The 57671-nt window shown below is 51.6% G+C and carries 48 protein-coding genes and 1 pseudogene (1 of these 49 only partly in view); 18 read left to right on the forward strand and 31 right to left on the reverse strand.

Annotation, left to right across the window (positions count from 1 at the left end):
• Together OGY71_RS08510 and OGY71_RS08515 are read right to left on the reverse strand one after the other, a co-directional pair.
• On the reverse strand, positions 1-314 hold the beginning of the coding sequence (locus OGY71_RS08510) for a LacI family DNA-binding transcriptional regulator (protein ID WP_286613118.1). 703 nt of this gene lie to the left of the window's left edge; 314 of the gene's 1017 nt are visible here — the first part of the coding sequence; it begins with the start codon at positions 312-314; the stop codon falls past the left edge of the window.
• 168 nt (positions 315-482) lie between these two features.
• Positions 483-932, reverse strand: coding sequence for a GNAT family N-acetyltransferase (locus OGY71_RS08515; protein ID WP_149334948.1), 450 nt, complete (start codon positions 930-932; stop codon positions 483-485).
• Between the two features lie 124 nt (positions 933-1056).
• Between OGY71_RS08515 and pdxR the strand changes: the two genes are divergently transcribed.
• Positions 1057-2526 (forward strand): MocR-like pyridoxine biosynthesis transcription factor PdxR, encoded by a 1470-nt coding sequence (pdxR, locus tag OGY71_RS08520; RefSeq protein ID WP_286613120.1) that lies wholly within the window; start codon positions 1057-1059, stop codon positions 2524-2526.
• Between the two features lie 192 nt (positions 2527-2718).
• Positions 2719-3432 (forward strand): annotated as a pseudogene (locus OGY71_RS08525) (GNAT family N-acetyltransferase).
• Positions 3433-3482: 50 nt separating this feature from the next.
• Here OGY71_RS08525 and cbdX read toward each other — a convergent pair.
• The 13 genes from cbdX to puuD form a co-directional block, all read right to left on the reverse strand.
• On the reverse strand, positions 3483-3572 hold the full coding sequence (cbdX, locus tag OGY71_RS08530; RefSeq protein ID WP_003830863.1) for a cytochrome bd-II oxidase subunit CbdX: 90 nt from the start codon (positions 3570-3572) through the stop codon (positions 3483-3485).
• 13 nt (positions 3573-3585) lie between these two features.
• Entirely contained in the window at positions 3586-4722 is a 1137-nt protein-coding gene (gene appB / locus OGY71_RS08535; RefSeq protein WP_149334950.1) for a cytochrome d ubiquinol oxidase subunit II, read from the reverse strand.
• 11 nt (positions 4723-4733) lie between these two features.
• The gene (gene appC, locus OGY71_RS08540; protein ID WP_286613122.1) at positions 4734-6278 is read right to left on the reverse strand and encodes a cytochrome bd-II oxidase subunit 1; all 1545 of its coding nucleotides are present in this window, start codon (positions 6276-6278) and stop codon (positions 4734-4736) included.
• An 89-nt stretch (positions 6279-6367) separates the two neighbouring features.
• Entirely contained in the window at positions 6368-7225 is an 858-nt protein-coding gene (locus OGY71_RS08545; protein WP_286613183.1) for a hydrogenase expression/formation protein, read from the reverse strand.
• Positions 7225-7626: a hydrogenase-1 operon protein HyaE gene (hyaE, locus tag OGY71_RS08550; RefSeq protein WP_149334951.1), complete on the reverse strand. Its 402-nt coding sequence runs from the start codon at positions 7624-7626 to the stop codon at positions 7225-7227. The genes OGY71_RS08545 and hyaE overlap by 1 nt, the downstream gene beginning before the upstream one ends.
• 5 nt (positions 7627-7631) lie before the next feature.
• The gene (gene hyaD / locus OGY71_RS08555; protein ID WP_128612361.1) at positions 7632-8213 is read right to left on the reverse strand and encodes a hydrogenase 1 maturation protease; all 582 of its coding nucleotides are present in this window, start codon (positions 8211-8213) and stop codon (positions 7632-7634) included.
• On the reverse strand, positions 8210-8944 hold the full coding sequence (gene hyaC / locus OGY71_RS08560; RefSeq protein ID WP_191221786.1) for a Ni/Fe-hydrogenase b-type cytochrome subunit: 735 nt from the start codon (positions 8942-8944) through the stop codon (positions 8210-8212). The genes hyaD and hyaC overlap by 4 nt, the downstream gene beginning before the upstream one ends.
• Before the next feature lie 18 nt (positions 8945-8962).
• Positions 8963-10756, reverse strand: a complete 1794-nt coding sequence (gene hyaB / locus OGY71_RS08565; protein WP_003830872.1) for a Ni/Fe-hydrogenase large subunit — start codon at positions 10754-10756, stop codon at positions 8963-8965.
• Entirely contained in the window at positions 10753-11880 is a 1128-nt protein-coding gene (gene hyaA, locus OGY71_RS08570) for a hydrogenase 1 small subunit (RefSeq protein ID WP_032934533.1), read from the reverse strand. Before hyaA ends, hyaB begins: the two co-directional genes overlap by 4 nt.
• A gap of 208 nt (positions 11881-12088) precedes the next feature.
• Positions 12089-13369: an NAD(P)/FAD-dependent oxidoreductase gene (locus OGY71_RS08575; RefSeq protein WP_003830874.1), complete on the reverse strand. Its 1281-nt coding sequence runs from the start codon at positions 13367-13369 to the stop codon at positions 12089-12091.
• 2 nt (positions 13370-13371) lie between these two features.
• The gene (gene puuC / locus OGY71_RS08580) at positions 13372-14859 is read right to left on the reverse strand and encodes an aldehyde dehydrogenase PuuC (RefSeq protein ID WP_003830876.1); all 1488 of its coding nucleotides are present in this window, start codon (positions 14857-14859) and stop codon (positions 13372-13374) included.
• Positions 14860-14997: 138 nt separating this feature from the next.
• On the reverse strand, positions 14998-15555 hold the full coding sequence (gene puuR, locus OGY71_RS08585) for an HTH-type transcriptional regulator PuuR (protein WP_003830877.1): 558 nt from the start codon (positions 15553-15555) through the stop codon (positions 14998-15000).
• Positions 15556-15580: 25 nt separating this feature from the next.
• Positions 15581-16345 (reverse strand): gamma-glutamyl-gamma-aminobutyrate hydrolase, encoded by a 765-nt coding sequence (gene puuD / locus OGY71_RS08590; RefSeq protein ID WP_003830878.1) that lies wholly within the window; start codon positions 16343-16345, stop codon positions 15581-15583.
• 212 nt (positions 16346-16557) lie between these two features.
• Between puuD and OGY71_RS08595 the strand changes: the two genes are divergently transcribed.
• The gene (locus OGY71_RS08595; RefSeq protein WP_003830879.1) at positions 16558-17976 is read left to right on the forward strand and encodes a glutamine synthetase family protein; all 1419 of its coding nucleotides are present in this window, start codon (positions 16558-16560) and stop codon (positions 17974-17976) included.
• 343 nt (positions 17977-18319) lie between these two features.
• Positions 18320-19708 (forward strand): APC family permease, encoded by a 1389-nt coding sequence (locus tag OGY71_RS08600; protein WP_149334955.1) that lies wholly within the window; start codon positions 18320-18322, stop codon positions 19706-19708.
• A gap of 186 nt (positions 19709-19894) precedes the next feature.
• On the opposite strand, the gene OGY71_RS08605 is transcribed toward OGY71_RS08600, so the two are convergent.
• Positions 19895-22117 (reverse strand): EAL domain-containing protein, encoded by a 2223-nt coding sequence (locus tag OGY71_RS08605; RefSeq protein ID WP_286560859.1) that lies wholly within the window; start codon positions 22115-22117, stop codon positions 19895-19897.
• Positions 22118-22622: 505 nt separating this feature from the next.
• Positions 22623-23735, reverse strand: coding sequence for an agmatine deiminase family protein (locus tag OGY71_RS08610; RefSeq protein ID WP_003830884.1), 1113 nt, complete (start codon positions 23733-23735; stop codon positions 22623-22625).
• Positions 23736-24138: 403 nt separating this feature from the next.
• On the opposite strand from OGY71_RS08610, the gene OGY71_RS08615 reads away from it, so the two are divergent.
• On the forward strand, positions 24139-24702 hold the full coding sequence (locus OGY71_RS08615) for a DJ-1/PfpI family protein (protein WP_257661390.1): 564 nt from the start codon (positions 24139-24141) through the stop codon (positions 24700-24702).
• A gap of 56 nt (positions 24703-24758) precedes the next feature.
• Here OGY71_RS08615 and OGY71_RS08620 read toward each other — a convergent pair whose 3' ends face one another.
• Together OGY71_RS08620 and OGY71_RS08625 are read right to left on the reverse strand one after the other, a co-directional pair.
• Positions 24759-25505 carry an SAM-dependent methyltransferase gene (locus OGY71_RS08620; RefSeq protein WP_063941263.1) on the reverse strand — a complete coding sequence of 249 codons (747 nt, stop codon included), beginning with the start codon at positions 25503-25505 and terminating at the stop codon, positions 24759-24761.
• 10 nt (positions 25506-25515) lie between these two features.
• On the reverse strand, positions 25516-25773 hold the full coding sequence (locus OGY71_RS08625; RefSeq protein ID WP_003021255.1) for a YjhX family toxin: 258 nt from the start codon (positions 25771-25773) through the stop codon (positions 25516-25518).
• Between the two features lie 1308 nt (positions 25774-27081).
• On the opposite strand from OGY71_RS08625, the gene pepT reads away from it, so the two are divergent.
• The 4 genes from pepT to OGY71_RS08645 all read left to right on the forward strand — a co-directional run bounded on the left by pepT (position 27082) and on the right by OGY71_RS08645 (position 30983).
• Complete coding sequence (pepT, locus tag OGY71_RS08630; protein WP_008783847.1) at positions 27082-28338, forward strand: peptidase T; 1257 nt, start codon at positions 27082-27084, stop codon at positions 28336-28338.
• The gene (dcuC, locus tag OGY71_RS08635) at positions 28335-29696 is read left to right on the forward strand and encodes a C4-dicarboxylate transporter DcuC (RefSeq protein ID WP_003830889.1); all 1362 of its coding nucleotides are present in this window, start codon (positions 28335-28337) and stop codon (positions 29694-29696) included. Before pepT ends, dcuC begins: the two co-directional genes overlap by 4 nt.
• Positions 29697-30018: 322 nt before the next feature.
• Positions 30019-30648, forward strand: a complete 630-nt coding sequence (locus OGY71_RS08640; protein WP_200920750.1) for a DUF2913 family protein — start codon at positions 30019-30021, stop codon at positions 30646-30648.
• 98 nt (positions 30649-30746) lie between these two features.
• Complete coding sequence (locus OGY71_RS08645) at positions 30747-30983, forward strand: hypothetical protein (RefSeq protein ID WP_003830891.1); 237 nt, start codon at positions 30747-30749, stop codon at positions 30981-30983.
• Positions 30984-31084: 101 nt separating this feature from the next.
• On the opposite strand, the gene OGY71_RS08650 is transcribed toward OGY71_RS08645, so the two are convergent.
• Positions 31085-31714 carry a LysE family translocator gene (locus tag OGY71_RS08650; protein WP_063941265.1) on the reverse strand — a complete coding sequence of 210 codons (630 nt, stop codon included), beginning with the start codon at positions 31712-31714 and terminating at the stop codon, positions 31085-31087.
• A 109-nt stretch (positions 31715-31823) separates the two neighbouring features.
• Between OGY71_RS08650 and OGY71_RS08655 the strand changes: the two genes are divergently transcribed.
• The 3 genes from OGY71_RS08655 to foxA all read left to right on the forward strand — a co-directional run bounded on the left by OGY71_RS08655 (position 31824) and on the right by foxA (position 36067).
• A complete protein-coding gene (locus OGY71_RS08655) occupies positions 31824-32729 on the forward strand; it encodes a LysR substrate-binding domain-containing protein (protein WP_286613125.1) in 906 nt (301 codons plus the stop codon).
• Between the two features lie 124 nt (positions 32730-32853).
• Entirely contained in the window at positions 32854-33837 is a 984-nt protein-coding gene (locus tag OGY71_RS08660; RefSeq protein WP_218667610.1) for a helix-turn-helix transcriptional regulator, read from the forward strand.
• 121 nt (positions 33838-33958) lie between these two features.
• Positions 33959-36067, forward strand: coding sequence for a ferrioxamine B receptor FoxA (foxA, locus tag OGY71_RS08665; protein ID WP_122973923.1), 2109 nt, complete (start codon positions 33959-33961; stop codon positions 36065-36067).
• A gap of 330 nt (positions 36068-36397) precedes the next feature.
• On the opposite strand, the gene OGY71_RS08670 is transcribed toward foxA, so the two are convergent.
• The 4 genes from OGY71_RS08670 to OGY71_RS08685 form a co-directional block, all read right to left on the reverse strand.
• Positions 36398-36907 carry a hypothetical protein gene (locus OGY71_RS08670; protein WP_231133693.1) on the reverse strand — a complete coding sequence of 170 codons (510 nt, stop codon included), beginning with the start codon at positions 36905-36907 and terminating at the stop codon, positions 36398-36400.
• A 183-nt stretch (positions 36908-37090) separates the two neighbouring features.
• Positions 37091-38188 carry a 4Fe-4S binding protein gene (locus tag OGY71_RS08675; RefSeq protein WP_240389183.1) on the reverse strand — a complete coding sequence of 366 codons (1098 nt, stop codon included), beginning with the start codon at positions 38186-38188 and terminating at the stop codon, positions 37091-37093.
• A gap of 219 nt (positions 38189-38407) precedes the next feature.
• On the reverse strand, positions 38408-39796 hold the full coding sequence (locus OGY71_RS08680) for a diguanylate cyclase (protein ID WP_063941269.1): 1389 nt from the start codon (positions 39794-39796) through the stop codon (positions 38408-38410).
• 79 nt (positions 39797-39875) lie between these two features.
• The gene (locus OGY71_RS08685; protein WP_003830900.1) at positions 39876-40508 is read right to left on the reverse strand and encodes a LysE family transporter; all 633 of its coding nucleotides are present in this window, start codon (positions 40506-40508) and stop codon (positions 39876-39878) included.
• A 266-nt stretch (positions 40509-40774) separates the two neighbouring features.
• Here OGY71_RS08685 and yahO point away from each other — a divergent pair, with 266 nt between their 5' ends.
• Positions 40775-41050, forward strand: coding sequence for a DUF1471 family periplasmic protein YahO (gene yahO, locus OGY71_RS08690; protein WP_003830901.1), 276 nt, complete (start codon positions 40775-40777; stop codon positions 41048-41050).
• 32 nt (positions 41051-41082) lie between these two features.
• On the opposite strand, the gene prpR is transcribed toward yahO, so the two are convergent.
• Positions 41083-42693, reverse strand: a complete 1611-nt coding sequence (gene prpR, locus OGY71_RS08695) for a propionate catabolism operon regulatory protein PrpR (RefSeq protein ID WP_240389182.1) — start codon at positions 42691-42693, stop codon at positions 41083-41085.
• Between the two features lie 253 nt (positions 42694-42946).
• On the opposite strand from prpR, the gene prpB reads away from it, so the two are divergent.
• The 4 genes from prpB to prpE all read left to right on the forward strand — a co-directional run bounded on the left by prpB (position 42947) and on the right by prpE (position 48496).
• Complete coding sequence (gene prpB / locus OGY71_RS08700; RefSeq protein ID WP_003830903.1) at positions 42947-43828, forward strand: methylisocitrate lyase; 882 nt, start codon at positions 42947-42949, stop codon at positions 43826-43828.
• 80 nt (positions 43829-43908) lie between these two features.
• Positions 43909-45078, forward strand: coding sequence for a bifunctional 2-methylcitrate synthase/citrate synthase (gene prpC / locus OGY71_RS08705; protein ID WP_153686867.1), 1170 nt, complete (start codon positions 43909-43911; stop codon positions 45076-45078).
• Between the two features lie 40 nt (positions 45079-45118).
• Entirely contained in the window at positions 45119-46570 is a 1452-nt protein-coding gene (locus OGY71_RS08710) for a bifunctional 2-methylcitrate dehydratase/aconitate hydratase (RefSeq protein WP_003830905.1), read from the forward strand.
• A gap of 39 nt (positions 46571-46609) precedes the next feature.
• A complete protein-coding gene (gene prpE, locus OGY71_RS08715; RefSeq protein WP_286613129.1) occupies positions 46610-48496 on the forward strand; it encodes a propionate--CoA ligase in 1887 nt (628 codons plus the stop codon).
• Between the two features lie 92 nt (positions 48497-48588).
• Here the strand turns inward: prpE and lacA are convergent, their stop codons facing one another.
• From lacA to OGY71_RS08735, 4 genes are all read right to left on the reverse strand, one after another.
• A complete protein-coding gene (gene lacA / locus OGY71_RS08720) occupies positions 48589-49200 on the reverse strand; it encodes a galactoside O-acetyltransferase (RefSeq protein WP_286613130.1) in 612 nt (203 codons plus the stop codon).
• Positions 49201-49228: 28 nt separating this feature from the next.
• Positions 49229-50482: an MFS transporter gene (locus OGY71_RS08725; protein WP_286613132.1), complete on the reverse strand. Its 1254-nt coding sequence runs from the start codon at positions 50480-50482 to the stop codon at positions 49229-49231.
• A gap of 51 nt (positions 50483-50533) precedes the next feature.
• Positions 50534-53617, reverse strand: coding sequence for a beta-galactosidase (locus tag OGY71_RS08730; RefSeq protein WP_286613134.1), 3084 nt, complete (start codon positions 53615-53617; stop codon positions 50534-50536).
• 121 nt (positions 53618-53738) lie between these two features.
• A complete protein-coding gene (locus tag OGY71_RS08735) occupies positions 53739-54830 on the reverse strand; it encodes a LacI family DNA-binding transcriptional regulator (RefSeq protein WP_122973924.1) in 1092 nt (363 codons plus the stop codon).
• Positions 54831-54986: 156 nt separating this feature from the next.
• Here OGY71_RS08735 and OGY71_RS08740 point away from each other — a divergent pair, with 156 nt between their 5' ends.
• The gene (locus tag OGY71_RS08740; protein WP_394810116.1) at positions 54987-55595 is read left to right on the forward strand and encodes a class I SAM-dependent DNA methyltransferase; all 609 of its coding nucleotides are present in this window, start codon (positions 54987-54989) and stop codon (positions 55593-55595) included.
• Here the strand turns inward: OGY71_RS08740 and OGY71_RS08745 are convergent.
• Together OGY71_RS08745 and OGY71_RS08750 are read right to left on the reverse strand one after the other, a co-directional pair.
• Complete coding sequence (locus OGY71_RS08745; protein ID WP_286586199.1) at positions 55592-56542, reverse strand: GlxA family transcriptional regulator; 951 nt, start codon at positions 56540-56542, stop codon at positions 55592-55594. The genes OGY71_RS08740 and OGY71_RS08745 overlap by 4 nt on opposite strands.
• An 18-nt stretch (positions 56543-56560) precedes the next feature.
• The gene (locus OGY71_RS08750; RefSeq protein WP_126955950.1) at positions 56561-57337 is read right to left on the reverse strand and encodes an MBL fold metallo-hydrolase; all 777 of its coding nucleotides are present in this window, start codon (positions 57335-57337) and stop codon (positions 56561-56563) included.
• Positions 57338-57671 lie beyond the last annotated feature (334 nt).

Raw genomic sequence — 57671 nt, forward strand, 5'->3', positions numbered from 1 at the left:
TTTTCCATTCCTTCATCGTGGCCACCGCTGCATACCATCAGCCGAAATTGCTGCTGGCGTGATACTTCTTCCACGCCTCGGGCAAGCCTGGCAAAAAAGGGATCGGCAAGGTTGCCGGTCAATAACCCGAGCATGTCACCGCTGCGTTTCGCTAATGCAATAGCGGCGGCATTGCGATGATAGTTCAGTTCGCGCATGGCTTTTTCAACACGCTCACGCGTCACGGGTTCAACCCATGCGGTTTGATTAATAACACGTGAAACTGTTGCGGTGGACACTCCCGCTAACTCTGCAACATCCTTTATCGTTGCCATGCTGGCTCTTTACCTTTTTGATTCTTAAGAATTTGCTTATCGCTGGTTTTTTTTCCTTATCTTATTCAGGTTGGGGGGATTTGTCACCGAGACATCCTCTGAGTATATCTACTCAGAGGTTTATTTTTAGTACTGAATAATTAAATACTATCCTGAGTATTATTATCCTTACATTTGATATTCGATCATCCCGCTCTTTTTGGCCACCCAGTCATACAGACGTTGTCCACGGAGATTGGTTTCATGCGTATGCCAGTATAATCTTGACGCGTGGTGTTTTTTGGCTTGTTGTTGGACATACTCGATAAGTTGTTTACCGATGTGTTGACCGCGTACATCTTCGCTAACAAATAAATCTTCGAGATAGCAATAATTTGATTCTGCCCAGGTTGAGCGGTGAAAGAGATAGTGCACCAGTCCCACTATTTTCCCATTATATTTGGCTACAGCACAATAAACAGGTTCGCTCGGGGTAAGGAAACGCTCCCACGTTAATTTTGTTACTTCATCTGAAATTTTAGTGCGATAAAATGTTTGATAGTTTATCCATAAAGGAAGCCAGCTGGCGTAGTCTTTTTGTTCTGCACTTTCAATAGTAACGGTATTCATGTTAATCATATATATCCTGATATTTTATACGAGTAATGTGTTAGTATGATGATACTAAGAACTTTATAAATTCTCGTAAAGAGACACTTTCGATATATTGATAGGATCCACTTTTAGTATAAAGGTTAATACAATGAAGAAAAACAATGCGCCTTTATTTCAAGGATTTGTTTTAGGAAAAGGCGCGGTTAAGGAGCAGGTTTACCACATCCTCCGCGATCACATCCTCGAAGGGCGATTGCCGCCAGGAACAAAAATGCCGTCAACCAGGGCATTGTCCGAGATGATGTCAATTTCACGAAACTCAGCGATCGCCGGTTATGACAGGCTATTAGATGAAGGGTATATCCTGACCCGTAAAGGGTCTGGAACATATGTCTCACATAATATTCCGGATCGGAGTATCAGCAATATCTATCCAAAGATGGCGTCGGGGGACGTCGTCTCGCCTGGTGAACAGGTTCATAGCCGAAATAATCCTGTTCGCGATTTATGGTCAAATGAGTATGAAGGGCGCGGCATGAACCGCCTATTTGCGGTTGGTGTCGGGTGTACGGATCTCTTTCCGCATGCGTTATGGGGAAAGCTACTGCAACGTGTCTGGAGACAATCCCGGCATCAACTGGGGGCTCACACTCATCCTTGCGGGTACCTTCCTTTGAGAAAAGCGGTTTGCCGCTACATTAAAACAACGCGTGGAGTGAACTGTAACGAAGATCAAATAATCATCGTAAATGGTATTCAACAGGCATTGAACATTACTGCGCGAGCATTGCTAACGGCAGGAAGTGACGTTTGGCTGGACGACCCGGGTTACAAAGGCGCTCGCGGAGCCTTCATGTCTGTTGGCGCGATGGTGAGGCCGGTACCGGTAGATAGCGAAGGAATGAACGTCCGCTATGGTATTGATCATTTTCCTGACGCTAAGCTGGCCTATGTCGTCCCGTCGGATCAATATCCATTAAGTGGAACGTTGAGTTTATCCCGACGTTTTGAGTTGCTGGAATGGGCGAAGTCGAATCAGGCCTGGATATTTGAAGATGACTATAATAGCGAGTTCCGTTATGCCGACCGTTCTTTACAAGCCCTGCAAGGATTAGATCAGAATCAACGCGTAATCTACGCCGGAACATTTTCTAAAATGATGTACCCGGAATTTCGTTTAGGTTTTTTAGTTGTCCCGCCGGGTTTACAAGAACAGATTATGGTGACGAAATATTTCTCCGATCTTGGCACCAGTTATCTTGAGCAGGCTGTGATGGCGAGTTTTATAGAGGATGGTCACTATGCCAGTCATGTGCGCCGAATTCGTAAGACATGCTATGAAAGAAGAACTGCGCTGGTGAATGCTATTCAAGAATACCTGGCTGATAAAATGATTGTGCAGCCTTCTGACTCTGGCGTCCATATTGTGTGCTGGCTACAAAACGGATTAACCGGAAATGAAGTTGAGGAGCAAGCCAGATTACTAGGGATGGGAATACTATCACTAAGTCGTTATTACCAGAGCGATGTCTCACGACAGGGGATTTTGATTGGTTTTGCAAATCATCCGGTAGAGGCAATTGTTGATGGGATTCGCCGTTTGGCTCAGGTTATTTAAATTATAATTTATTCCGCTATTAGCATTAATGCAGTAAATACGTTTCTTTCGCTACGTGTAAAAATGCAGAGCCTGCTTTTTGTACAATTAAATAGTGTGGATCCGTTAAAAACACGCATTGTGGTTCTTTTGGGCCGCTCAGTTTGATCATACCCTGCGCTGGTTTAGTTCTGTTTTGTAAGGGGTACAGATATGCCGGGCGTCTTTAATCAATTCCAACAACCCGTAGGTATGACTTTGTCTGACTGGAAAGGCGCACCCTTTCCACAGGCTCAGCAAATTACAGGTCGCTATTGTAAGCTTGAACGCATTAACGCCAAACGCCATGCAAAAGAGTTGTATGAAGCGTACTGAGAATCAAGCGATTGTCGTGACTGGACATATCTGGCGGTCGGACCTTTTGAAACTTTTGATGCCTTCCAGGTTTATTTAAAAAAGGCGGAAGAACAGACAGATCCGATGCATTTTGCTGTGATCGATTTAACCAGTATGAAACCTGTTGGTACGTTTGCTCTTATGCGGATTGATCCCGCAAATGGCGTGATCGAGGTTGGCCATGTTTCCTACTCCGTACGCATGAAACGTTCGCGAATCTCAACGGAAGTCATCTTATTGCTTTTAAAGTACGTTTTTGAGGATCTGGGCTATCGCCGTTTTGAATGGAAATGTGATGCCTTCAATGCGCCTTCCCGTGGGGCGGCGGAGCGCTTTGGCTTCAGTTTTGAAGGCATATTTCGTCAGGCTGTCGTCACGCGGGGTCGTAATCGAGATACCGCATGGTACTCAATCATCGACGGAGAGTACCCAACACTCCGTCCTGCCTACGATTTGTGGCTTGATGAGCGTAATTTCGATAACCAGGGACGGCAGATAAAGCGCCTTGGAGAGCTGATGGAAAGGGGATAAAAGCTCCCCGAATAAACCGGGGAGCCAGAAAGCGTAGCGTACGCGCAGAATTATTTCTGCCGCGACTCCAGCCAGACCAGCGCCAGCGTGGAGAGTGCGCACATCAGCAGAATGCCGACAAACCAAAACAGATACCACATCGTACGGTCCTCCCTAGTAAAGTTCGTGATTGTGGCGGCGGATCGTTTCTACATTGATTCGTCCCAGCATTTTGTAATAACTCCACACGGTATAAAGCAGAACGATTGGTAGAAAAATCAGCACAATAACCAGCATGATACTGAGCGTCATCTGGCTGGAGGTACTGTCCCACACCGTCAGGCTGGAGAGCGGATACGCGCTTGAAGGCATCACAAACGGAAACAGGGTGATTCCGGCGGTGAAGATCACGCAGGCCTGGGTCAGTGAAGCGCACAAAAATCCCCATACGGCCCGACGTTGCCCGCAGGCATAGATCGCGAGCATCGGGAAAATCATGCCAAGCAGCGGAATAATTAACAGCAGTGGTGACTGATAAAAGTGCGCCATCCACGCGCCCGGTGAGGTAGTTACCATTTTTAATAGCGGGTTGGAGGGACCATTAGGATCCTGGCTAAGCAACACATAGCCGTCGATCCCCGTCCATAGCCAGTAACCGGCTAACAGAAAGCAGAGCACGACCAGCATCGCGCTGCGACGGGTAGCAGAAAGCGCGCGTTGATGAAGAATGCCGTCGGTTTTCAACTGGAGCCACACGCCCCCTTGCAGAATAACCAGCATCAGGCTTAATGCACCGCATAGCAGGGCAAAAGGAGAAAGCAACTGCCAGAAGGTGCCGAGGTATTGCACATGAAGCTGCGACGTGAACACAAAAGGCACCCCTAAAAACAGGTTGCCGAATGCGACGCCGAAGATAACCGGGGGGACCAGGCTCCCGATAACCAACCCGGCGTCCCACATGACGCGCCAGCGTGCATTAGCAATTTTACCGCGATAATCAAAGGCCAACGGGCGAAAGAAAAGGGCGCACAGCACCAGGATCATCGCTACATAAAACCCCGAAAATGCGGCGGCATAGACCCGCGGCCAGGCCGCGAATAATGCACCGCCCGCCAGAATGAGCCACACCTGGTTACCTTCCCAGTGCGCCCCGACGCTATTGATTAACACCCGACGCTCATCATCGTTACGCGCGATCAGCGGCAACAGGCAGCCGACCCCCATATCAAACCCGTCAGTGACCATAAAGGCCACCAGAATGATGCCAATCAGCAGCCACCAAATGAGCCGCAACGTTTCATAATCCAACATGATTGTCTCCTTTATCCCTGTTGTTGCGCTGGTTGCTGGTTATGCATTGCATCTGGGCCAAGGCGCGCGTATTTCTGCATCAGGTAGACTTCGGCAATTAAAAACAGGGTGTAAAGCGTGAGAATGAGTCCCATGGAGAAGGCCAGTTGGCCTGCGCTTAACGCGGAGTGGGCGTACCAGGTCGGCAAAATATCCTGAATCGCCCACGGCTGACGGCCAAACTCCGTCATAAACCAGCCAGCTTCGATGGCAATCCACGGGAGCGGCAGGCTCCACAGCGTCATGCGCAGTACCCAGCGATGCTGGTCGATACGCCAGCGTAAGGTCTGTATCAACGCAATCGCCATCACCAGTAGCAGCAGCGAACCGCATGCAATCATAATGCGAAAGCTCCAGAACACGGGGGCCACTTGCGGAATGGCGCCGCGTTGCGCGGCCTGATATTGCGCTGGTGTAACGTGGTTCATATCAGGCGCGTAGTTCGCCAGCAGGATGCCGTAACCCAGATCTTTCTCCACAGCGTGAAAAGCGTTCAGTACCTGAGGCGTGCGGTTACCTTTGGCAATTTCCTGCATCAGTAACCACGCCTCCCGGCCTCGCTGCAGGCGGGGGAGCGCGTCCGCCATCAGGTTTTTCAGCCCCGGAACCGGCGTATCTAAAGAGTGGGTCGCCAGAATACCCAGCAGGGCCGGTATCTTCACCGCGAAGGCGTTACGTTCTTGCTCCTGCTGCGGCCAGGCGATGACATGAAAGGGCGCGGGGGCCGGTTCGGTTTGCCATTCGCCCTCCATTGCCGCCAGTTTTACCGGCTGGAGCTGGGCGACCTCATAGGCTGAGCTATCACCCAGTTGTAGCGTGCCGAGGATAGCCAGCGTGCCAAAGACGGAACCCACCGCCAAGGAGCGCCGGGCGAACTCGCGATTGCGACCACGCAGCAAATACCAGGCGCTAATAGACATCACAAACATGGCGCCGGTGACATAACCGGACATCACGGTATGCACAAATTTTACCTGGCTGACGGGGTTAAAGACCAGCTCGCTGAAACTGCTCATCTCCATGCGCAGGGTATCAATATTAAAGTGAGCGCCTGTTGGATATTGCATCCAGCCGTTAGCGTTGAGGATCCACAGGGCCGAGATATTGGAGCCAAATGCGACCAGCCAGGTCACCAGCAAATGCTGGTACTTGTTTAAGCGCTGCCAGCCGAAGAAGAACAGCCCGACGAAGGTGGATTCAAGAAAGAAAGCCATCAAGGCTTCCATCGCCAGCGGAGCGCCAAAAATATCGCCTACATAGTTGGAATAGAGCGACCAGTTAGTACCGAACTGAAACTCCATGGTCAGGCCGGTTGCCACGCCGAGTGCAAAGTTAATACCGAATAACTTTCCCCAGAAACGCGTCATGTCGCGGTAGACTGTTTTGCCGGTCACCACGAACAGGGTTTCCATGATGGCCAGCAAAAAAATCAGCCCCAGCGTCAGGGGAACAAACAGAAAATGGTACAGCGCGGTCAGCGCAAACTGCCAGCGCGATAGGTCAATGACGTCCCACATGCTAACTCCATCAGGCATTAGAGAGTGAATAGGTAAGGAAGAAAACGCCAGACCCGCAGTAGAAAAGTACGCGGGTCTAAAGAGGGGGATCAGGCAGGCGGGCCGGATGCCAGCCAGCCGCAGACTTCATTCAGGCGCTCGAGCGAGTCGAGCAGATCTTCCGGTGCGGCCAACACCAGTTCCGGCAACGGACAGATCTCATAACTCTCAAGCAGAAGCCCTTTCAGGGTATCCAGACAGCGAACATGCCAGACATGGCGCAGCGCCGTGGCGTCGATTTGGCTCTCGCCGTAGCCGATGGTGCGGATTTGAATGTGCCCTTCGCCGCACAGGCGGGCAAGGAACAGGCGATCCGCGTCGCTAATCGGCAGTTGGGTGAGGTTAATGCTATGGGGTTGCGCTGCCGGATCGCGCACGTGCGCCAGCAGTTCCTGGGCCAGCGTCAGGCCATTCATCAACCCATCTATAGGCGGAGGCAGCAGGCTATCGTCCGGCAGCGTATTGATTGTTGCCGCCTGCCACAGCGCCCGTGGTGCGCTGCCTGCTTCCAGATGTTCCTGCCATTGCCCCTTGTTATTCTGACTACGCACCCGCCAGATACCGCAGAAAATCGACTCCTGAATCTCGCTCGCCCTGCCGTCAGCATGCTGAATGCGCACGGAAACTTCGCCTTCGCCAAGTAGCGTATTCAGAAAGGTGAGATCGTCTGCATTGAGCGCGGATAAATCCCATCCCAGTACGTCCTGTTTAGCGGGAATTCTCTGGGTGAGCTGGTGGCGCACATCGGCTAACAATGCCATCACCGCCGGGCTGTGCGGGCAGTTTTCCAGTGTTGCCATGCTGGGGTCGCTGTTGACCTGGCAGGTGAGGGGCAAGGGGTTCATGCTGAAGCTGTCATCACCCGGCTGCGTTCCTGGCCCCAGCAGATGAAAAAAGGAATCGCTCATCATGCAGACTCCGGCGGTATACGTTCTTCAACGAAGGGACGCATCAGGTTGAGCAGGTCGGCCCACGGGTGGATACCGCTGAGAATGCCGCGCAGCTCACCCTGGGTAAACACCAGGGTAGCCGGAAAACGGAACACGCCAAAGCGATCGCCGATCGCCTCGCTGTGTTCAAGATCCGCCATGGCGATGTGCCAGTCAAACTGGGGAAACTCGCGGAGCAACTCGGCAATCATGACCGGGTTATCGCTGACTTCCGGTGTACGGCGAGGATCGCTACTGAGCAGGATCACGCCATCACGCACGCGGGTTATCCAGTCATCCAGTTCAGATGCGCTCAGCGGTTGCCAGCCCTTAGCCAGCATTCGCTGCCATAGCGCAGAAAACGGTTGGTCATTCAACATGTTAATTATCTCTCCAGCGTTACGCGATACTGGCGAATACGCACGCCTTCATAGTTTTCCATCGACAGACAGTCATAGTTCAGGCAACGTGTTTCATCGCTTGTTTGTGGCGCAATGCCCCACGCGGCCAGTTGCGTAAGCGCGGCCTGTTCTGCCGCCGGGAGCTGAGCGCGCGCGATGTCGGTCAGGCTGCCGCCATAGTCGTCCAGCTGTACCGGTTGTAGTCCCACCAGAGCGATGTGCGCGGGGAGATGGCCGCGAATATCCGCCAGAGCCAGCACTTCAGAGAAGCTGTTCTGATGCAGACTCATTTTTTTGGCGCTGAGGTAACTCGGGACTTTGTCTCCGGCGTAAGTTTGCAAGGTTCCCGGCTCAAGTCCGTAGTCGATGGCGTCAAGCAGCAGCAAATGGCTGGCCTGCTCAACGTAGCCCAGCAGATTCAGTCCCTGCGTGCCGCCGTCAACAATCTCTACCGATTCTGGCCAGTGATAATGGGCGTACAGGCGCTCAGCGAGGCGAATACCAAACCCTTCATCTGCCCACAGCAGGTTGCCTAAGCCCATCACGATGACGTTAGGTTCGCTCATGACGCCTCCTTATCGTGCTGACCCTTGGGAAATTTATGGCTACGAAAGCCGTTAATCATGGTTGAGATGACGGTCTCGTCAGACATGATGTCCTCACGAATCGCCATATACACATGGCCTACGATGAAGGCGGCGATGAACCACATCCCTAACCGATGCCAGCTGTGGATATCGAGAGAGTTTCCGCCGGTCCAGTAGAAAAACTCCGTCACATAGCGGAAAGGGGTAAAAATGGCGTACTGGCTATGTTCGCTGTATAAGGCAAAACCGGTGAGGATCATAAAAACGGAAAGCAGGAAATAACCGCACATCGCCGCCTGCGCGATGGGGTTATGACCGATATCATCTCCCGGTTTTTTTTCCAGAAACAGATACCAGCGCACCACCGAAAACGCACCCTGCCACCAGCTGCGACGCCAGACCGGCACGATAAACAGCTCGCGTGAATAGCGATTACCAACGAAGGCCCAGTAAATGCGCATCAGCAGTATCACTGTGAACACCATGGCGGCGGCGAAATGTACCAGTCGGATGTCGCCCATGTAGAACAGATAAGTGGCCTCACCGCTGACCGACGGCAGCGGTCGGCCAATGAAGTATCCGGTCACCATCAACACCAACATGCAGCCCACCGTCAGCCAGTGCCACAAGCGTACTGGCGCTTCAAACACATAGTGGCTGGTGGCGGTATCACGCGCCTCCCCGACGCGTGGGGATGTTTTTCCAGTCATCGTTCCGTTCCTTAACGCTTAGCGAACCTGGACGGCGATAAGTTCGCTGCCGTCGTCGCCGAGTACGTGGGTTGAACATGCCAGGCAGGGGTCGAAGCTGTGCAAGGTGCGCAGGATCTCCAGCGGTTGATCCGGTATCGCCATTTGGGTGCCCATCAGCGCCGCCTCGTAAGCGCCAATTTGTCCCTTTGGATCGCGCGGGCTGGCATTCCAGGTGGTCGGCACCACGCATTGATACAGGTCGATCTTCTGGTCGCGAATCGATGCCCAGTGGCCTAATGCTCCGCGCGGCGCTTCGGTAAAACCGATCCCGCGACAGTGCTGCGGCCAGCTTTCAGGCTCCCACTTTTCGGTATTTGCGGTAGCCAGATTGCCGTTTTTCAGGTTGGTCATCAGCTTGTCGAAGAAATATTGCAACTTGCTCACGGCCCACTGCGCTTCGTGCGCGCGACACAGAATACGTCCCAGCGTTGATTGCATACCCGACAGAGGCAGCTTGAGGGCGGACATCATGCGGTCCACGGATTCAATCGTGGCGGCATCACCTTTGTGATAGGCAATCAGCGTACGTGCCAGCGGCCCAACTTCCATAGCGTGTCCCCGCCAGCGCGGGGCTTTAATCCACGAATAGCGTTCCTGTTCGTTGAGCTGCTTGATATCGGTATCGCTGCCTTTGACATCGCCCGGGTTATACCAGGGTTCAGTAATCCCTTCGAACGGATGACGACCTAATTGATCGTCCGGATAACGATACCAGGCATGATCGACAAACTCCTGAATTTGCTGCTGATCGTCCAGGTCCACCGGCATGACGTTGTTAAAATCACCGTTAATCACCGCACCGCCAGGCATCAACAGGCTCTTCGCGCTGAAGTCATTGGCGATATCCGGGAACGCGCCGTAGCTTAAGACGCACTTATTAGAAAGCCCGGTGCCAATCTGGCTCCAGGGTTTATTGAACTGGCCGATAGCCAGCGCGTCAGGCACCATGACGTTGTTGATGAAGTCGGCGGTGCGGGTGATGATCGACTGCACCAGGTTCAGGCGTTCCATATCGACTGCGCCTACCGCGCCGCTCTGATCGATATTGATAGCGCACGGCATCCCGCCGACAATCCAGTTCGGATGCGGATTCTTACCGCCAAACACCGTATGGATTTTGATGATCTCGCGCTGAAAATCGAGCGCTTCCAGATAGTGGGCAAAGCCCATCAGGTTGGCCTCTGGCGACAGCTTGTACTGCGGATGTCCCCAGTAACCGTTGCGGAAAATCCCCAACTGACCGCCTTCGACAAATTTCTTCAGGCGATTTTGAACGTCAAAGAAGTAGCCTGGAGAAGACATCGGCCAGGCTGAAAGGCTTTGTGCCAACTGCGATGTGGCGCGCGGGTCTGCTTTCAGGGCATTCAGTACGTCAATCCAGTCCATTCCGGCTAACTGGTAAAAGTGCACCAGATGGTCGTGGCACCACAGCGTCGCCAGCATAATATTGCGAATGATGTTGGCGTTGTCGGGCACCTTGATGCCAATAGCATCTTCAATGGCATAGACCGAAGCGAGCGCATGTACGCCGGTGCACACTCCGCAAATTCGTTCGACAAATGCCCAGGCATCGCGCGGGTCGCGCCCCTGTAGAATGATCTCCAGCCCGCGGAACATGGTGCCGCAGGAAACCGCGTTGGTGATGATGTTCTGCTCATTAATGTTCACTTCACAACGCATATGGCCTTCAATGCGCGTGATGGGGTCGACAACCAGGCGGCGACCGGCATTATTGACCGTATATCCCTGGGTTTGATACGAATTGCTCATGCCTGTTTATCCTTATTGTCTGGAGACTGTTGTCCGGCGTCGGCTAGTTGCTGTTTGTGGCGGTGGTGTTGATTGACGGCGCTGGCGACTGCGTGAACACCGACACCGGCCGCCACGACGCCTAGCGCGGTGAGGCCAACGGTATCGGCGGTTGAATGCGTCCCCATTTGTGGAATATCAACCACGCGGCTGTAGAACGAACCGCGATCCCAGAAGCCGTTTTCCGAACATCCCAGACAACCGTGGCCGGACTGGATGGGGAAGGAAACGCCACCATTCCAGCGGGTGGTGGAACAGGCGTTATAGGTGGTTGGCCCTTTGCAACCCATTTTGTACAGGCAATAGCCTTGGCGGGCGGCGTCATCGTCCCAACTCTCAACGAACTCCCCGGCGTCAAAGTGGGCGCGGCGGTAGCATTTGTCGTGGATACGCTGACCATAGAACATCAGCGGACGACCCAGACGGTCGAGTTCAGGCAACCTTCCAAACGTCACCAGGTAGGTAATGATGGCGCTCATGACATCCGGAATCGGCGGGCAGCCGGGCACTTTCACGATCGGCTTATCGGTGATCACCTTATCGATTGGTGTCGCCTGGGTGGGGTTAGGCCGGGCAGCCTGCACGCAGCCCCAGGAGGCGCAGGTTCCCCAGGCGATAATCGCGCTGGCACCTGCCGCGGCTCTTTTTAGCTTTTCAATAAAAGGACGCCCGCTGCTGATGCAAAACATCCCTTGCTCGCCCAGTGGAGGATTACCTTCGACTGCCAGAATATATCGGCCGTGGTAGCGGCTCAGAATGTCTTCAAATACCTCTTCGGCCTGCGTTCCGGCGGCGGCCATCAGCGTGTCGTCGTAATCGAGGGAAATCAGGGAGAGGATGACGTCTTTGGCAAGTGGGTGAGAGGAGCGGATAAATGATTCGGTGCAGCAGGTGCATTCCAGCCCGTGGATCCAGACTACCGGGATCCGGGGTTTGTTCTCCAGCGCCCATGCAATTCTGGGCGTCATTCCGGCTCCCAACCCCAGCGATGTAGCGGCGAGGCTACAATATTTGAGAAAACTGCGTCTGCTTACGCCTTTGCGACGCATCGCCTGATAAAAGGTCTCCTCGTTATTCGTATTCATAACACGCGTTTCTTCCCCCGTTGAGTTCTGGCGCATGCCGCCAGCGATATCTAAAAAAGCGTATCCGATCGGAAGGGAGAAACAATGCAAAGAGTGTGGTTATGTCCTATTGCGGTATTTTCGTACCTGTTATCTGTTTTTCGCTTTCCAGGAATAAAAAAACGCACAGGGGGGACCGCCCTGTGCGTCGGGTTTATCGCGGAAGAACTTAAACCCCAAGGCGATCGCGTAAGCTGTAATATGCCGCCCCCATGGCGGTAAACGGAATGCGCAGGCTGCGGCCTCCCGGGAACGGGTAGTGCGGCAGTTTGGCGAACGCGTCAAAGCGCTCGGCATCCCCACGCAGCAGTTCGGAAATCAGGCGTCCTGCAAGGTGAGTACAGGTCACGCCGTGGCCGCTGTAGCCCTGCATATAGTAGATGTTGGTATCAAGACGGCCGAACTGCGGCATGCGAGACAGCGTTAACAGGAAATTACCGGTCCAGCGGAAATCAATTTTTACCCCCTGTAATTGCGGGAAGGTCTTCAGCAGTTTCGGCATCACCAGACGCTCAATATCATCCGGATCGCGAGCGCCATAGACTACACCGCCGCCGTACAGCAGGCGGTTATCGCCGGTCAGACGGTAGTAATCGAGCAGGTAGTTACAATCTTCCACGCAGTAGTTTTTCGGGATTAGCGAGCGCGCCATCTCCGCCGACAGCGGTTCGGTGGTTAATACCTGCGTGCCGCACGGCATACTGCTTTTTGCCAGCGCAGGCTCCAGTTTGTCTCCGAGGTAGGCGTTGCCCGCGACGATCACAAAGCGGGCTGTCACCTGACCTTTTTCAGTGCTGATCACTGCAGGGCTGGTGTGCTGAATACGGGTGACTGGCGACTGTTCGTAGACGCGTCCGCCGTTCAGACGAATGGCGTTAGCTTCGCCAATCGCCAGGTTCAGCGGGTGAATATGACCACCGCTGTGGTCGAGCAGCGCGCCGACATAACGATCGCTGCTGACTTCGCGACGAATTTCACTGCTGTCTAACAGTTCAAGCTGCGTGTTGCCGTAGCGTTCCCAGTTCGACTTCTGCTCTTCCAGCGTTTCCATCTGTTTGTGGTTCAGCGCTACAAACAGCCCGCCGGGACGATAATCGCATTCGATCTGATAACGCTTGATGCGTTCGCGGATGATATTGCCGCCTTCAAACATCATTCCACCGAGCATTTTAGCGGCGTCCGGGCCATAGGTACGTTCGATAACGTCGATATCGCGACTGTAGGAGTTCACCAACTGACCGCCGTTACGTCCGCTGGCCCCGAAACCAATACGCGCGGATTCCAGTAGCACCACGTCGTAACCCATTTCCGCTAAATGCAGGGCGGAGGAGAGTCCGGTATAACCACCGCCCACCACGCAAACATCACAGCTAACCGATTCGCTAAGGGTCGGAAACGGTTCGTACTGATTGGCGCTTGCGGCGTAATAACTGCTGGTATGTTCAGTCATGATTAAGACTCCAGGGAGATCCAGATGGTTTTCAGTTCGCTAAATTTTTCCAGCGCATGCAGGGATTTATCGCGTCCGTTACCGCTTTGCTTATAACCGCCGAACGGCACGGTCATATCACCGTCGTTGTAGTTATTCACGAAGACTGAGCCGGCTTTCAGGCGACGGCTCATACGGTGGGCGCGCGATAAATCACGGGTCCAGACTGCGGCGCCGAGGCCGTAGTCACTGTCGTTGGCTAACGCCAGGGCTTCGGCTTCACTGCTAAAACGGGTGACGACCAGTACCGGGCCGAAGATTTCATCGCGGCTGACGTGGGCCTGCGGTGCGGTATCGACAAAAATAGTCGGACCGATAGCGGCCGGATGTACGTGGCTGCGGCCATCCAGCGCCAGCATGCCTTGCGCTTCACCGTCGCGAATAAAACCGTGCACGGTGTCGGCATGCGCATTGTCGATAAGCGTGCCCATCGTGGTTTCCGGATCCAACGGGTTGCCAGGCTGCCAGTTTTTCGCCTGCTCTTTCAGCAGGGCGATGAACTCGTCGGCAATGCTCTCTTCCAGCAGCAGACGCGTACCGGCGATACAAACCTGGCCCTGGTTATAGAAGATACCTGCCGCTGCATTAGCGGCGGCTTTCGGCAGATCCGGACAGTCGGCAAACACGATATTGGCGCTTTTACCTCCGGCCTCCAGCCAGACGCGTTTCATGTTGCTGTCGCCAGCGTCTTTGAGCAGTTGCTTGCCGGTACGGGTCGAGCCGGTAAAGGTGATCACATCAACATCCGGATGCTGTGACAACGCCTGGCCCGCTTCGTGACCATACCCGCTAACAACGCTGAGAACGCCATCGGGCAAACCTGCTTTTTTAGCCAGCGCAGCCAGGCGAATGGCGGTCAGCGGTGATTTTTCGGAAGGCTTGAGGATCACGCTGTTGCCCGCTGCCAGTGCCGGGCCGAGTTTCCAGCAGGCCAGCAGCAGGGGAAAATTCCACGGTACTATGGCCGCAATCACGCCCACCGGTTCGCGCACAATCAGTGCCAGATCGTTCACCGAGGTGGTGGCAACTTCGCCATAGACTTTATCTATAGCTTCGGCATACCAGCGGATGGCGCGTGCCGCGCCGGGAATATCATCACGCAGGCTATGGCGAATCGGTTTACCGGTATCGAGCGTTTCCAGTAGCGCCAGCTCCTCGTGATGCTGCTCCATTAAATCGGCGAGTTTGTGCAGTACCGCTTTGCGCTCTGCGGGTGAGGCTTGCGACCAGTCTCCGCGTTCAAAGACGGTACGGGCTGCGGTGACCGCGCGGTCCACATCCGCTTTTTTACCGCGGGCGACTTTAGCCAGAGGACGTTGTCCTGCCGGATCCAGCGTAATAAAGGTTTCGTTATCGGCGGCGGCACAATATTCGCCGTTAATAAATAAACGGGTCTCTGGTGAATAATGGCTGGCTTTCTCACGCCAATATTTAAGATTCTGAAATTTCATAGCTACTCCTTTTATATCAATAAGATAAAGTTCGTTGCTGATCTTTTTCAGGCAAAATCAGGCTGCACGATGCCCCAGGGATGTACCCTGTTAATGCGCGTTTTTTAAGAAGGCCTGAGAAACTCAGGCCGCTACTTATTAGAAAGTGGTGGGAGTGTGGGCACTGATGATGCGGCAGATCCCTGCCGAGGTGTTGCTGAAACTGTGTGGTATGCCAGTGTTAATGGCATAGCTTTGTCCTGCAACAAGAGGATACGTTTGACCGTTGATGGTCAGTATCACTTCACCTTCCAGTATTGTGCCAATCTCTTCACCCTGGTGTTTAATTCTCTCCCCGGTTGTCGTACCTGGCTGATAGGTTTCAAACATCATTGCCAGCGTACGATTCGGATTTCCGTTGTGTACCAGCTTCATGGATACTCCCTGACTCCCGATCTCAATCAAATCATCCTGATTGATAACCACCTGCGGTTCGTCAGGCTTTTCCGGTTCCGCGAAGAACTCGGAGAGCGACAGCCCATATACTTTCAATAGCTTTTGCAGCGTACTGATGGCAGGACTGACTTTATCCTGCTCTATGGTGCTGATGGCGCTATGCGTTAACCCAGACAGTTCGGCGGCACGACGCTGCGAAAGACCCAATTGCTGGCGGATCTCTGACAAACGTTTACCCGGCGCCAGGCCGTCATCGCTCATAATTGCATTTCCTTAACTGTAGTGGTCAGAGTCGCTGTTTTTCAGCGAGGTGGTTCTGACAAGCGGTGATAAAACCTTCAAGTAACAAACGCGACAGGGCGTATTCGCTACTGTTCCATTCCGGGTGCCACTGCACGCCGAGCGCGAAAGGATGGTCATGGACGCTGGCAGCTTCCACTAATCCATCCTGCGAGCGTGCTTCCACGCGCAGCTGCGGGCCAAGGGTTTTTGCGCCCTGACCATGCAAGGAGTTGACCCAAAACGTGCTGCAACCTGGTATTAACTGAGATAGCAATCCTCCCTGTTGAACCTGGACTTCATGAGATGGCGCATATTGCTGCTCCACCGGGAGTTCCGCATCTTCACGATGTTCCAGGAACTGTGGATGATCGCACAGGCGACGATACAGAGTCCCGCCAGTGGCGACAACTAATTCCTGTAAGCCCCGGCAGATGGCGAAAATGGGAATGCGCCTTTCGAGCCCGGCGGTAATTAGCGCCATGCTCAGAAGATCACGCCCGGGATCGGCGTCAGACTCATCGCCATTTTCACCATAGAGGTGCGGCTGCACATTGCTTGGGCTTCCTGGCAGGAAGATACCGTCCAGTTTTGGTAACAGCGCGTTCAACAATTCGGGTTCCGCAAGCGCATGGGGAAGCGCTATCGGTAATCCACCGGCATTTAATACCGCATTCAGGTACTTTTCTTGCAGAGTCTGGGTCTGGTGACCCTTAAGCCTGTTCCTACACATCACTACACCAATAACTGGCTTGTCAAATATATTGCCCATGATCGACCTCACGTTTTGGAATAAATTATTGCCAAACGGTTCCTTGTTGTGCCATTCCGTTCATTATTTTCTCAATCTAGCAGCGGAATAACCTTCTAGCAAACTTAATTTAACATTTGACAAACAATTTGTTTGCATCCAGAGTCGAAGGGTGGACATTATATTTAACAGTTAAATCACAGAACAGCTTACCAGGCCAACGGCGGTGAATCATGGAAACCAATATCGTAGAAGTTGAGAATTTTGTTCAGCATTCTGAAGAGAGACGAAGTAGCGCGTTTGCGCGCGAAGTTAAGCAGTATCTGGAACGCTATCCTAATACGCAGTATGTGGATGTGTTGTTAACCGACCTTAATGGCTGTTTTCGCGGTAAGCGCCTTCCCGTTGCGGGATTGCATAAGTTAGAGAAAGGCTGCTATTTCCCGGCATCCGTTTTCGCGATGGATATTCTGGGCAATGTGGTCGAAGAGGCGGGATTAGGCCAGGAGCTTGGCGAACCGGATCGGACCTGTGTACCCGTGGCAGGTACGTTAACCCCTTCGGCTGCCGATCCGGAATTTATTGCGCAGATGATGCTGACGATGCTGGATGAAGATGGCGCTCCCTTTGACGTTGAGCCGCGGAACGTACTAAACCGACTCTGGCAGAAACTTCGCCAGCGCGGTCTGTTCCCCGTCGTAGCGGTAGAGCTGGAGTTCTATTTACTCGATCGTAAGCGCGATCCCGAAGGTTATCTGCAGCCGCCATGCGCGCCGGGAACGGACGATCGTAATACCCAAAGTCAGGTTTATTCGGTTGATAACCTGAACCATTTTGCTGATGTGCTGAACGATATCGATGAACTGGCCCGTTTGCAGCTGATCCCGGCTGACGGCGCGGTGGCTGAAGCCTCTCCTGGGCAGTTTGAAATCAACCTCTACCATACCGACAACGTGCTCGACGCCTGCGATGACGCGCTGGCGCTGAAACGTCTGGTACGGCTGGTGGCGGAGAAACATAAGATGCATGCCACGTTTATGGCAAAACCTTATGAGGAGCATGCCGGTAGCGGGATGCATATCCACATCAGCGTAATGAATAACAAAGGTGAGAACGTGCTGGCTGATGCGAATGGCGATGATTCCGCGTTATTAAAGCGTGCGCTCGCTGGGATGATTGATCTGATGCCCGCATCAATGGCGCTGCTGGCACCGAATGTGAACTCCTATCGCCGCTTCCAGCCGGGGATGTATGTTCCGACCCAGGCGTCCTGGGGGCACAACAATCGTACGGTGGCGCTGCGTATTCCCTGCGGCGACCGTGATAACCATCGGGTTGAATATCGCGTAGCGGGGGCTGATGCCAACCCGTATCTGGTGATGTCGACCATTCTGGCGGGGATCCTTCACGGTCTGGATAACGAATTGCCGTTACAAGAAGAAGTGGAGGGTAACGGTCTGGAGCAGGAAGGGCTGCCGTTCCCGATTCGCCAGAGCGATGCACTGTGGGAGTTCATGCAAAATGACAGTCTGCGTGAACTATTGGGTGAGCGGTTTAGCCATGTGTATCACGCCTGTAAAAACGATGAGCTTATCCAGTTTGAACGTCTGATAACCGACACTGAAATTGAGTGGATGCTGAAAAACGCCTGACCGTTGTACAGGTCATTGAAAAAGAAGTCGCATCATGCGGGCTGAGCGGAGCCAGCCCGTAAAAATTGCAGGAATACCTGCCATTTCCCGGATGTCGCGTAATGGAGCGCGGGCGACAACGGGTCTTCAGATAACCGACAGAGTTTGTGACGAGGAAATGTGATGATGCCAATGTTTAAAAACCTGCCCCGCGTGAGTATTCATGGCTCCCGCAGTAAATACGGACCGCATCTGTGCCGTACCACATTGACGCCTTTTTTATGCCATTCCTCCCCGACACGACCCAGGTCTGCTGTACCCACGTTTCGAACGCAGAACTGGACTCGTAGCGGGGAGGAAAACTATGTCGACTAACTCTTCTGCAGATCATTCTGTCCAGCCAGGCAAAGCACAGCTGCGTAAATCCCTCAAGCTGTGGCAGGTGGTGGTGATGGGGCTGGCCTATCTCACGCCGATGACGGTGTTTGACACCTTTGGCATTGTTTCGGGTATCAGCAATGGCCATGTTCCGGCCTCCTACCTGCTGGCCCTGGCGGGAGTACTGTTTACCGCCATCAGTTATGGAAAGCTGGTGCGCCAGTTTCCACAGGCCGGCTCGGCCTATACCTACGCGCAAAAAGCGATTAATCCGCATGTCGGGTTTATGGTCGGCTGGTCGTCACTGCTTGACTACCTTTTCCTGCCGATGATTAACGTACTCTTGGCGAAAATTTACCTTTCCGCGCTGTTCCCGGGGGTTGCGCCATGGATTTGGGTGGTGATGTTCGTCGCGATCCTCACCGCGGCCAATCTGAAAAGCGTTAATCTGGTAGCGAACTTCAATGCGCTGTTTGTACTGGTGCAGGTGGCGATCATCGTGGTGTTCATTTTCCTCGTGGTGCAGGGGCTGCACAAAGGGGAAGGGGTTGGGACCGTCTGGTCGCTGCAACCGTTTATCAGCCAGAATGCGCATTTGATCCCGATTATCACCGGGGCGACCATTGTCTGCTTCTCGTTTCTCGGCTTTGATGCGGTAACGACGCTCTCCGAAGAGACGCCGGATGCTGCGCGCACCATCCCGAAAGCTATTTTTCTTACCGCGCTGTACGGTGGGCTGATCTTCATTGCCGCCTCGTTCTTTATGCAACTGTTTTTCCCGGACATTAGCCGATTCAAAGACCCGGATGCGGCGCTGCCGGAGATTGCGCTGTACGTCGGCGGCAAGCTGTTCCAGTCTATTTTCCTGTGTACCACCTTTGTGAATACGCTGGCTTCAGGTCTGGCGTCGCATGCCAGCGTTTCGCGCCTGCTGTACGTGATGGGCCGCGATAACGTCTTCCCGGAAAAATATTTCGGTTATGTCCATCCAAAATGGCGTACTCCCGCGTTGAACGTCATCATGGTCGGGATTGTGGCGCTGTCGGCCCTGTTTTTTGACCTGGTGACTGCCACGGCGTTGATTAACTTTGGTGCGCTGGTGGCCTTTACGTTCGTTAATCTCTCCGTGTTTAACCACTTCTGGCGTCGTGAAGGACGCAAGCATACCTGGCAGGAGAAGCTGCACTATCTGGTATTGCCAATGGTCGGTGCCGCCACGGTTGCCGTACTGTGGGTGAATCTGGAGGTGACATCGCTGACGCTGGGACTGGTATGGGCCGGGTTAGGGCTGGTGTATCTTGCCTGGCTGACCGGACGTTTTCGCAAACCGCCGCCGCAGTTTGACGCCGCGAAATCTGAGCGCGCCTGGGAGTGATGGAAGCTGAATAGGCCGTAGCATTCGGCTGAGTTGAGGTAAAAATGAAACACGGTATGTCGCGGCAAACGGTCGCGGCATACCTGCTTTAATTAATATACCGCTTGTTTTAGGGAATAAAAAAACCGGCACGGGAGCCGGTAAGTGGATCAATGTAGGAATATCATTATTATTATAATTACTGAACTATAATTCAGCCAACTCTATAGGAACGGGTTTCCCTATATGGTATCCCTGTAACCAACCAATACCCATCGTAATTAGCATCTTTTCAATTTCCTCATTTTCAACAAACTCAGCGACTACTTCCATGTTTTTGAGTTTTGCTACTTCGCAGAAGGATCTGACGGCGCATCGACTAAATTCATCGGTCAGTATGTTACGGATAAAGGAACCATCAATTTTCAGAATATCTGCGTCTAACGTTCGTAGTCGTGAATAGCTTGACGCTCCTGTGCCAAAATCATCAATAGCAATTTTAGAACCGGCTTTACGTAGTGCTCTCAGAACATCAGTGACATTTGCGTTGTCAATGATATCTGACTCAATGACTTCAAAAATTATACGTTCAGGTGCTATTGAGTATTTTCTAAACAATGTGAAAACATTATCAAGAAAATCAATTTTATTAAGTGAGTCTGGTGTCAGATTAATGGAGAAATGACTGTTCGGGTCAGATTTCTGCCGTGACTGTATAAAACGAAATGTTTGCTCAATAACAGTGATATCTAGCGCAGGAAGTAATCCTGCCTCGCGAGCAACCGGTAGGATGGTATCTGGAAAGATTAACTTACCATCAACCATTTTTATCCGAATAAGTATCTCGTGATAACGTGTCAGTCCCGTGGTTGAAACGATCGGCTGAACAACCAGCATCGTTGATACGATGGGTTGAGCCATAAGCTCAAACGACTTTCTGTCAATTGCTTTTTGCAACATATGGCGAATGATCGCCTGACTGACAATTTTATCACCTGGCACTTGCGGGCTGAGTAACAACGGTTGCCCCTGCATTAACGAGATGTAGCTTTGGGTATTAAGATGCTTAATTGCTTGAGATAAATTTTTAATCAGGTTTTTCTCGGTGGTATATGCCACACCACAAGATAGCCCTAATTGGTAGTCCTTCCAGATAAAACGAAAAGAGTTTAGCTCTTTGTAAAAATCAGGAATGTCAGGGACAGCATTAAGGCGTAGAATTATTCCATGACCTGGTGCGTAATAAATATCACCTGTACCCTTAATCAATTTACGTACATATGCGCTTAGCGCTTTTACAAATTCAAAACGGAATTCTATTCCGTGAGTTTGCTCCAGCGTATTCAACTCTGTACAACGGATGTAACACAAGCACTCTGTTGCGTGTTTACGGATGTCCATTTGCAGGGCCTGAAAGTTAGGCAGTCCAGTGTTAGGCTCTGATCTAAAAAGTTGTTTGAGGCGGCGGAGATATTTTCGGTTATGAACCACAAGTACACCGGTAACAACAATCGTAAGAGAAAAGACAAACACTATCGTGGAGGAAATCACGAGACTATGTAAATAATTATCATAGTTAGCAGGCGGAATATAGCTGTTTATATAATATCCCAACAGGATGAGCATTGTTACCCATACAGGGGATATCAAAGCATGGCCAATGCAGATCACTCCCCATAGCATTACTGGAAGTAACCACAGTAATGAATAGTCTGTAAATATAAGAATATCTTCTCTGATGACGATCAAAGCGGACATAATGCAGAGTAACAGCACCAGCCATAATACTTGATACAGAATAGGAGGGCCGGATTTTATCAGCGCCTTTACTTGTCTAATGTATAGAATGCACCATGCAGGATTTTGAACGCTTCTAAGCAACAGATAACAAAAAGGGATGCCAGTCAGGCAAGAGTTCATCAGCCACTGTAAGTTAATTAATGTTTGTAGTGTAAAAAGGTTTGCGATCGGTGCAGAGGCTGTGTTCGATTGGAACCAGTGATCAATTGAGATGAATAGTAAGGCGTTGCAACACACGAGCCAGACAATACGCAGGGTTGTAAGCTGGCTACGACCAAAGCTAACCGCGCCTCGTTTGCCTGTCGAGAAAAAGTAGAGTGTCTGGCTAATGAGAGCAGCTAGTAGCTGAGCCGTTAGCGTGAATACCGAAGATAAAGAGTAAGAGTAAAGCGCATACAAGAAAAAGGCAGCCAAAATTGGCAGCGCCTTTTGCCGGTATAAAACCAGCAATGCAGAAATGAGAGGTAAAGTGAGATCGTAAAAATGCAGTGTTATACCCGCAACATCCTCTTGCTTACTGAGATGACCAGCGACCAGCTGTAATGCAAAAAACGCGATGCCGACACAAAAATAGTCTCTAAATGTATTAATGAAATTTATATTTTCCGTTTTTCTTAGCAATATCATCATTTGCAATTCTCAGTGAGTTATCACCGTTCTCGATTTAAGTCATCTACTTAAAACAGGTTAGATTTAGGGCTTAAAATGTGTATTTTTGGATGTTTTCGCTAATTGAAAACCATTCTAAAATATGTTATATGAATTTTTTAAATGTAATCCTCGATAATTTCACTGTGTTTCACAACGCAGGGGAGAACAATCTTTGTAGCTGTACTGATAATAAAAATTCCGTTATTAGCCACTATTTAAGACAGAATATACGATCGATAATAACGATCAATATAAATTTTTTGATAGATTTTATCGATAGGTTTGGTAGATCATAAATACCATGAAAGATCGATGAAAGCTATTAAAGTGTTATCTTTTAATGGTATTTATTTCATAAATGTTAATTAAGTGCTTTGTTTATTAAAATTTAACCTACGGAGGCATCTTTCTAAGGGAATCATTCTGTTATTGTCAGGAAAGTGAGTTTCCCCCACCTTCCCACAACACACTCAATTGTTAATCATTAACGAGGCTGCTGCTGTGTCGCGCAGTGAATACCGCCGCCACCGGCAGCGATACCGTCGATATTCAACTGAATAATTTCACGATCGGCAAACAGCTCCTGCAAAATAGCGTGGGTATTACGATCGGTGCGCTTATCGCCAAATTGCGGTGCAATGACGGCATCATTACACAGATAAAAATTGATATACCCTGCGGTGAAATCATCGCTCGCATAAGTCTGGCGGATGGTAGAAGGTCCTTCCAGCGTGACGACCTTCAACCGTCGGCCTTTGGCATCCGTGGCGGCCCGTAATATATCCAGATGACGCCGGGTAATCGCGTAATCAAAGGACGACGGATCCTGCTCAAGACCAGCCACCACCGTACCCGGATGCGTGAACCTGGCATAAAAATCTGTATGGCCGTCGGTAATATCCTTGCCGGCAATACCCGGCAACCAGATGATTTTCTCCAGACCTAGCAGTCGCTTAAGTTCTTCTTCGCATTCGGCTTTGCTGACGCCAGGATTACGGTTGGAGTTAAGCACGCAGCTCTCGGTAATAATCGCCGTGCCTTCGCCGTCCACCTCAATACCGCCACCTTCCAGTGTTAGCGCTGAGCGAATAAACTCGGCCTGAACGTAATCAGTAACGAATTCAGCTACATCGGCATCTCGTTCGTGCTCTTGCTTATTGCCCCAGCCGTTGAAATTAAATCCCACTCCGCCGAGCGCGCCGCTGGCGCTTTTCACAAATACCGGCCCGGTGTCGCGGATCCATAGATCGTCTATTGGGTGCACCAGAAGATTGACCGACGGCCCGCACAGACGCGCGGCGAGTTCGCTGTCTTCTTCGCGTACTAACATATTCACGGGTTCAAATGCGGCGATGGTTTTGGCAACTAACGCCAGGTTTTTCTGCACCACCGGTAGCAGATGAGGCTCCCAGATCTCCGCACTGGCACCAAACGCCATCCAGGTTGCCGCATGCGGTGCGCCTTCATCTGGCATTTGCCAGCGGCGGTTCTCTGTTGCGCGGGCAAGTTGGCTAAAGCTGAAGCCCGTCATACCGGCGAGTAGCATACTCGTTGAAGTCACCAGGCCTTGTCTGACGAATGAACGTCTTGTCATCATAGGATTAACCTTTGCGTATTTTTACCTGATATCAGGTGATTAAAATAATAATAGATAATAAATATTCTGCGTATTTTAAATATTGAATAATAAATAAAGTGAACTCTGGTAAATTTCACGCGGAATATAACATAAGAGATATACGTTGCAATCTCTTAGTTTTATATAATGAGTGAAACTGGCTACTATTAAAATTTCTCAACTATATATTTATATATAATTTATATTTATCTGCATGAACATATGTCACGCCGTTGACTCTGAGGCCTCGTCTGACGGACCTTGCCGTGGATTGTGATCTGGCCGATTGTTCTGTTGTATTTATTAATGCCATGAACCGTGTGGGCTATAGTAAAGATGGCCGTTATTTCTCATCATTAATAACCGTGAGTGGGGGAAGTGAATGAAGAAGATACTGATGCTGGTCGGAGATTATGTCGAAGATTATGAAACGATGGTGCCTTTTCAGGCTTTGCAAATGCTTGGGCATCGTGTGGATGCCGTCTGTCCGGATAAAAGTCAGGGTGACTACGTTCAAACCGCCATTCACGACTTTGATGGGGCGCAGACATACAGTGAAAAGCCGGGGCATCGTTTTACGTTAAATGCGAATTTTTCCGAGGCGCGGGCTGCGGATTACGACGCACTGTTGATCCCCGGCGGGCGTGCTCCGGAATATCTTCGACTGAATCCGGATGTTATTAAGCTGGTGCAAGATTTCAACACTGCCGGTAAACCTATCGCCGCAGTTTGTCATGGGCCCCAACTGTTAGCGGCGGCGGGGGTGTTAGAAAACCGGACCTGTAGCGCTTATCCGGCCTGTGCGCCCGAGGTTCGTCTGAGCGGTGGACATTATGCCGATATTGGCATTGATCAGGCCCACGTTGATGGCAATCTGGTGACGGCACCAGCATGGCCCGCGCATCCGCAATGGTTAGCTAAATTTGTTGAAGTATTAATGAAGTAAGTGATGATGCGATGAAAAAGTCGGTATAACCTGCCTGGCTATACCGACAGGACATATTACCTCTGTATGAGTGCGAACACGCCCCACCCGATATATTCCCGGGTGAATGCAACGTGGCGTACTGGTGAACTTCTCAGTTGCTCTCTGACTTTGGCGGCAAAATCATCGTCCGGATTTGCCTCCAGCCACCGGCGCATCGTCAACCATTTTGCCGCCTCGTATCTGTCCCAACCTTCCTGGTCGGCCAGTACCATTTCAACCACGTCATAACCGAGCAGGTCGAAAGACGAAACGCGTTCTGGCAGAGAAAGAAAATCGGCTACTGAAGTCGCGCCGCAAGCCATAGCGATCTCCTCCGTTGCGGGCATCTGACGCCAGTACGGTTCGCCGATGAGCAGGATCCCGCCTGGTTTGAGACTTTGTTCCAGTTGTTTGACCGTTCCGACAACGCCGCCGGCAATCCAGGTTGCACCAACGCAGGCGGCAATATCGAATTTTTCTTCGGCGATATAACCTGTTGCATCGGCATGAATAAAACGCACGTGCTCAGTGACGCCCAATTCACTTGCCCGCAGGGTGGCTTGCTCACTGAATAACTGGCTCATATCGATACCAACGCCGGAAATTCCATGATCGCGTGCCCAGGTGCACAACATCTCGCCCGAGCCGCTGCCGAGATCCAGGATGCGGGTTCCTGGGGGCATCCGTAAAACCTGACCTAACGTCGCATATTTTTGCGCGGTGAACGGATTATGAATGCGATGTGCGCTTTCGCTGATCGTAAAAATCTTCGGGATATCCATCTCTCTCTCCTTAGCGATTATCCAGTTGGGCGCGAACGTTGTTCAGCCCGGTGGTATTGATGCGGTAGGGCTGACCATTAACGGATTTGATCAGCTTTTTCGTTCTGAGTTTTTTGAATACGTCGAGCGTGCAGTCGCAGAGCAGTAACCCTTCGCGGCTATAGCATTCGACGGAAGTGACGCGACCAGATGCATCGCGGACGTGAGCAATACGGCCACCTTTGGCGAGAACGTGTAAGGTACGTTGTTCCTGACGGGATAAATTCATACTGGAAAACCTGTTTAATCATCATGTGTAAAACGTGCAAACACACAGCGGTGTCCGCATTCGATTTCGGCGCATTGATAACCAGTCCGGCCTGAAAAGGTCGGTAAGCTGATTATCTGATGATTACATTCTCCAGCATCAAAGCCTCGGGTTGAGTTGATAGGTATTTATCTGCTGAATCATACCAGTATGGGCAAGTAGGGGAATCGTCCTGTCGGGAAAATGTGATCTATGACGAAAAATTGCGTTTAGCTTATTTTATAATTTTTTAACTCTCGTTAGCTGAGCTGTGTATGAATATATTAAATTTATTGAACATTCAGACATCGTCAGTAGTGGTATTGGCCGTAATGATGTGTTGTTAGCCCCAGTTGCGTAATACTATAGATTAGTGATGTTTAATTTTCCCCTATCCTAATTTTGTTTTATTTGATAAACATGTCTTTATTATAAAAAGGATTTTTAATGGTGTTTTCTTTTAATTCTTTTTAAGAATTTTCTTAACGTCATGAAGTGTGTATACTCAATCCAGCAAGAAGCTCTTCTGTTATCATCAAAACTATAAAAATGTCCTTAACACCCGTATTACCTCTGCCCTGAATCTCTTCTCAGGGGAGAGGTTTTTTTTGCCTGTGTATAATTTTGATAATCGTCATAAATAGATAATTTAATATTATTGTTCTTGTTGTTTTGCATTAGTGATGACGAAAGATTTTGTTCTGTGAACCATACGGTAATGTTGAAATAGTATCGCTATGAATCTATTTCATGATGAATAGTGTGATTTCATCTTTATTTGTAGGGGTATTATATAGTTTTTCTTATAACTGTCTGTTTTTAAGCGTTATGTTAATTCTCGCTTTTGAAGTAATTGTGATTTTGTTCACGGATTTTATTGCGTTAAGTGGCTATTTGTAGAGAGGTGCAAACGGTTGCATGTTGCTGTTACAGCATTCGTTCATTAAAAAAATATAGCGATGGTATGTCTTGTGTCGGTGTCGGGGGCAAGAATCTAAATGATTTTTATTATCCCTTAGGCATACGAATGCCGTTTATGACTTCTGTTAGCTTAACACCATGGAAAATGTAGTAAAAACAGACAGGGAATATGATTTTGTCAATCAAATGGAGTTTTTAATTACTGGCCTTTTTTATCTTCCTTTATATAAATCGTTGTCGTAACACCCATAAAATCAGCGTTCTGGGATGAGCGCTGATTTTATTTTGTTCTCAGATTATTCAACCCACGCTGTATGCAGGTCTTCTCTTGCAGTACCTCGTAAATGATACATTAAAGGATCTCCTGGAATGGATATTGTTGAACGCTTTATTAACTACACGAAAATCAATACCACGACCTCAAGGGAAAATGGTGCTAATGGGATAATGCCTTCTTCACCTGGTCAAATGGAACTGGCAAAACTACTTGCAGTAGAACTTGAAGCATTAGGAATGGAAAACATTGAGGTCAGGGATACCGCTATTGTGACCGCGACCTTACCTGGAAATACCGATGACACGATCCCTGTCGTTTCCTTTTTTGGTCATCTGGATACCAGCGCGGAACAGACCGCGGACACAAATGCGCAACGTCTTCACTACAGCGGTGGGGATTTGTGTCTGAATCAAGAGCTGAATATTTATCTGCGTGAAAGTGAATTTCCGGAACTGAAAAATTATGTCGGCGATGACCTGCTGGTGACGGATGGTACCAGTCTGCTAGGGGCTGATGATAAAGCCGCCATCGCCGCGATTATGAATGCTCTGGAGTACCTTGTCGCGCATCCGGAGATTAAGCATGGGCCGGTGAAGGTCGGTTTTGTTCCTGATGAAGAGCAGGGATTACGGGGAGCAAAAGCGTTTGATGTTGCTGCGTTTGGCGCTGATTTTGGCTATACCCTGGACTGCTGCGGCATTGGAGAGTTTGTCTATGAGAACTGGAACGCGGGTGATGCGGAAATCATCTTTACCGGCCAGTCCGCGCACCCTATGTCGGCCAAAGGTAAGCTGAAGAACTCTCTGCTGATGGCGCATAAGTTTATTGCGATGCTGCCCGGAGGAGAGGCGCCTGAGTATACGGAAGGACGCGAAGGGTATTACTGGGTAAAACAGCTTCAGGGTAACAGCGCCCGTACGGTACTTAAGCTGGATATCCGGGATTTTACCGAAGAAGGGTATAAGGCGCGTATGGCTTATATCCGCCAGCTTGCCGTCAGCACCTGCGCGCTGTGGGGAGAAAACAGCGTGGTCTGTCATTTAACCGATCGCTATGCCAATGTGTTCAATAGCTTGCAGGGCGATGCACACTACCCGATTGATATTGCGTTACGCGCGTATCAGAAGTGTGGCATTACCCCGCAACCTGTCGCTATGCGTGGTGGGTATGATGGCGCAGTGCTATCGCAGAAAGGACTGCCTTGCCCGAATATTTTTACCGGTGCTCATAACTTTCATTCAATTTATGAATATCTACCGGTGCGTTCACTGCGAGCCGCCAGCGATGTGGTGGTAGCGGTCATTGAGGAAACCTTTGCTGAGTTCGCGCAGAGGAGAGCTCAGTCATGATTCAGGTGTTAATTGCCCTACTGGTTATCGTGGTGGTCGCGCGTCTGATACTGAAAGGTTATCGCGCTGAACCCGTGCTGTTCATTGCGGGCCTGGTGTTGATGATTTGTACGGCGTTAACCGGATGGGGTTCTGTATTACCGAAGGGCGTCGCCAGTACGGGGATTTCATTTCTCGATCCTTTCGAGGTGATGCGCGATCTCTTTAGTACGCGTGCTGCCGATCTCGGCCTGATGATTATGGCGCTTATGGGATTTGCGCATTACATGGATCATATCGGGGCAAATGAAGCGGTTGTGCGGGTCGTGACGAAACCTTTGCGCGCGCTGCGTTCGCCCTATGTGCTTCTATTTTTCTCCTATCTGCTCGCCAGCCTCCTGCAGTTGGCTATCCCATCCGCTACCGGGCTTGCCGTATTGCTGATGGGGACGATGTTCCCCATTATGCTGGGGTTAGGGCTTTCTGCGGCCTCGGCTGCTGGGGTTATTGCCACCTCGCTTGGTGTGGCGTATACCCCGACGGCCATCGATGCTATCAGGGGATCTAAAGCGGTCAATATGGATGTGGTGGAATACGTTGTTTACCACCAGGGACCCGCAGCGCTGGCAACCGTGCTGGTCGTCGGCGTCTGCCATTTCTTCTGGCAGCGGCATTGCGACCGTAAAGCGGGGACGCTTCCACGGGAAATCGGTAGCGCTGAGGTGACTGATTCAGGAAAAGCCCCGGCTTTTTATGCGCTTCTCCCGATGCTTCCGATACTGATGGCGGTGGGATCATCGGAAATGTTCGTCAGTGGTATTAACTTGAATATTATCACCATTGTGCTCATTTCGATGGCTGTCTGCATGTTGATTGAGTGGCTGCGGGTGCGTGATTTAAAGTCAGTATGCGAAGGATTCAGCCATTTCCTTAAAGGCATGGGCACCGCCTTTACCGGGGTGGTTGGGCTACTGGTTGCGGCAGGTGTTTTTGCTCACGGGATTAAAGTTATTGGTGCCATTGATCAATTAATCCTGATGGCGGAGCACGTGGGATTACCTCCATTTGCTATGGCGGTGGTATTTGCGCTGGTGACACTGGCGGCAGCAATTATTATGGGATCGGGTAATGCGCCATTCCTTGCTTTCGTTGAGCTGATCCCGCAAATCGCGGCAAGTATGGGCGCTAACGCTGTTGCCATGATCCTGCCGATGCAGCAGGCATCACATATGGGGCGGGCAATTTCACCGGTTTCCGGCGTGGTGATTGCCGTTTCCAGTGGGGCGAAAATAACGCCATTTGATGTGGTTAAACGTACCGCCGTACCGTTGATTGTGGGCTTTGTAACGCATACCCTGATCATCGGTATTTTCTATTAACTTCGTCTGTAATAAGCAAACTTCCGGCTTGCTGAATGCCCGGTAGTTTGCTTTTTCTGTTTACAGGTCTCATCACAGAAGGTGATATTGATTACTGGTGATTATTATTAACCTTTATCTTTATCGCATTATTCTTATTAGTCATTGTTGAGCTACCCCGGATTAATGATTAATAAGTATGATGTATTATATTTGCACGTTTATTACATAGGGATAAGTTAATCTGGATCATATTTTGGCGATTTTAGTTGTAGTAATTTTTTAATAGAGTAATACAAGAATGACGTGGAATAACAATGATGATTTATTTGGGCAGGTTTAAGTGGTAAGGGATTCTGGAAGAGTTAGTACGTTACGACATCATTATCAGGATGATCTTGAAGCCTTTACCTGGAGTGCGTTAGTCGCAATTGGTATTGCAATAAAGGATCATAAAATCCACTCTAAAATGTCAGAGCATCTATTCATTATGCATTGGCTGGCTATTGCCAAAAAAAGAAAAATCTTTTCGAAGAGCATTGTCAGTGAGCTTCAGTGGTTAATTGATGAGGGGAAGAAAAAAAGCCTCAATGCACAACTTAAATTTAAAATAGAATATTTGTACGCCACATCGAGTGGTGATGTGACAATGCAAAACGACTATTTTAAATTTACTCACACGATTGAAGTGTTGAGAAATAATGGATGGGAGAGCTTTTTGCTCACTCCGGAGAAGTGGCAAGGCCTTCATGAAAGTATTAAGGTCAGAAAAGGTGACTTTATTTTTATGGATGACACCCGGCTTCAGGAGTGCTTTGGCGTGCAGGGCGAGATAGTCAAACCTTTCTGTATTCGAGTGTACGGCGATATTGAGTTTGCAAAGTTAACGTTCATCAAACATAACCTTCCGGTTGAATTTGTGAAACATATTTCGAATGAGTTTTATTACTTCAATTTTCTTTCTGTTAAGTAATGCTTAACTGATATGGGGGACAAATTTCTGTTTGTTCAAAGAGTGTATTGATCTACCTGTGAAATTATCGGATATATACCACACGCAAAGGACAGCGAATGTTTACTCGAAAGTTAGTGATTACAACCGAATGGATAAGGTTGTCGGATACGCCAGACAATGTGTCCATTTCTTTTCGGGGCGTTCTTGAGATCGGTGAAAGCACGGTTGTGCCGGATGGCAACACACCTCTACTTCGCTTAGAAAATGAAATGGCACCTGTCGCCGTTGATGCATTGTCATGGGTGAGGGTGCCAGTTGAACGCCGGGAAAATGTTATCGTCTATATTTTCTGAATCCTGGTTTATAAATCCATTAATAATGTTAATGTCGATTTGTTCTTATTTTATTCCTCCCGGTGCAAGATGAGATGTCTGGCTGAACAATTCGTTGGGGATCACATCGCGGGTGAGAGCATTTGTAGCGCGTGTACATTATAAATAATGCCAAACACCGCCACCGCGAGTAGAAACAGGGAGGAGATAAAAACGCTGCGTCTGGCAAACCGCTCTGGCATCCAGCGTTTGAAAACTATGATGTAAAAAGACAGCACCGTAACATCAAAAATAACCCACACCAGCGTTAGCGTCAGAATGCTGGTGGTGAAATCTTGCGTAATGGCAATGAACTGGGGAAAAAACGCTACGAAAAACAAAATGTCCTTTGGGTTAGCGACCCCTGTCAGAAATCCATGGATAAGCCCGCTGTTATCGCGTTTTGGCGCACACAGTCCGGGGTTTGAGTCCCTGGCCCGCAGGCCGTTAATCGCCATCACACCGATATACAACGATCCCACAAGACCCAGTACGCCAAGCCATATCGCAGAGATTGAAACCACACCAGCTAACATCAGTGCAGCCAGAGCAATCAATACTAAAGAAGCGCCGTTAGTGCCAATCAGCGTGAGAAAGGCCCGGCGATAGCCGTGCTGCGACGCGGTGGTGGTAATCAGCGCCACGACAGGACCCGGAGTTAACAACAGGGTTACTACGCTGAGGCTATAGGCAGCCAGTAAAGTGAAATTCATACCTGATTATCCTGATGATATTTTCCATCAGTATTCCGCCTGCGTGGCGCATTGAAAAACGAATAAAACTGCGCTCTACTGTGAGTAAAACTCAACATAGAAGCTGAGAATGACGCTACCTCCGTTGTATGCCCTGAGGGCTTTTGAAGCCGCAGCCCGTCTGGGATCGTTCAGTAAAGCCGCTATTCAACTTAACGTGACGCCGGGCGCGGTAAGCCGTCATATTCGCACGCTGGAGGCATGGTTTGGTTGTGAGCTATTTGTCCGCAGCGGCCCGCGTATCGAGATAACGCCTTCTGGCCAAGGGCTGGCGCAGCAGTTGACGGCTGGGTTTCAGAGTCTGGAACACGCGTGTCATGCCTTTCGCAGCAGCAGTCATGAGCTACGGCTGAAAGCGCCGTCTACGTTGACGATGCGTTGGCTTCTGGACGTGCTGCGTCATTTCCGTGAAGCGCATCCGACCCCGGTTGTCGAAATTTCCAGCGTCTGGATGGATACCGATTCGGTATCCTTCGGTCGTGAACCGTATGACTGTGCGATCCTGTTAGGGAATGGCCATTTTGGTGACGATACCGACAGCCGGTTGCTGTTTCAGGAGTGGCTTATCCCGGTGTGCTCAACCGCACTGCTGGTGCAGGCGCAGTGCGATCTTTCTGCCTGTGAACTGATTCATCCCTCAGCGGATCGCCGTGACTGGCGTCGGTGGCTGCAACGCACCGGGAAGTTTCCGGCGTTGAATCTTGCGCGAGGCAAAGTGTTCGACACCCTGGAGCAGGGCAGTCTTGCTGCGATGAGCGGTCATGGCGTGTCCGTTGCCGACCTGCTGTTAAGCCTGGCGGCCATTCAGGCAGGGATGTTGGCGTTACCGTTTAAAGATGCGGTAGCGACTGGCGAGGGCTACTACCTTGTCTGGCCAAAGACTTCAACACGGCTTAGAAATATTGAGCTGCTGTATCGCTGGTTAAAAGAGGCTGCGCCGTGTGTCTCCTCGACAGATCTAAACTGGCTGGATTAATCTGTTTATTCTGCTAACTATCCATATTGATAATAGTTCTCATTATTATTGTCGTGATGCGCAGGTAATGGTAATGTTGCTTCAGTTATAAACCGTTAATCCCATTTCCTGTGCAGAAGACAGCATGAACAATACCACCGCCCTGAATGCCTCCGGACGCGTCGCTCGCACTTTCTCCGTCAGCGAGTTTATGGATTTTGGTGAGCGCTACGGGATCGATTACCGCTTTCCCCAGTTGGCACAAAGGCCGGATTTACCGTCTGGCAGCCCTGTTCTGCAAGGTGAGGTGGAGGAGATGACTCTCCCATGTGGGATGTGCGTGACGCACTCCGACGTACAGGTATTGCAACCCTACGAAACCACCTCTCGTCACGACAGCCCTCTGTATATGCTGGTGGTACTGGAAGGCTGCGTGATCCTGACGCTTAACGGACAGGAGCACGTGGTGCGCTCCGGCATGGCGTTTAGCTCACGCTTGAGCGAGCACCAGACGATGCGTGCCCGTCATCATGCTGATTGTAAACTGCGGACATTATCGCTTGGTTTGTATCCCGACGGCGCGTGTCGCACGGGGTTGCTCGAATCGTTGATGCGTGAGTGGGAAAGATGCCAGACGCCAACGCTTATCTGGCAGGTGCCGGGGTTTTTACTCAGCGGACTGCAGTACGCGCAGCAGAGCACGATTAGCCATGTTTCTCGTCAGCTGATGCTGGAAGGGCTGATATTACAACTGTTCGGTCATGGCCTCAGCGTGTGTCAGGTCGAGAGCGGTAAACGTCTTGCGGCGAGCGGGGAGCAGCAGCGGCTGGAGGTCGTTCGCCGACTGCTGGAGCAGAGTCCCGAAAATGACTACACCCTTAATGACCTGGCACAACGCGCAGCGATGAGTCCCAGTAGCCTGCGCAGTAAGTTTCGCGCAGCCTATGGCTGTTCGGTATTCGACTACCTGCGCGATTGCCGTCTGGAACGTGCGCGCGGCTATCTACTGGAAGGATATAGCGTACAACAGGCGGCCTGGATGTCGGGTTATCAGCACGCCACCAACTTTTCTACCGCTTTTCGTCGCCGTTACGGCTTTTCGCCCGGCGATTTGCTCAAACTTTGCTAATCCATATTTGCGTTTTACGCACGTGATTTCCTGACAATTTGGCACTGCGCATAGGCAACCTGGCATTCGGCATAGCTATCTCCGTCAGCAAAAAGGTAATAATTCTCACTTACAATTAGACATGCCTTTGGAGATATTCATGTTCGCGAAGACTCGCTTGGCGCTGCTGGTGGGATGGGTGACCGGCAGCGTGGCTTTTCCTCTACTGGCGCAGGAAACAACAAAAAACGATACGGTGGTTGTCACCTCGCAGATGCAGAGCGGGGCCACGAAGCTTGCCACGCCGGATATTGAAACGCCGCAGTCGGTATCGATCGTTACCCGTGAGCAGTTTGAAGAGCAGGGCGCAACCAGCGTGCGCCAGGCCGTCAGCTATACGCCGGGGGTGTACAGCAATCAGATTGGCGCCTCCAACCGCTTTGACTACATCGTGCTACGTGGCTTTTCTGACGGTAGCCTGGATAACGTCTATCTCGATGGTCTGAAGATGATGGGCGACACCAACTCACACAGCTCGCTGGTGGTCGATCCGTGGTTCCTCGAAGATATCGAAGTCGTACGTGGCCCGGCTTCCGTACTGTATGGCCGTTCCTCCCCGGGTGGCATTGTGGCGCTGACCTCACGTAAGCCGTCGTTTGATGCGGGCGGTGAGGTGAAGCTGTTTGCCGGCAACAATAACCAGCGCGGCGCGGCGTTTGACGTCACCGGGGCACTGGATGATAACGATCGCGTGGCGGCGCGACTGAGCGGGATGACGCGTTACGCGGACTCGCAGTTTGGTCCATTGAAGGAAGAGCGTTACGCGCTGATGCCCAGCCTGACATGGCGTATCACCGACCAGACGCGTCTGGATCTGATGGCATATCTGCACCGTGACCCGGAAGGCGGTAGCCACTCCGGTCTGCCGTATGACGGCACCGTGGTTCCGCATTACGGGCAAAAGATCTCCAACACCTTTTACGAAGGCGAGGATGATTACGACAAATACGATCGCCGTGAAAACATGGTGGGCTACAACATTGAGCATATGTTTGATAGCGGTTGGTCGGTGCGGCAAAAGCTGCGCTATCTGCATACCGACGTTGAGCTGAATCAGGTGTATGCGGCGGGCTGGCTGAATGAAACCGAGCTTAATCGCGGTTACTCCGGCTCCGATGAAAAAATGTCGGCGATTACGCTGGATAACCAGCTCGACGGCAGCTTTGATACCTGGCAGGTAAACCACCGTCTGCTGGTGGGGATCGACTATCAGGATCGCAGCAACAATACTACCGGTTACTACGGCGCTTTCCCGCCGATTGACGCTTTTAATCCAGTGTACGGCGCGAAGCCTGATTACATCGACATGTATGCGCGTGAGAAACACAAGCTGCGCCAGACGGGTTACTATTTGCAGGATCAGATGTCATGGGATCGCTGGCGTATTACGCTCGGTGGTCGTTACGATCAGGTCAGCGTTTCTAACATTGATAAGATCAAGAATACTCGGAGCGATCTGGATAAAAACAACTTCAGCACCCGCGCCGCGTTGCTCTATTTATTCGATAACGGCTTTGCGCCGTACGTGAGTTATTCCACTGCCTTTACGCCAACCAGCTTTGCCGATGAGAACGGCAATCTGCTGGATCCGATGAAAGGCAAGCAGTGGGAAGCCGGGCTGAAATATGAGCCGGAAGGACTCAACAGCCAGTTCAGCGCATCGGTATTCCGTATCAATCAGACGAATATCGCCACCAAAGAAGAGCCGACCGATCCGTACCGCTCGATTGGGGAAATTGAATCTGAAGGGGTGGAGCTGGAGGCAATTAGCCAACTGACGGATAGCTTCCGTTTGCAGGCGGCGTATACCTATACCGACATTCGCTATAAGAAAAGCAGCCCGGAAGAGCAGGGCAAGCGCGCAGTGTACGCCCCGCGTAACCAGGCCAGTACCTGGCTGAGCTACGATGTGAAAAGCGGTCCGCTGGACGGTCTGACGTTGGGTTCAGGCGTGCGCTACGTTAACGGTATTACCAGCGATCGCCTGAATACTCACACCCTGCCGTCCTACACGCTGGTGGATATGGTGATTGGTTACGACTTAACGAATATCGGCATTAAAGGGTTGAGCGCGCAGTTGAATGTTAACAACCTGACCGACAAGCGCTACGTTGCGGCCTGTAACTCGCTCTCATACTGCTACTTCGGCGCCGAGCGCAGCATTGTCGGCAGTGTGTCCTGGAAATTCTGATGTTTTAGCCGGATGCGGCGCTGGCGCCTTATCCGGCCTACGGTAGCGTGTAAATCGTAGGCCTGATAAGCGCAGCACAACAGGCATAGTGGATTGCGGTTATTGTGTAAAACCGTTCTGCAGACAAATCTGCGCGCTGGTGCTTTATCCGGCCTACGGCAGCGTGTAAATCGTAGGCCTGATAAGCGCAGCGCATCAGGCATAGTGGATTGCGGTTATTGTGTAAAACCGTTTTGCAGACAAATCTGCGTGCTGGCACCTTATCCGGCCTACGGCAGCGTGTAAATCGTAGGCCTGATAAGCGCAGCGCATCAGGCGTTGTGATTGCGGCTATTGTGTAAAACCGTTTTGCATACAAATTTGCGCGCTAGTTCTCAGAGTAAAGGCGACTTTGTCTGGGTACTGGCTGTAATAGTTATGCTCTTCTTCCAGCCCTTTTGCCTGCGCCAGACGTACCGTTTCCAGCGAGCAGGTACGGTAGATCAGGTCTTTATTCATATTGGTCTGCTTCTCGCGCTGTTTATCTGCGGACAGCGCCAGCCAGCTTTCGGACAGTGAGTAATCATAGACTACCCGATTTCCTTTCGCCTGCACGTTCTCAATGGTAATGAATTCGTCGATTTTCAGTCTTGGCTGCCCACGCATTTTTTTCTTATCTTCTGCGGCGGCATATTGGGCCAGCGCATGAATATCCATACTGGCTATTTTCTGTTTATAAGCATCTACATAAGCGGTAGGTTGCTGATAATGCTGAGCGTAAGCGTTTCTTAATTCCCCGTCGCTCATCGTACAACCCGCCAGAAACAGAGGTAATAGCAGTGCCAGTTTTATTTTAGTCATGATGTTATCCCGTTCATTATTTTGATCCCAGTCGCCCATAACAAAATAGAAAAATTATTACAGATGATATTTAAGGTTGTATAAACGAGAGCGTGATGGCACAAGTTCAATTGTCTTAAAATGGCAAAAGACGCGGGAAACCCTGCCAGAATTGGCAGGGTTTTGAACATACTGATAAAAAAATTAATGGCCGATCATCTTTGCCTTCGGGATCAGCTGGAAATACATATGATCGGGCACTGGCGTATCCCAGACATTGGCATAAACGGCATAACCAATAGTGGCAAACAGAATGCCCAGCACCAGTAGCGTCATGGCAACACCTGGCAGCGTCCTCTGGCGCCATAATGATTTACCACCGTTGCTTTGTGCTCCAGGCGGAGTCTGCAGTGAAAAGCTCAGCGTTGAGGCTACCGGGCAGGATTCAACGCAGGTCATGCAGCCAGTGCATTCCACGGTACGCACCTGAATCAGTCTGTCGACCGGGATATTCGACGGGCAGTTTTTCGCGCATTTTCCGCAGTCGATACAGCTGTCAGCGTTACGGCGGATTTTAAACGGTGAGAGTAATGAGAACAGGCCGAGCAGCGCACCATAAGGGCACAGATAGCGGCACCAGGCATTGCGAATAAACAGGCTCAGGACGCTGATAACGATAACAAAGATGAGCGTAGCGGAGCCAATATGGCGAAAGAAATCGAGCATCTTCACGTCGATAATCATGCCATAGGCCGACATTAGAAAATACTGAATCCCCTGCGCAGGCATCGACAGGGCGATATACAAAAAGAAACTCAGCAACAAATACTTCAGACTGAGCAGCGGAATATCCAGCCAGCGCGGCAGCGTGAAGTTGCGACCAAATACTTTTTTCCCCAGATTGCCGAGCCGTTCGGACAGCGTGCCCACCGGGCATAACCACGAACAGAAGGCTTTTTTTAACAACAGACTAATCAGGATAAACGCAACTAACAGCAGCATGGAGGCGGCATGGATAGGCGGAAGAAAACCAGTCTCCAGCGTATAGCGGATATTCATCAAACCCGCGATTGGTAGCCATCCCTCAATACCACCTGGCCTTGGAATATAGACGCTGGTGCCGGCGGTTTCGAAATAGCGGACCCAGTAATAGAACGTTACGCCAATATAAATATTAATAGCCAGCAGGAGAAACTGGGTGGCTTTTCGCCAGCTGCTGGCGTTGCGCCAGTCATTCCACGGCAGTTTGCCTCCGATCGTGCCAGGACGGCGCTGCCAGCGCGTTCTTTTCTTCCCGTTCATGATTTTATACTATCCCTCATATTTCCCCTTCTGCATTCAGAAGGCGTCATCACCGGGATATGCTAGCGCTATTCAGATTTGGTGTATTTGATTTGCATCTTATTACGTGGCTGTTATTTTCATCATGCCAATATGCCTGAATAAAAATAACAGCTCGATATTTATCGCAAGTCAGATAAATACCCTGAACGGGGTATTTATTTCTCTGCAGGGCAATGGTTATTCCTGATAAACCTCAACGCGGTCGCGACCATTACTTTTTGCCTGATAAAGTGCGCGATCGGCTTTATCAACCAGCTGTTTGTAGTCGGGATGATAATCATATTCGGCAATACCGATACTGACGGTAATAGAAAACGTTTCTGTCGCAGAGGCTGCCATGCGCATCCCGGCAATTTTCATACGCAGCGTTTCCAAAATGATACTGGCCTGCGATTCATCTGACTCGACGAGCAAGATCATAAATTCTTCACCACCGTAGCGGAACACGTAATCGCTGCTACGGATATGATCATAAATGACCGCTGCGACATTTTTGAGCGTCAGATCGCCGGTATTATGCCCGAAGTTATCGTTAATTTGCTTGAAGTAGTCGATATCCAGCATCGCCAGGCTAAAAGGCTTACGCGCATGTAACGCCAGCGAGATTTCGCGTCGCATGATGGTCGGAATAAAGCGGCGGTTAAGCAACTGGGTCAGCGAATCTTTACCATTTTCCTGCTTAACCAGCGCCTCAAACATCGAAGCGAGCAGGAAATGGATTTTTGCCGACAGCTGGCGAACATCCTGTAATAAGCTCATCCGCTCGGGTTCTGTCGGCTGATGCTGAGGTGACAGGGTGGTCGTCAGACGGGTGTCGATCTCTGCAATTAGCGATTCCATTTCTTTGAGCAAATTGCTGTTGCCAAGAATATGTTTTCCCTTATGTGAGAACCACATACCAAAATCAGAGTTCGCCAGAAACACCATTTCACCGAAAGGCATTCCGGTGGCAATGTTATAGATAAACTGGTTTTCCCAGTCGGTAAATGAGCGAATTTGCCGTTCGCGCTCGACGTTAACGTCATCGTAAATGGTCTGCAGGCGATACTGCTCCTGCGTATGCAGGGAGTTTTGGTGGCTTGGGGAATAGGAGACGGTCATGGCCTCCAGCGCAGTATCCATTGCCAGGCTGCTGAAACAGATAGCATTGCTCAGCAGGGAAGACGAGTGGTCAGCTTTGGTTTTCAATACTCGATACAGCTCATCCTTGAGCTTACGCGCGCCGCGATTCACCAGATCGATGGGCAGGCCGATACGGGCATGCACCACGCCAATTTCTCGCTGTTTGGCCAGCAGCTGTGAGAGATCTTCGTGCGCGCTGCCGAGCACGCTGCGTAACCAGTCAAACATACTACCGCTGAGGCGGGTACTGACCTGTTCTGTATTAAGGAACAATGCGCTCTGGGCATGGGAGAGCATATAGTCATAAAAAACGGTCACTAAATGGCGGATCTCTTCATCGCTTAACGATGTGAGGAGCGTATGAACGTCAGGCGATGTTTGTCGTATCAGCGCCTGCCATTCCGTAAGGAGTAATGTGTCGTTTACCGGTTCAACCTGTTCCATCTCACTGCCACTCAACCTGCGATTAAAAATTCAGGCGGTATTACGGACAATTACCTCACGATGGTCAAGTTAAACTCTCTTATCGATGGCTAATACCTTCATAAATAAGTCTTAGCGCGAAGACACCTATTATTGCGCCAATTACCCGGCTGGCAACCCGTTGGATGCGACCATACGCCCGTCGCACGGCAGGCAAAGAAAATGCCTGGCTGAGAAAAATACGCCAGATAACGGAAGACAACACAATGCCTGCCCAGGCCATCAGTCTGGCCCACGTAGGTGTGTCTGCGCTTAAGGTGACCGAGAAGATACTAATAAAAAACAGTACAGTTTGTGGGTTCGATAAATCTGTTAGTAATCCACGGCGGAAAAATACATACCAGGGGGCGGAAAGCGGCTGCTGTAGCGTGGGCATTTGCGGCGTGGCCTGATGGCGGATGCTGTTCCAGGCAAACCACAGCAGATAGGCGCCGCCGACAATCTTAATCAATGAAAATATCTCTTCACACTGGGTGATTAGCGTTGCCATACCAAAGAGCCCAAGGCCGGAGTAAAACGCATCACCTAAGGCAACACCCAGACCGGTCATCACACCTGCGCGTCGTCCGGATGCCAGGCTAGTTTGTACCACCACGAACAGATTTGCGCCGGGGTTAAAAAAGGTTAAAACAAACAGGCTGACGGTGAGTACAACGGCGTGCAAAGGTTCCATAGACAACGTTTCCATTAGTAAACACGGGAAAGACAGCTAACACTATAATTTTAGTGCGCACGTCATTCTGCGTATTCACTCACACTGCGCGTTGAAAACGCAGCGCCGCTGCGTTTTGCGTATTTAACGATTAGCAAAATATCTTTATATTTCCGCCTGCTCTGGATCTTTTTATCAGCCTGAACTACTTATTAATCATCCTTGACTCGCGTGTCGAATGTTCAGGGGGCGATGATGGCATATATAACAAAACCTGGAGCTTTTATATGAAAACTGGATATAAAGTACTTATTGGTGCGTTAGCTTTAGTTTTTTCCAACGCCTATGCTGCGGAATTTATGACAAAACTTGAGTTTGAAAAGGTTGAGTCGCAGTACACAAAAATCGGTGATATTTCAACGAGTAATGAAGTTTCTGTTGCAGATGCTAAAGAAGAGCTGCTGAAGAAAGCTGAAGAGAAAGGCGCTGATGTGGTGGTATTAACCTCCGGCCAAACGGATAACAAAATCCATGGCACAGCTAATATTTACAAGAAAAAATAACACGCTGCTGTAAAAAATACGCCACCCGTCGGTCATTGCACCGGCGGGTTTTCTTTTAATCTGCGCCAGAACGTGGTTCTGCTAATGCCGAGATAGCGTGCAGCCGCGGTTTTATCACCATTGAATTGTGCCAACACCTGCTGCGGCGTCAGCAATGAAGATGCTTGCGGTGAGCCAGCAGCAATGGCCAGTTCCGGTAATAGCTGTTGTAAAAAATCCATATTCAGCTCCGGCTGCGGCTCGACGCTTAAAAATAGCGCCAGGCGCTCCATCATATTACGCAGTTCGCGGATATTCCCCGGCCAGCCATAATTCAGCAGCGTCGGCTGACTTAATCCCAGCCCCTTGCGTACTGGCTCAGAAAACGGCACGTCCAGTTCCGCCAGCGATTGTTTTAAAAAGCTTTCCGCCAGCGGCAGGATATCGGGCAACCGCTCGCGTAGCGGCGGTAGCTTGAGGCGTAAAATGCTCAGGCGATAAAACAGATCGGTACGAAATTCCCCCTGTTTCATCTCCTGCTCCAGATTACAGTGTGTGGCGCTAATCACCCGGACATCGACCGGAATCGGCTGATGTCCACCGACCCGGGTAACCTCTTTTTCTTCCAGCACGCGCAGCAGTCGGGTTTGTAACGGCAGCGGCATCTCGCCTATCTCATCAAGAAACAGGGTTCCGCCGTGGGCGATTTCAAACAGGCCCGCGCGACCCCCTCGGCGAGAGCCGGTAAAGGCGCCGTCCTCATAGCCGAACAGCTCCGCTTCCAGCAATGACTCGGTGATTGCTCCGCAGTTGACGGCAACAAACGGCGGCGAGGGTTTACCGCGTCGATTCTCCTGACGGGTGAAAAACTCACGGTGAATGGCCTGTGCGGCCAGCTCTTTACCCGTTCCTGTTTCGCCCTGAATGAGGACCGGCGCACGCGAACGGGCGTAGAGCATAATGGTGTGCCGCACCTGTTCCATCTGCGCAGAGTGACCGCGCATATCACCCAGCGCGTAGCGGGTGCGCAACGTATCGCCAGAGGCGTACTGACCGTTTCTGCGCAGCGTCAGGCGAGTCATATCCAGCGCATCGACAAAAGCCTGGCGCACGGTGGCCGCCGAATAGATAAAGATGCCGGTCATACCTGCTTCTTCTGCCAGATCGGTAATCAATCCCGCACCAACCACTGCCTGCGTACCGCCGGCCTTCAGTTCGTTGATTTGCCCACGGGCATCTTCCTCGGTGATATAGCTGCGCTGTTCAAGCTGCAAATTGAAGGTTTTTTGAAACGCGAGAAGCGCAGGAATGGTTTCCTGATAGGTAATGACGCCAATCGACGAGGTGAGTTTTCCCGCTTTTGCCAGCGCCTGTAGCACGTCGAATCCGCTTGGTTTAATCAGGATCACCGGAATCGATAAACGACTTTTCAGATATGCCCCGTTGGAGCCCGCCGCAATGATGGCATCGCAACGCTCGGTAGCCAGCTTCTTACGGATATAGGCCACCGCTTTTTCGAAACCAAGCTGAATGGGGGTGATGGTCGCCAGGTGGTCGAACTCCAGACTGATGTCGCGAAACAGTTCAAACAGGCGGGTGACCGAGACTGTCCAGATAACCGGTTTATCGTCGTTCACTCGCGGCGGTAGATGCGTATCTGCCATAACTAACCCCAAAAATTAAGGAACCGAGTAGTAGGGTTTAGTTGTGTTTCATAAATGTTGCAATGAAACGTGAAGGAACGTTTCATGAAACGATAGCTGACACGCTTTTGTGCAACAAAAATAGAAGTATTGGATTTAATGTATTGTTTTAAAAGATAAAAAATTAAATTGAAGAGAAAATAAGCTCCCTGGCATACCCCTTGCTTTAGAAATATCAACGAACGATAACAAGTTGATAACAAGAGGACGGGATATGTCTCTACACTCCCCAGGGCTGGCGTTTCGCGCTGCGCTTACCAAAGAAAACCCATTACAAATCGTTGGCACCATCAATGCCAACCACGCTCTGCTGGCTCAACGCGCCGGGTATCAGGCGATTTATCTCTCCGGCGGTGGCGTCGCTGCGGGCTCGCTGGGGCTGCCGGATCTCGGTATTTCTACCCTTGATGATGTGCTGACTGATATTCGTCGCATTACGGATGTTTGCCCGCTGCCATTGCTGGTGGATGCGGATATTGGTTTTGGATCGTCTGCATTCAACGTGGCGCGTACCGTCAAGTCGATTTCCAAAGCGGGTGCTGCTGCGCTGCATATTGAAGATCAGATCGGCGCCAAGCGCTGCGGTCATCGCCCGAACAAGGCGATCGTCTCGAAAGAAGAGATGGTCGACAGGATCCGCGCAGCCGTTGATGCGCGCACCGATCCCAACTTTGTGATTATGGCGCGAACCGATGCACTGGCGGTGGAAGGGTTAGAGGCTGCCATCGATCGTGCCCAGGCGTATGTCGAAGCGGGCGCTGACATGCTGTTCCCGGAAGCCATTACCGAACTTGCGATGTACCGCCAGTTTGCCGATGCGGTACAGGTACCAATTCTCGCCAACATTACTGAATTTGGCGCCACACCGCTGTTTACCACCGATGAACTGCGCAGCGCGAACGTTGCGATGGCGCTATACCCGCTGTCAGCTTTCCGCGCCATGAACCGCGCGGCGGAGAAGGTTTACAACGTGCTGCGTCAGGAAGGTACGCAAAAGAACGTTATCGACATTATGCAGACGCGCAACGAGCTGTACGAAAGCATCAATTACTACCAGTTCGAAGAGAAACTCGACGCGTTGTACACAAAAAAGTAACCGTCGTAGGCCGGATAAGGCGTAGCCGCCATCCGGCAATAAATTAGTACCCTACATATTACAATAATGACGAGGACAACATGAGCGACACAACGATCCTGCAAAATAGTACCCATGTCATTAAACCCAAAAAATCGGTTGCGCTGTCAGGCGTCGCTGCCGGAAATACTGCCTTATGTACCGTGGGTAAAAGCGGTAACGATCTACACTATCGTGGCTACGATATTCTTGACCTGGCACAACAGTGCGAATTTGAAGAAGTTGCGCATCTGCTGATTCACGGGAAATTACCCACCCGCGATGAGCTCACCGCCTATAAAAGCAAACTGAAAGCGCTGCGCGGATTGCCCGCTAACGTGCGCACCGTACTGGAAGCGCTGCCTGCCGCCTCGCATCCGATGGACGTGATGCGCACTGGTGTTTCCGCGCTGGGTTGTACTCTGCCAGAAAAAGAAGGACATACCGTCTCCGGCGCACGCGATATTGCCGACAAACTGCTGGCATCGCTCAGTTCTATCCTCCTGTACTGGTATCACTACAGCCATAACGGCGAGCGCATTCAGCCGGAGACCGATGATGATTCTATTGGCGGTCACTTCTTGCATTTGCTGCATGGTGAAAAGCCATCACAAAGCTGGGAAAAGGCGATGCACATTTCGCTGGTGCTGTACGCCGAACACGAGTTTAACGCTTCTACCTTCACGGGGCGTGTGATTGCGGGAACTGGCTCTGATATGTACTCCGCGATTATCGGTGCGATTGGCGCACTGCGTGGGCCGAAACACGGCGGAGCGAATGAAGTATCGCTGGAGATCCAGCAACGCTATGAAACGCCGGATGAAGCCGAAGCGGATATCCGTAAACGCGTTGAAAATAAAGAAGTGGTGATTGGCTTTGGTCACCCGGTTTACACCATCGCCGACCCGCGCCACCAGGTGATCAAGAGCGTGGCGAAACAGCTTTCTCAGGAAGGCGGTTCGCTGAAAATGTACAACATCGCCGACCGTCTGGAAGAGGTGATGTGGGAAACGAAAAAGATGTTCCCTAACCTCGACTGGTTCTCGGCAGTCTCTTACAACATGATGGGCGTCCCCACTGAAATGTTCACACCGCTGTTCGTTATCGCCCGCGTCACCGGCTGGGCGGCGCACATCATCGAACAGCGCCAGGACAACAAAATTATCCGTCCTTCCGCCAACTATACCGGCCCGGAAGATCGCGAATTTGTCCCGATTGAAAAACGTTGCTAATGCAAAACCTCTAAAGATAAAAAAACAGGAAATGTACCCTATGTCTGCACATATTTCGAACGTCCGCCCTGAATTTGACCGTGAAATCGTTGATATCGTTGATTATGTCATGAACTACGAGATCACCTCGAAGGTGGCGTATGACACCGCGCATTATTGCCTGCTTGATACCCTTGGCTGTGGCCTGGAAGCGCTGGAATATCCGGCCTGTAAAAAACTGCTGGGGCCGGTTGTACCGGGTACCGTCGTCCCGAACGGTGTGCGCGTACCAGGTACCCAGTTCCAGCTCGATCCGGTGCAGGCGGCGTTTAACATCGGTGCGATGATCCGCTGGCTGGACTTTAACGACACCTGGCTGGCCGCAGAATGGGGTCATCCTTCCGATAACCTCGGCGGTATTCTGGCGACGGCTGACTGGCTGTCGCGCAATGCGGTGGCGGTGGGTAAAGCGCCGTTAACCATGAAAAAAGTGTTAACCGGAATGATTAAAGCCCATGAAATTCAGGGCTGTATCGCGCTGGAAAACTCCTTCAACCGCGTCGGTCTGGATCACGTCCTGCTGGTAAAAGTCGCCTCCACGGCGGTGGTTGCCGAGATGCTCGGCCTGAACCGCGATGAAATTCTCAACGCCGTCTCGTTGGCGTGGGTCGACGGTCAGTCGCTGCGTACCTATCGTCATGCGCCGAATACCGGCACGCGTAAATCCTGGGCGGCTGGCGATGCCACCTCACGTGCTGTACGTCTGGCGCTGATGGCGAAAACCGGTGAAATGGGATACCCGTCCGCACTGACAGCAAAAACCTGGGGCTTCTATGATGTCTCTTTCAAAGGCGAATCTTTCCGCTTCCAGCGCCCGTACGGTTCGTACGTGATGGAAAACGTGTTGTTTAAAATTTCCTTCCCGGCAGAGTTCCACTCGCAGACCGCGGTAGAAGCGGCGATGACGCTGTACGAGCAGTTACAGGCCGCAGGTAAGACCGCTGCCGATATCGAAAAAGTGACCATTCGTACGCACGAAGCCTGTATCCGCATCATCGATAAAAAAGGCCCGTTGAATAACCCGGCGGATCGTGACCACTGCATCCAGTACATGGTGGCTATCCCGCTGCTGTTCGGACGCTTAACGGCGGCAGATTACGAAGACGGCGTGGCGCAGGACAAACGCATTGATGCACTGCGTGAAAAGATTAACTGCTTCGAAGATCCGGCCTTTACTGCCGATTACCACGACCCTGAAAAACGCGCCATCGCGAATGCCATCACGCTTGAATTCACCGACGGCTCACGCTTTGAAGAAGTGGTAGTGGAATACCCAATCGGCCACGCGCGCCGTCGTAACGACGGTATGCCGAAGCTGGTCGAGAAGTTCAAAATTAACCTGGCGCGTCAGTTCCCGACCCGTCAGCAGCAGCGCATCCTGGATGTCTCCCTGGACAGAACTCGTCTGGAGCAGATGCCGGTCAATGAGTATCTGGATTTGTTCATTATCTAAAACCCGACTCATCAGGCGTAAGTTCAACAGGAGAGCATTATGTCTTATAGCGAGTTTTATCAACATTCTATTACACAGCCGGAGTCGTTCTGGGCCGAACAGGCCCAGCGTATTGACTGGCAGCAGCCGTATACGCAGGTGCTGGACCACAGTAATCCGCCGTTTGCCCGCTGGTTTTGCGGCGGCACGACCAATCTGTGCCACAACGCCATCGACCGCTGGCTGGAGAAACAGCCTGACGCGCTGGCGCTGATTGCTGTGTCATCAGAAACCGAAGAAGAATGCACGTTTACCTTTCGTCAGCTGTATGACGAAGTGAACGTCGCGGCGGCGATGTTGTTGTCGCTGGGCGTACAGCGTGGCGATCGGGTACTGGTTTATATGCCGATGATCGCCGAGGCGCACATTACGCTGCTGGCCTGCGCACGTATAGGGGCGATCCATTCGGTGGTGTTCGGTGGTTTCGCCTCGCACAGCGTAGCGGCGCGTATCGACGACGCCCGACCGGTGGTTATCGTGTCGGCGGATGCCGGGGCGCGCGGCGGCAAAGTCCTGCCGTATAAAAAGCTGCTCGATGATGCGATCGATCAGGCGCAGCATCAGCCGCGTCATGTGGTATTGGTCGATCGCGGTCTGGCGAAAATGGCGCGGGTAGAGGGGCGAGACCTCGACTTTGTCGCGCTGCGCCAACAGCATCTCGGCGCGCGGGTGCCGGTTGCCTGGCTGGAGTCGAACGAAACGTCCTGCATTCTCTACACCTCCGGGACAACCGGTAAACCGAAAGGCGTGCAGCGCGACGTTGGCGGCTACGCGGTCGCGCTGGCGACCTCGATGGACACAATTTTCGGCGGTAAAGCGGGCGGCGTGTTCTTCTGCGCATCGGATATCGGCTGGGTGGTTGGGCATTCGTATATCGTGTATGCCCCACTGCTGGCGGGGATGGCGACGGTGGTTTACGAAGGGTTGCCAACGTATCCAGACTGTGGCGTATGGTGGAAAATTGTTGAGAAGTATCAGGTCAGCCGGATGTTCTCTGCCCCAACCGCCATCCGCGTGCTGAAGAAATTCCCGACCGCGCAAATCCGCAATCACGATCTCTCCTCGCTGGAGGTGCTGTATCTGGCGGGTGAGCCGCTGGATGAACCGACCGCCAGTTGGGTAACGGAAACGCTGGGTGTCCCGGTTATCGACAACTACTGGCAGACTGAATCCGGTTGGCCGATTATGGCGATCGCTCGCGGGCTGGACGACCGCCCGTCGCGGCTGGGTAGCCCAGGCGTGCCGATGTACGGATATAACGTGCAGTTGCTCAATGAGGTGACCGGTGAGCCCTGCGAAGCGAATGAAAAGGGCATGCTGGTGATTGAAGGGCCGCTGCCGCCGGGCTGTATCCAGACTATCTGGGGTGATGACGCGCGGTTTGTGAATACCTACTGGTCGCTGTTTTCTCGCCAGGTGTACGCCACCTTTGACTGGGGTATTCGCGATGCGGACGGCTATTACTTCATCCTTGGCCGTACGGATGATGTCATCAACGTGGCCGGGCATCGGTTGGGGACGCGTGAGATAGAGGAGAGTATTTCCAGCTATCCGAACGTTGCCGAAGTGGCTGTGGTCGGCGTGAAGGACGCGCTGAAGGGGCAGGTCGCGGTCGCGTTTGTCATTCCGAAACAGAGCGACAGCCTTGAAGATCGCGACATCGCACATTCGGAAGAGAAGGCGATTATGGCGCTGGTGGACAGTCAGATTGGTAATTTTGGCCGTCCGGCGCACGTCTGGTTTGTGTCGCAGTTGCCGAAAACGCGCTCTGGCAAAATGCTCAGACGGACGATCCAGGCGATCTGTGAAGGCCGCGATCCTGGCGATCTAACGACCATTGACGATCCCGCGTCGTTGCAGCAAATCCGTCAGGCGATTGAAGAGTAACATCGTGTGATGCCCGGCGGCGCAATGCTTACCGGGCCTTTTAGTATTGTAGGCCGGATAAACCACGTGAGTGGTGCATCCGGCATGACGACTTAAAGTAACGGATCCACTTTATAATTTTGGTAATAGTACTCTTTATCTCGTTCATTAATGGTTCTGAGAACTCGACAGGGAACCCCCACGGCCACGACATCTGCCGGAATGTCTTTTGTGACTATACTCCCCGCGCCGATAATGGAATTATCGCCAATCGTTATGCCGGGATTGATCACTACGTTACTGCCAATCCATACGTTATTGCCGATGGTGACCGGAAAGGAAAACATCTCTCCGGATTTCCTTAATTCATGGTGCACAGGGTGACCCGTTACCGTGATCGTGACGTTTGGTGCAATTAAAACGTTATCGCCGATGGTGACCGTGTAATCATCCACAATGGTAAAGTTAAAATTGGCGTAAAAGTTTTTGCCAATGTGAATATTGCTGCCGTAAGAGAAATAAATGGGGGGCTCAATCCACGCATTTTCTCCTACGGAGGCAAATATTTCGCGAATCAGTTTTTCCCTCTTTTTAATCTCAGATGGACGCGTGTGGTTAAACTCATACATTAACTCCTTTCCGCGCAGTCTCTCTTCCGGCAGCCCCTCGCACATATCAGTAAACAGCTTGCCTGCTTTCATTCTGTCTCTCATAGACATGCTCATCGAAGATATTCCTTCTTGTTATTTGTCTTCAGACTTGTTTACCTGCCGGGGTGAAAACGCGGGAAAACGGCCCCGGCCCGCTAAGGGTAAATACGGAAATCAGCGTGAAGCTCAGCGCAATAATCCCCAGCACCAGATAAGCTCCCTGGAAACCAATGCTCTCATACATTTTTCCGGCCAGAACTGACATGAAAATCATGGCTAACTGTTTGAAGAAGCAGAAACACACCAGGTAAATTGTGGCCGAGAAACGCACTTCAAACTGACTGGTGATGTATTTGAAGCAACCGACAATCAGGAACGGTATCTCGAACATATGCAGCGTTTTGAGGATCACGACCTCCAGCGCAGTGGTGGCGAATGATGAACCAATGATCCGCACCGACATGATCGTACCGGCCAGCAGCAGGGCGTTCTTTCCGCCGATGCGGTTCACAATCAGCGGCGCAAAGAACATGATCGAGGCGTTGAGTAATTCTCCCATCGTTGTGACGTAGCCAAACACGCGGGTACCCTGTTCGCCGGTGGCAAAGAACGAGGTAAAGAAGTTGGCGAACTGCTGGTCAAATACGTCATAAGTGCAGGAAACGCCGATCACGTACAGGGAGAGGAACCAGAGTTTCGGTTGTTTGAATAACTCCAGCGCCAGCTTCAGGCTGAATGCCGAGTTGTTGGCGCCTACCGCATCCGCGACTTTTGCTGAAGAGGGGGCATCTGTTTTTGAAAAGAGCAGCAGCAATGCCAGAATGACCGCACAGCCAGAACCTAACCAGAAGACAAACTGGTTATTGATGGTGAACATAATGCCGGCAATCGAGGCGCACAGCGCCCAGCCCACGCAGCCAAACATGCGCGCGCGACCAAATTCAAAGTTGCTTCGGCGGCTGGCCTTTTCAATATAGGCTTCAATCGCCGGAGCGCCGGCATTGTAAATAAAGCCAAGGTAAATCCCGCCGACAATTGAACCCAGTAAAATATTAACCTGCAATAATGGGCCAAATACGTAAATAAAAAACGGGGCAAACATTACCAGCATGCCGGTAATTACCCACAGCAGATGTTTACGCAGACCAAGCTTATCGGACAGTAGTCCGAAAATTGGCTGGAATAACAAAGAAAACAGTGAGATACAGGCGAAGATGATGCCGGTGTCGCCTTTACTGATATGGTTTACATCGTGTAACCAGATAGGGAAGAAGGGGAAATACGCACCCATAATAAAAAAGTAAAAGAAGAAGAAAAAGCCGAACATCCAAAAGTTAGTGTTTTTTAAATAATACATAACAGACTTCCTATAAATGCGGGCAGGTATCAACCTGCCCTGCTTATATTATTATTTTTGGCCCCAGACGAACTGGAAGTGGTAGCGTCCGGCGCTTAGCTGGAATTCCGGCGACACGGAAGGACTCCACGAATCATCGCCGCCGACGCCCATATGGAAGCCATCAATATTGAGCCAGGTGCCCGCCTCAGGTTGCAGCAGATGGCGGTGGCTGGTTTCCATCAGTTGCTGCTGGCTAAAGCGGCTGATGTTGAACAGGAAGTCTCCGCGCCACTGGTGCGCGCCGTAGTGCAGTTCACGCGTGCCGCAGCGCAGACCGTTTTCGCCCGGGAAAACATACGGGGTGTACATCTCATCAAGCGACAGATCCCAGCGATCGAAACAGGCGGCGCCCAGACGGTCCGGGTAGTTCTCATGCGGGCCGAGACCTAACCAGTTCACTCGCTCCGCAACTTGCGCCAGCTGGCAGCTCAGGCCGATACGGGCCGGATGCGGCGTACCGCTGGCAACGTCGACATCCACCGTTATTTGCATTTCACCCTTGCCGTCGATGCGGTAACTTTTTCGGCTGACGAACAGCGTTTCACCCTGATACTGCCACGCATGTTCGGTGGCGATCAGTACCGCATTGCTCAGCGTGTCGGCAGCACAGTGCAGTAACGTTGCTTCGACCTGATAATGACCGGCAGCCTTCCAGCGTTCAATCCAGGCATTAGGGTCGATGCGGGTTGATTCGCTCACACCGATATCGTTATCCAGCGGTGCGCGGGTGAACTGGTCGGTCAGTGGGGTTAACAGTTGGGCTTTATCGCCAATCCAGTACTGTGTCAGCAGGCCAGACTGACGGTCGAATTGCCAGCGCTTGTTATCGTTCTCAACGGTAAAGATGTTTTCGCTAACGTTAAGCTGTGGCGCGAAACAGTGAGTTGGCTGCCGTGCCAGACTGAGTTTTTCTTCCAGCTTCCACTGCTGCCAGGCGCTGATATGCCCGGCGTCTGACCATGCGGTTGCCTGAGGTTGTTCTACGCGCACTGTCAACCACAGCTGGCCTGCGGTTTCCGGCATCGGGACATCAGGCAGGGTAATCACCTGGCGGCCCTGTGGGGCGATATCCAGAACGATTTCTCCGGCGGCCAGCGGATTGCCGTCCTGAGCAATCGACCAGTGCAGAACTTCGTTATCGCTGCGGCGGAACAGATATTCGCTGGTCACTTCAATCTGGCGTTCAGCGCCCGGCAGTAACGTGAACTGGAAGAACTGCTGTTCATGTTTGGCCTCGTATAACGCCGGATGCGGAGTGCGATCGGCGAACACCAGTCCGTTCATGCAAAACTGACGATCGTTAGGCGTGTCGCCAAAGTCGCCACCGTAGGCTGACCATGCCTTGCCGTTATCATCATATTTAATCAACGACTGATCCACCCAGTCCCAGACAAACCCGCCCTGCAGGCGCGGATACTGGCGGAACGCTTGCCAGTATTTGGCGAAGCCGCCAAAACTGTTGCCCATGGCGTGGGCGTATTCACAAAGGATCAGCGGACGCTGCTCGCCGGGCATCGACAGCCACTTTTTAATCGACCATTTGGGGACTGCGGGGAAGGGCTGATCCTGATCTACGCGGGCGTACATCGGGCAAATAATGTCGGTCGCCGCGGTATTTGCGCCGCCGCCTTCATATTGTACCGGGCGTGACGGGTCTTCTGATTTTATCCAGCGGTAGAGCGCGTCGTGATTGACACCATGGCCGGATTCATTGCCCAGTGACCAGATAATAATGCTCGGATGGTTGCGATCGCGCTGCACCATGCGCGTGACGCGCTGGCTCATGGCAGGCAACCATGCGGGGTCGTCGGTGAGGCGATTCATCGGCACCATGCCGTGGGTTTCAATGTTGGCTTCGTCGACCACATACAGACCGTAGCGATCGCACAGGGTGTACCACAACGGATGGTTCGGGTAATGTGAGCAGCGCACGGCGTTAAAGTTATTCTGCTTCATCAGCAGAATATCCTGCACCATCGTCGCCTCGTCCATCACCTGGCCGTTGACCGGATGGTGCTCATGACGGTTGGTACCGCGAATCAACAGCGGCTTGCCGTTTAACAGCAACAGGCCGTTTTCGATACAAACCTGACGAAAACCAACGTCACAGGCTTCCGCTTCAATCAGCACTCCGCCCGCGGTGTGTAACTGCACAACGGCGCGGTACAGATTGGGTGTTTCGGCACTCCACAGCGCCGGTTTTTCGACGTTCAGACGCAGAGTCACCCGGTCATGATAAGCGCCGCGTTCATCAATGATCTCGCTGCCGAGCGGTGAGGTCGTTTCGTGGCTGAGCGTTTCACCTTCCCACAATTGCAGGGTGACGCGTAAATCTTCGCTCTCGTTGCCACCCACTCTGACTTCCGCTTCCAGCGTGGCGCGGCTGAAGTCGTCATTAAAACGGGTATTAATGCGCAGGTCACGGATTTGCGTAGTGGGCTTATGCAGCAGGGAGACATCGCGAAAAATACCGCTCATGCGCCACATGTCCTGGTCTTCCAGATAGCTGCCGTCGCTCCAGCGCAGCACCATCACAGCCAGACGGTTTTCGCCGCGCAGCAGATAATCGCTAAGATCAAACTCAGACGGTAGACGGCTGTCCTGACCGTAACCGACCCAGCGACCGTTGCACCACAGATGAAACGCGGAATTGACCCCGTCAAAAATAATGCGCGTCTGACCTTCCTCTAACCACGCGTCTTCGATATTAAATGTGAGCGAGTAACATCCTGTGGGGTTCTGTGCCGGAACGTACGGAGGATTCACCGGGATTGGGTAGGTGACGTTGGTATAAATTGGCGCATCGTAACCGTCCATCTGCCAGTTAGAAGGGATGTTGATGATGTCTGCCTGTGGCAGATCGCTTGTCAGCCAGCTTTCCGGTACTGCCTCCGGTGCGGCAAACCAGGCAAATTGCCACTGGCCATTCAGCGAGCGTAACTGACTCGAATGCTGATTGGTACGTGCATCATCCGCTGAGCGCCAGCTACAAAAAGGCGGGTGCGCCTCCAGGCGGTTGAGCTGCGTGACGCCGGGATTTTCCCAGTCACGGCGGGCCAGAACAGCGGAGAGTGAATCTGTGTTCAGGTTCATAACGGTATCCTGTTTGAATTTGTTACTCGCTCACAATTTCAATCAAAATACGAACAAGCGCTCCTTTCTGTAAAGGATGGAGCGTTCAATAAGTGAACTGACTCACACAATTGTTATGCGTTCACAATTTGGGTGTGAGCTGAGAAACTTGCCGTGCCAGCTGGATCAGGGAATCAGCCAGCGCCTGGGGAGTGGTGGTTTGCGTATCGGGAGGCAGAACCGTTTTGCGCTTGACCAGGGTGACAGGCAGCAGTTGGTTACCCACGGTTGATTCGCCACGTGGGAGTTGCAGCAGCCTGTCGACGCTGGTTTCACCCAGTAACGGAAAATCCTGCCTGATGGTGGTCAGCGGTGGGATGTAACAGGCGCTGTCTTCGGTGTCATCGTAGCCAATTACCGATATATCCACGGCGACCCGCAGACCGAACTCGCTGATTGCCCGCATCGCGCCCAGCGCCATTTGATCGTTAGCGACCAGCATGGCGGTAGGGAGGTTACCGTTATTCAGCATGTGCATCGTTTGCTGAAAACCAGACATCGCGCTCCAGTCGCCTTCCAGCTCCGCTACGGGTTGTAGCTGGTAATGTGCCAGATACTTGTGCCAGCCCGCATGCCGAAGCCTTGCCGAAACGGAGGTGTGCGGCCCGCTCAGCAGGGCGATCCGTTGATGTCCGTGCTGCACCAGATGTTCAACGCCAAGGCGCGCGCCGTCGTCATGAGAGAAAATCACGCTGTTAATTGGCGTCAGGTCAGAGACATCGAGAAACAGCACCGGCACCGTACCGCAGGCAGCGGCCACGGCAATGGCATCTTCTTCATCCAGCGGATAGTTGATGATAAGCCCGGTTACGCGTTGAGAAAGCAGATTGTGGACCGCGGCTTTACAGGACTCAACGCCGCTGCGCTCGACCATGGCGATCACCACGCTGGCACCGGACTGGTCGGCGCGGGATTTTATGGCAGCAACGATTTGTGAGGGGGCATGCAGGGCAAGGTTTGCTGTCACAACGCCAATCAGTGGCGTCTGTTTGCCAGCCAACTGCTGTGCAACGCGGTTAGGAATGTAATTGAGTTCCGCCATCGCGGCCTCAACTTTCTGTCGGGTTTTTGCGGAAACGTGGCTGGCCTGGTTCACGACGCGAGAGACGGTCTGGTAAGAGACGCCTGCATGGTCTGCCACATCGTATAGCGTTACCGGTTTCACGTTTATCACCCCTGTAATGACGTTATCTGTGCGCTATGATGCCACAGCGGGACGGTTTTGGGGTATTTGCGCATGGGTTCTGCGAGGCGCATTCCAGGGTTTGAGGATAGCGTGCTGAAGGATTTATCGCCGTTATACCTAACAGAAGAAAAAAGTGAGGACATTGTGAGCGATTCTGCGGCAAAAAATATTCTGTCCATCTACCGACGCCATGCGGATGCTTTTGCCAGCCAGCGCTCGCGCACCTTGTTCGAGAAACGCTGGCTCGATAAATTTATTTCCGTGATGGGCGGGCAGGGCAGCATTGTGGATATTGGCTGCGGCAACGGCCAGCCGATCGCCGGTTATTTTATCCAGCAGGGTTTTCAGCTTACCGGCGTTGATGGTTCCCCGGCGATGCTGGCGCGGGCCCGAAACACTTTTCCCGCACAGCGCTGGCTGGAACAGGATATGCGCGAGCTGGCACTCAATGAGACTTTCGATGGTCTGATCGCCTGGGACAGCTTTTTCCATTTAACTCAGCAGGACCAGCAAAAGATGTTCCCGATTTTTGACCGCCTCAGCCATCCCGGCAGCGCGCTGATGTTCACCAGCGGTACGGACAACGGTATCGCGATGGGGCAATTTGAAGGTGAGCCGCTGTTTCACGCCAGCCTCGCCCCGGATGAATACCGGGCACTGCTGTCAGCACACGGTTTTGCGGTGGTCGAGATGGTGATGGAAGATCCGCACTGCGCCGGGCACACCATCTGGCTGGCGCAAAAAAGAAGCTAATCACCGCGAAAGGTTTTACGCCATTCAGCCGGGCTAACGCCAAAGTGGGATTTAAAATGCTGGCGCCAGGTGACGGGCGACTGAAAACCAACCTGTTCGGCGATGCGTTCAACGGGTAACTGGCTGGACTCCAGCAACGTCTGGCTACGGCGCAGGCGCTCGGCAATCAACCATTCGGCCACGCTTGACCCTGTGGCCTTCATAAAATGACGGGTGAGGGTGCGACGACTCATCATCACCCGTTGCGCCAGCTCGTCGAGATTATGCGGTTCATGGAGATGCTGGCGCAAATAGTCGAGCAGGACGTTGATGCGCTGATCTTTGGTATTTTTCGCCACCGGTTGCTCGATAAACTGTGCCTGGCCGCCCTCGCGATGTGGCGGCACAATCATCCGTCGGGCAATCTGATTCGCCACCGTGCTGCCAAAACGCTGGCGGATGACGTACAGGCAGCAATCCAGCGCGGCGGCGGTGCCTGCCGAGGTAATAATACCGTCGTCATCCACATACAGCGCGTTGATATCCAGATGAGCGGCCGGAAAGCAGGCCTGAAAATCCTGCTCGAACTCCCAGTGCGTAGCCGCCCGTTTGCCATCCAGCAGACCGGCGTAGCCGAGGACAAACGCACCCAGGCATAATCCAACAATCTGCGCGCCGTTTTGTCGCGCACGATTGAGCGCATCAAGCAGGCTTTGTGGTGGCCGATGTGCTGTGGTGCCCCACCAGGGGATCACCACAATATCGGCGGCCTCCACCGCTTCATAGCCGTAGGCTGCGTTGATGGAGAAGCCATCCTGCGAGGAAACGATGCCCGGCTGTTCGGCGCACAGTTGCACCTCAAAACGCTTTTTCGCCGCCACTTTGTCACTGAAAATAATGCACGGCACCGAGAAGTGGAACGGGCTGAAATCTTCCACGGCAACAATGGCGACGTTAAGCGGTTGCATACGAGTCCTCTGTGGATTTTAAAACGTCAGGGTTTCGCCATCTTCCGGCACGTTAACAAATTGCGCAATCTGGTTGTCGCAGGCGTACTCTTTCAAGGCCGCGCGGGTCAGCAGACAGTGGTTAATCGCCTCCATGTGGGTCGCCACAATTTGTGCTTCGGGCAGCGTGAAGTGGGTTTTTAGCACATCTTCCGCGCCCATGATAATTGGGCCAAACCCGATAACGTGGGCAAAGCCTGCATTCACAATGACCACGCCTGGCTGGAAAGTCCGCATGTTGGTTTCCACCTCGTCGCGCCAGATTGTGTCCCCGACCAGATACAGCGTTTTTTCCGCCGGATGCTGGAAGATAACTCCGCAGGCATCACCCAGACGCTCAGCCATTTGCGGGATGGCGTAAGTGCGATCCGAACCGTGCTGGCCGCCGGTTTTACGCAGGGTGATATCACCAAGCGCAGTGTTTTGCGTCAGTACGGTCAGTTGCGTGAAACCTTGTTCCCGCAGTACCTGCGCATCGCGATCGTTTTGCACATAAATCGGTTTGTCTTTCGGTACGACACGAGCCGCGGCTTCATCCCAGTGGTCTTCATGCAGATGGGTCACGATCAGCGCATCAACGTTGAGCAGGGTGTCGATATCGACAGGCAGATCAACGGTCGGGTTGCGGATCTCGGCGCGTGCCGTACCGGCAAAGCCCGGATAAGTACCTTTTGCCGCCAGCATAGGGTCGATCAGAAAGGTTTTGCCACCAAAGGTGATGTGCTGTGTGGCGTTACGGATTTGCGTGATGTTCATGGTGTTTGCTCCACGTGTTGGGTCAGTGGTGTCATCGTAGAGTGTTGTCCAGAAGATGAATGTGGGCAAATGGGCGACTAGCGATGAGATTGGGCCAACTGCAGATTACAGATATCAATTATGTAATTAAAGTAATTTAATATTCCCTTTGTGGCTCGTTATTTAATTCGCAGCCATTATATCGAACTGAATAAGAATGCTGTTATTTAAATACGGAAAGATTTATTAAATACGAAGTGGCGCCAGAAAACATTATTGATATATGTAAATCATAGTGGCCAATAAAACAGATCGCGAACCATGAAATAAGAATGCTATCATTCACATCAGACGC

The sequence above is a fragment of the Citrobacter sp. Cpo109 genome (genome assembly GCF_030332565.1).
GTDB classification, from domain to species: Bacteria; Pseudomonadota; Gammaproteobacteria; order Enterobacterales; family Enterobacteriaceae; genus Citrobacter; species Citrobacter portucalensis.

Excerpts from the sequence above, each read along its gene's own strand:
- OGY71_RS08515 (WP_149334948.1), bottom strand. The coding sequence starts at position 932 with ATGATTAACATGAATACCGTTACTATTGAAAGTGCAGAACAAAAAGAC.
- pdxR (WP_286613120.1), top strand. The coding sequence starts at position 1,057 with ATGAAGAAAAACAATGCGCCTTTATTTCAAGGATTTGTTTTAGGAAAA.
- cbdX (WP_003830863.1), bottom strand. The coding sequence starts at position 3,572 with ATGTGGTATCTGTTTTGGTTTGTCGGCATTCTGCTGATGTGCGCACTC.
- appB (WP_149334950.1), bottom strand. The coding sequence starts at position 4,722 with ATGTTGGATTATGAAACGTTGCGGCTCATTTGGTGGCTGCTGATTGGC.
- appC (WP_286613122.1), bottom strand. The coding sequence starts at position 6,278 with ATGTGGGACGTCATTGACCTATCGCGCTGGCAGTTTGCGCTGACCGCG.
- OGY71_RS08545 (WP_286613183.1), bottom strand. The coding sequence starts at position 7,225 with ATGAGCGATTCCTTTTTTCATCTGCTGGGGCCAGGAACGCAGCCGGGT.
- hyaE (WP_149334951.1), bottom strand. The coding sequence starts at position 7,626 with ATGTTGAATGACCAACCGTTTTCTGCGCTATGGCAGCGAATGCTGGCT.
- hyaD (WP_128612361.1), bottom strand. The coding sequence starts at position 8,213 with ATGAGCGAACCTAACGTCATCGTGATGGGCTTAGGCAACCTGCTGTGG.
- hyaC (WP_191221786.1), bottom strand. The coding sequence starts at position 8,944 with ATGACTGGAAAAACATCCCCACGCGTCGGGGAGGCGCGTGATACCGCC.
- hyaB (WP_003830872.1), bottom strand. The coding sequence starts at position 10,756 with ATGAGCAATTCGTATCAAACCCAGGGATATACGGTCAATAATGCCGGT.
- hyaA (WP_032934533.1), bottom strand. The coding sequence starts at position 11,880 with ATGAATACGAATAACGAGGAGACCTTTTATCAGGCGATGCGTCGCAAA.
- OGY71_RS08575 (WP_003830874.1), bottom strand. The coding sequence starts at position 13,369 with ATGACTGAACATACCAGCAGTTATTACGCCGCAAGCGCCAATCAGTAC.
- puuC (WP_003830876.1), bottom strand. The coding sequence starts at position 14,859 with ATGAAATTTCAGAATCTTAAATATTGGCGTGAGAAAGCCAGCCATTAT.
- puuR (WP_003830877.1), bottom strand. The coding sequence starts at position 15,555 with ATGAGCGATGACGGCCTGGCGCCGGGTAAACGTTTGTCAGAGATCCGC.
- puuD (WP_003830878.1), bottom strand. The coding sequence starts at position 16,345 with ATGGGCAATATATTTGACAAGCCAGTTATTGGTGTAGTGATGTGTAGG.
- OGY71_RS08595 (WP_003830879.1), top strand. The coding sequence starts at position 16,558 with ATGGAAACCAATATCGTAGAAGTTGAGAATTTTGTTCAGCATTCTGAA.
- OGY71_RS08600 (WP_149334955.1), top strand. The coding sequence starts at position 18,320 with ATGTCGACTAACTCTTCTGCAGATCATTCTGTCCAGCCAGGCAAAGCA.
- OGY71_RS08605 (WP_286560859.1), bottom strand. The coding sequence starts at position 22,117 with ATGATGATATTGCTAAGAAAAACGGAAAATATAAATTTCATTAATACA.
- OGY71_RS08610 (WP_003830884.1), bottom strand. The coding sequence starts at position 23,735 with ATGATGACAAGACGTTCATTCGTCAGACAAGGCCTGGTGACTTCAACG.
- OGY71_RS08615 (WP_257661390.1), top strand. The coding sequence starts at position 24,139 with ATGAAGAAGATACTGATGCTGGTCGGAGATTATGTCGAAGATTATGAA.
- OGY71_RS08620 (WP_063941263.1), bottom strand. The coding sequence starts at position 25,505 with ATGGATATCCCGAAGATTTTTACGATCAGCGAAAGCGCACATCGCATT.
- OGY71_RS08625 (WP_003021255.1), bottom strand. The coding sequence starts at position 25,773 with ATGAATTTATCCCGTCAGGAACAACGTACCTTACACGTTCTCGCCAAA.
- pepT (WP_008783847.1), top strand. The coding sequence starts at position 27,082 with ATGGATATTGTTGAACGCTTTATTAACTACACGAAAATCAATACCACG.
- dcuC (WP_003830889.1), top strand. The coding sequence starts at position 28,335 with ATGATTCAGGTGTTAATTGCCCTACTGGTTATCGTGGTGGTCGCGCGT.
- OGY71_RS08645 (WP_003830891.1), top strand. The coding sequence starts at position 30,747 with ATGTTTACTCGAAAGTTAGTGATTACAACCGAATGGATAAGGTTGTCG.
- OGY71_RS08650 (WP_063941265.1), bottom strand. The coding sequence starts at position 31,714 with ATGAATTTCACTTTACTGGCTGCCTATAGCCTCAGCGTAGTAACCCTG.
- OGY71_RS08655 (WP_286613125.1), top strand. The coding sequence starts at position 31,824 with ATGACGCTACCTCCGTTGTATGCCCTGAGGGCTTTTGAAGCCGCAGCC.
- OGY71_RS08660 (WP_218667610.1), top strand. The coding sequence starts at position 32,854 with ATGAACAATACCACCGCCCTGAATGCCTCCGGACGCGTCGCTCGCACT.
- foxA (WP_122973923.1), top strand. The coding sequence starts at position 33,959 with ATGCCTTTGGAGATATTCATGTTCGCGAAGACTCGCTTGGCGCTGCTG.
- OGY71_RS08670 (WP_231133693.1), bottom strand. The coding sequence starts at position 36,907 with ATGACTAAAATAAAACTGGCACTGCTATTACCTCTGTTTCTGGCGGGT.
- OGY71_RS08675 (WP_240389183.1), bottom strand. The coding sequence starts at position 38,188 with ATGAACGGGAAGAAAAGAACGCGCTGGCAGCGCCGTCCTGGCACGATC.
- OGY71_RS08680 (WP_063941269.1), bottom strand. The coding sequence starts at position 39,796 with ATGGAACAGGTTGAACCGGTAAACGACACATTACTCCTTACGGAATGG.
- OGY71_RS08685 (WP_003830900.1), bottom strand. The coding sequence starts at position 40,508 with ATGGAACCTTTGCACGCCGTTGTACTCACCGTCAGCCTGTTTGTTTTA.
- yahO (WP_003830901.1), top strand. The coding sequence starts at position 40,775 with ATGAAAACTGGATATAAAGTACTTATTGGTGCGTTAGCTTTAGTTTTT.
- prpR (WP_240389182.1), bottom strand. The coding sequence starts at position 42,693 with ATGGCAGATACGCATCTACCGCCGCGAGTGAACGACGATAAACCGGTT.
- prpB (WP_003830903.1), top strand. The coding sequence starts at position 42,947 with ATGTCTCTACACTCCCCAGGGCTGGCGTTTCGCGCTGCGCTTACCAAA.
- prpC (WP_153686867.1), top strand. The coding sequence starts at position 43,909 with ATGAGCGACACAACGATCCTGCAAAATAGTACCCATGTCATTAAACCC.
- OGY71_RS08710 (WP_003830905.1), top strand. The coding sequence starts at position 45,119 with ATGTCTGCACATATTTCGAACGTCCGCCCTGAATTTGACCGTGAAATC.
- prpE (WP_286613129.1), top strand. The coding sequence starts at position 46,610 with ATGTCTTATAGCGAGTTTTATCAACATTCTATTACACAGCCGGAGTCG.
- lacA (WP_286613130.1), bottom strand. The coding sequence starts at position 49,200 with ATGAGCATGTCTATGAGAGACAGAATGAAAGCAGGCAAGCTGTTTACT.
- OGY71_RS08725 (WP_286613132.1), bottom strand. The coding sequence starts at position 50,482 with ATGTATTATTTAAAAAACACTAACTTTTGGATGTTCGGCTTTTTCTTC.
- OGY71_RS08730 (WP_286613134.1), bottom strand. The coding sequence starts at position 53,617 with ATGAACCTGAACACAGATTCACTCTCCGCTGTTCTGGCCCGCCGTGAC.
- OGY71_RS08745 (WP_286586199.1), bottom strand. The coding sequence starts at position 56,542 with ATGCAACCGCTTAACGTCGCCATTGTTGCCGTGGAAGATTTCAGCCCG.
- OGY71_RS08750 (WP_126955950.1), bottom strand. The coding sequence starts at position 57,337 with ATGAACATCACGCAAATCCGTAACGCCACACAGCACATCACCTTTGGT.